This is a genomic window from Pseudonocardia sp. DxW (genome assembly GCF_058448985.1).
On the sequence record NZ_JBZFLK010000037.1, the window covers coordinates 1 to 43,282 of the forward strand.

Annotated in this window: 45 protein-coding genes; 22 read left to right on the forward strand and 23 right to left on the reverse strand. The window is 73.7% G+C overall.

Annotation, left to right across the window (positions count from 1 at the left end; all coding sequences use genetic code 11):
• Positions 1-138: 138 nt before the first annotated feature.
• Positions 139-858: an MBL fold metallo-hydrolase gene (locus ACVJO7_RS31955; RefSeq protein WP_344019678.1), complete on the reverse strand. Its 720-nt coding sequence runs from the start codon at positions 856-858 to the stop codon at positions 139-141.
• Positions 859-885: 27 nt separating this feature from the next.
• A complete protein-coding gene (locus ACVJO7_RS31960) occupies positions 886-1,545 on the reverse strand; it encodes a DUF429 domain-containing protein (RefSeq protein ID WP_491676043.1) in 660 nt (219 codons plus the stop codon).
• An 18-nt stretch (positions 1,546-1,563) separates the two neighbouring features.
• Between ACVJO7_RS31960 and ACVJO7_RS31965 the strand changes: the two genes are divergently transcribed.
• The 4 genes from ACVJO7_RS31965 to ACVJO7_RS31980 are packed head-to-tail and all read left to right on the forward strand — an operon-like array spanning position 1,564 to position 3,836.
• The gene (locus ACVJO7_RS31965; RefSeq protein WP_344019674.1) at positions 1,564-2,031 is read left to right on the forward strand and encodes a ribose-5-phosphate isomerase; all 468 of its coding nucleotides are present in this window, start codon (positions 1,564-1,566) and stop codon (positions 2,029-2,031) included.
• Positions 2,031-2,846, forward strand: a complete 816-nt coding sequence (locus tag ACVJO7_RS31970) for an Fpg/Nei family DNA glycosylase (RefSeq protein WP_491676044.1) — start codon at positions 2,031-2,033, stop codon at positions 2,844-2,846. The genes ACVJO7_RS31965 and ACVJO7_RS31970 overlap by 1 nt, the downstream gene beginning before the upstream one ends.
• A gap of 49 nt (positions 2,847-2,895) precedes the next feature.
• On the forward strand, positions 2,896-3,636 hold the full coding sequence (locus ACVJO7_RS31975; RefSeq protein ID WP_344019842.1) for an HAD-IIA family hydrolase: 741 nt from the start codon (positions 2,896-2,898) through the stop codon (positions 3,634-3,636).
• A gap of 50 nt (positions 3,637-3,686) precedes the next feature.
• A complete protein-coding gene (locus ACVJO7_RS31980; RefSeq protein WP_344019670.1) occupies positions 3,687-3,836 on the forward strand; it encodes a hypothetical protein in 150 nt (49 codons plus the stop codon).
• 9 nt (positions 3,837-3,845) lie between these two features.
• Here ACVJO7_RS31980 and ACVJO7_RS31985 read toward each other — a convergent pair whose 3' ends face one another.
• Together ACVJO7_RS31985 and ACVJO7_RS31990 are read right to left on the reverse strand one after the other, a co-directional pair.
• The gene (locus ACVJO7_RS31985) at positions 3,846-5,954 is read right to left on the reverse strand and encodes an AMP-binding protein (protein WP_491676045.1); all 2,109 of its coding nucleotides are present in this window, start codon (positions 5,952-5,954) and stop codon (positions 3,846-3,848) included.
• A gap of 67 nt (positions 5,955-6,021) precedes the next feature.
• A complete protein-coding gene (locus ACVJO7_RS31990; protein WP_491676046.1) occupies positions 6,022-6,576 on the reverse strand; it encodes a MerR family transcriptional regulator in 555 nt (184 codons plus the stop codon).
• A 424-nt stretch (positions 6,577-7,000) separates the two neighbouring features.
• Here ACVJO7_RS31990 and ACVJO7_RS31995 point away from each other — a divergent pair, with 424 nt between their 5' ends.
• The gene (locus tag ACVJO7_RS31995) at positions 7,001-7,282 is read left to right on the forward strand and encodes a hypothetical protein (RefSeq protein ID WP_491676047.1); all 282 of its coding nucleotides are present in this window, start codon (positions 7,001-7,003) and stop codon (positions 7,280-7,282) included.
• A gap of 155 nt (positions 7,283-7,437) precedes the next feature.
• Here ACVJO7_RS31995 and ACVJO7_RS32000 read toward each other — a convergent pair whose 3' ends face one another.
• Positions 7,438-8,904, reverse strand: a complete 1,467-nt coding sequence (locus ACVJO7_RS32000) for a flavin-containing monooxygenase (protein WP_491676048.1) — start codon at positions 8,902-8,904, stop codon at positions 7,438-7,440.
• A gap of 227 nt (positions 8,905-9,131) precedes the next feature.
• On the opposite strand from ACVJO7_RS32000, the gene ACVJO7_RS32005 reads away from it, so the two are divergent.
• Positions 9,132-9,995, forward strand: a complete 864-nt coding sequence (locus tag ACVJO7_RS32005; protein ID WP_491676049.1) for a universal stress protein — start codon at positions 9,132-9,134, stop codon at positions 9,993-9,995.
• On the opposite strand, the gene ACVJO7_RS32010 is transcribed toward ACVJO7_RS32005, so the two are convergent.
• Positions 9,985-10,536 (reverse strand): DsbA family protein, encoded by a 552-nt coding sequence (locus tag ACVJO7_RS32010; RefSeq protein WP_491676079.1) that lies wholly within the window; start codon positions 10,534-10,536, stop codon positions 9,985-9,987. The genes ACVJO7_RS32005 and ACVJO7_RS32010 overlap by 11 nt on opposite strands.
• Before the next feature lie 29 nt (positions 10,537-10,565).
• Here ACVJO7_RS32010 and nhaA point away from each other — a divergent pair, with 29 nt between their 5' ends.
• Complete coding sequence (nhaA, locus tag ACVJO7_RS32015) at positions 10,566-11,906, forward strand: Na+/H+ antiporter NhaA (RefSeq protein WP_491676050.1); 1,341 nt, start codon at positions 10,566-10,568, stop codon at positions 11,904-11,906.
• Between the two features lie 9 nt (positions 11,907-11,915).
• On the opposite strand, the gene ACVJO7_RS32020 is transcribed toward nhaA, so the two are convergent.
• Both ACVJO7_RS32020 and ACVJO7_RS32025 read right to left on the reverse strand, forming a co-directional pair.
• Positions 11,916-12,980, reverse strand: a complete 1,065-nt coding sequence (locus ACVJO7_RS32020; RefSeq protein ID WP_491676051.1) for a winged helix DNA-binding domain-containing protein — start codon at positions 12,978-12,980, stop codon at positions 11,916-11,918.
• A complete protein-coding gene (locus ACVJO7_RS32025) occupies positions 12,977-13,285 on the reverse strand; it encodes a DUF4180 domain-containing protein (protein ID WP_491676052.1) in 309 nt (102 codons plus the stop codon). Before ACVJO7_RS32025 ends, ACVJO7_RS32020 begins: the two co-directional genes overlap by 4 nt.
• A gap of 244 nt (positions 13,286-13,529) precedes the next feature.
• Between ACVJO7_RS32025 and ACVJO7_RS32030 the strand changes: the two genes are divergently transcribed.
• From ACVJO7_RS32030 to ACVJO7_RS32055, 6 genes are all read left to right on the forward strand, one after another.
• Positions 13,530-14,081 (forward strand): RNA polymerase sigma factor, encoded by a 552-nt coding sequence (locus ACVJO7_RS32030; RefSeq protein ID WP_491676053.1) that lies wholly within the window; start codon positions 13,530-13,532, stop codon positions 14,079-14,081.
• A complete protein-coding gene (locus ACVJO7_RS32035) occupies positions 14,078-14,668 on the forward strand; it encodes an Asp23/Gls24 family envelope stress response protein (protein ID WP_358489275.1) in 591 nt (196 codons plus the stop codon). The genes ACVJO7_RS32030 and ACVJO7_RS32035 overlap by 4 nt, the downstream gene beginning before the upstream one ends.
• The gene (locus tag ACVJO7_RS32040) at positions 14,665-15,048 is read left to right on the forward strand and encodes an STAS domain-containing protein (RefSeq protein WP_491676054.1); all 384 of its coding nucleotides are present in this window, start codon (positions 14,665-14,667) and stop codon (positions 15,046-15,048) included. The genes ACVJO7_RS32035 and ACVJO7_RS32040 overlap by 4 nt, the downstream gene beginning before the upstream one ends.
• Positions 15,049-15,117: 69 nt before the next feature.
• On the forward strand, positions 15,118-15,720 hold the full coding sequence (locus ACVJO7_RS32045; protein WP_491676055.1) for a phosphatase PAP2 family protein: 603 nt from the start codon (positions 15,118-15,120) through the stop codon (positions 15,718-15,720).
• On the forward strand, positions 15,717-17,138 hold the full coding sequence (locus ACVJO7_RS32050; RefSeq protein WP_491676056.1) for a sensor histidine kinase: 1,422 nt from the start codon (positions 15,717-15,719) through the stop codon (positions 17,136-17,138). Before ACVJO7_RS32045 ends, ACVJO7_RS32050 begins: the two co-directional genes overlap by 4 nt.
• Positions 17,135-17,779, forward strand: a complete 645-nt coding sequence (locus ACVJO7_RS32055) for a response regulator (RefSeq protein ID WP_491676057.1) — start codon at positions 17,135-17,137, stop codon at positions 17,777-17,779. The genes ACVJO7_RS32050 and ACVJO7_RS32055 overlap by 4 nt, the downstream gene beginning before the upstream one ends.
• On the opposite strand, the gene ACVJO7_RS32060 is transcribed toward ACVJO7_RS32055, so the two are convergent.
• Positions 17,766-18,476: an ATP-binding cassette domain-containing protein gene (locus tag ACVJO7_RS32060; RefSeq protein ID WP_491676058.1), complete on the reverse strand. Its 711-nt coding sequence runs from the start codon at positions 18,474-18,476 to the stop codon at positions 17,766-17,768. The two genes, ACVJO7_RS32055 and ACVJO7_RS32060, sit on opposite strands and share 14 nt — an antisense overlap.
• 303 nt (positions 18,477-18,779) lie before the next feature.
• Here ACVJO7_RS32060 and ACVJO7_RS32065 point away from each other — a divergent pair, with 303 nt between their 5' ends.
• The 3 genes from ACVJO7_RS32065 to ACVJO7_RS32075 are packed head-to-tail and all read left to right on the forward strand — an operon-like array spanning position 18,780 to position 21,912.
• Positions 18,780-19,778: a cyclase family protein gene (locus ACVJO7_RS32065; RefSeq protein WP_491676059.1), complete on the forward strand. Its 999-nt coding sequence runs from the start codon at positions 18,780-18,782 to the stop codon at positions 19,776-19,778.
• The gene (locus ACVJO7_RS32070; RefSeq protein ID WP_491676060.1) at positions 19,778-20,758 is read left to right on the forward strand and encodes an MBL fold metallo-hydrolase; all 981 of its coding nucleotides are present in this window, start codon (positions 19,778-19,780) and stop codon (positions 20,756-20,758) included. Before ACVJO7_RS32065 ends, ACVJO7_RS32070 begins: the two co-directional genes overlap by 1 nt.
• Complete coding sequence (locus tag ACVJO7_RS32075) at positions 20,758-21,912, forward strand: CaiB/BaiF CoA transferase family protein (RefSeq protein ID WP_491676061.1); 1,155 nt, start codon at positions 20,758-20,760, stop codon at positions 21,910-21,912. The genes ACVJO7_RS32070 and ACVJO7_RS32075 overlap by 1 nt, the downstream gene beginning before the upstream one ends.
• Positions 21,913-22,013: 101 nt before the next feature.
• Here ACVJO7_RS32075 and ACVJO7_RS32080 read toward each other — a convergent pair whose 3' ends face one another.
• From ACVJO7_RS32080 to ACVJO7_RS32100, 5 genes are all read right to left on the reverse strand, one after another.
• On the reverse strand, positions 22,014-22,931 hold the full coding sequence (locus ACVJO7_RS32080; protein WP_491676062.1) for an ABC transporter substrate-binding protein: 918 nt from the start codon (positions 22,929-22,931) through the stop codon (positions 22,014-22,016).
• Positions 22,932-23,015: 84 nt separating this feature from the next.
• Complete coding sequence (locus ACVJO7_RS32085; protein WP_491676063.1) at positions 23,016-23,912, reverse strand: ABC transporter ATP-binding protein; 897 nt, start codon at positions 23,910-23,912, stop codon at positions 23,016-23,018.
• Between the two features lie 48 nt (positions 23,913-23,960).
• The gene (locus ACVJO7_RS32090) at positions 23,961-24,740 is read right to left on the reverse strand and encodes an ABC transporter permease (protein ID WP_491676064.1); all 780 of its coding nucleotides are present in this window, start codon (positions 24,738-24,740) and stop codon (positions 23,961-23,963) included.
• Complete coding sequence (locus ACVJO7_RS32095; protein ID WP_491676065.1) at positions 24,737-25,534, reverse strand: ABC transporter permease; 798 nt, start codon at positions 25,532-25,534, stop codon at positions 24,737-24,739. The genes ACVJO7_RS32090 and ACVJO7_RS32095 overlap by 4 nt, the downstream gene beginning before the upstream one ends.
• Positions 25,535-25,730: 196 nt before the next feature.
• Positions 25,731-27,479 carry a CocE/NonD family hydrolase gene (locus ACVJO7_RS32100; protein ID WP_491676066.1) on the reverse strand — a complete coding sequence of 583 codons (1,749 nt, stop codon included), beginning with the start codon at positions 27,477-27,479 and terminating at the stop codon, positions 25,731-25,733.
• A 147-nt stretch (positions 27,480-27,626) separates the two neighbouring features.
• Here ACVJO7_RS32100 and ACVJO7_RS32105 point away from each other — a divergent pair, with 147 nt between their 5' ends.
• Entirely contained in the window at positions 27,627-29,408 is a 1,782-nt protein-coding gene (locus tag ACVJO7_RS32105) for a helix-turn-helix domain-containing protein (protein WP_491676067.1), read from the forward strand.
• 25 nt (positions 29,409-29,433) lie between these two features.
• On the opposite strand, the gene ACVJO7_RS32110 is transcribed toward ACVJO7_RS32105, so the two are convergent.
• A complete protein-coding gene (locus ACVJO7_RS32110; RefSeq protein ID WP_491676068.1) occupies positions 29,434-30,852 on the reverse strand; it encodes an MFS transporter in 1,419 nt (472 codons plus the stop codon).
• Between the two features lie 167 nt (positions 30,853-31,019).
• On the opposite strand from ACVJO7_RS32110, the gene ACVJO7_RS32115 reads away from it, so the two are divergent.
• Together ACVJO7_RS32115 and ACVJO7_RS32120 are read left to right on the forward strand one after the other, a co-directional pair.
• On the forward strand, positions 31,020-31,310 hold the full coding sequence (locus ACVJO7_RS32115; RefSeq protein WP_344019626.1) for an ArsR/SmtB family transcription factor: 291 nt from the start codon (positions 31,020-31,022) through the stop codon (positions 31,308-31,310).
• Positions 31,307-31,699 carry a VOC family protein gene (locus tag ACVJO7_RS32120; RefSeq protein ID WP_344019624.1) on the forward strand — a complete coding sequence of 131 codons (393 nt, stop codon included), beginning with the start codon at positions 31,307-31,309 and terminating at the stop codon, positions 31,697-31,699. Before ACVJO7_RS32115 ends, ACVJO7_RS32120 begins: the two co-directional genes overlap by 4 nt.
• Here ACVJO7_RS32120 and ACVJO7_RS32125 read toward each other — a convergent pair.
• From ACVJO7_RS32125 to ACVJO7_RS32150, 6 genes are all read right to left on the reverse strand, one after another.
• Positions 31,696-32,607: a phosphotransferase gene (locus ACVJO7_RS32125; protein WP_491676069.1), complete on the reverse strand. Its 912-nt coding sequence runs from the start codon at positions 32,605-32,607 to the stop codon at positions 31,696-31,698. The two genes, ACVJO7_RS32120 and ACVJO7_RS32125, sit on opposite strands and share 4 nt — an antisense overlap.
• 29 nt (positions 32,608-32,636) lie before the next feature.
• On the reverse strand, positions 32,637-34,550 hold the full coding sequence (locus ACVJO7_RS32130) for a S9 family peptidase (RefSeq protein WP_491676070.1): 1,914 nt from the start codon (positions 34,548-34,550) through the stop codon (positions 32,637-32,639).
• 72 nt (positions 34,551-34,622) lie between these two features.
• A complete protein-coding gene (locus ACVJO7_RS32135; RefSeq protein ID WP_491676071.1) occupies positions 34,623-35,057 on the reverse strand; it encodes an SAM-dependent methyltransferase in 435 nt (144 codons plus the stop codon).
• 76 nt (positions 35,058-35,133) lie between these two features.
• Complete coding sequence (locus ACVJO7_RS32140) at positions 35,134-35,457, reverse strand: DMT family transporter (RefSeq protein WP_491676072.1); 324 nt, start codon at positions 35,455-35,457, stop codon at positions 35,134-35,136.
• A 2-nt stretch (positions 35,458-35,459) separates the two neighbouring features.
• Positions 35,460-37,412 (reverse strand): S9 family peptidase, encoded by a 1,953-nt coding sequence (locus tag ACVJO7_RS32145; RefSeq protein WP_491676073.1) that lies wholly within the window; start codon positions 37,410-37,412, stop codon positions 35,460-35,462.
• A gap of 68 nt (positions 37,413-37,480) precedes the next feature.
• Positions 37,481-38,197, reverse strand: coding sequence for a MerR family transcriptional regulator (locus tag ACVJO7_RS32150; protein WP_491676074.1), 717 nt, complete (start codon positions 38,195-38,197; stop codon positions 37,481-37,483).
• A 139-nt stretch (positions 38,198-38,336) separates the two neighbouring features.
• Between ACVJO7_RS32150 and ACVJO7_RS32155 the strand changes: the two genes are divergently transcribed.
• Both ACVJO7_RS32155 and ACVJO7_RS32160 read left to right on the forward strand, forming a co-directional pair.
• A complete protein-coding gene (locus tag ACVJO7_RS32155) occupies positions 38,337-39,008 on the forward strand; it encodes an Ltp family lipoprotein (protein WP_491676075.1) in 672 nt (223 codons plus the stop codon).
• Between the two features lie 132 nt (positions 39,009-39,140).
• The gene (locus ACVJO7_RS32160; protein WP_491676076.1) at positions 39,141-39,854 is read left to right on the forward strand and encodes a VOC family protein; all 714 of its coding nucleotides are present in this window, start codon (positions 39,141-39,143) and stop codon (positions 39,852-39,854) included.
• Positions 39,855-40,174: 320 nt separating this feature from the next.
• Here the strand turns inward: ACVJO7_RS32160 and ACVJO7_RS32165 are convergent, their stop codons facing one another.
• Positions 40,175-40,393 carry a cold-shock protein gene (locus ACVJO7_RS32165; protein WP_491676077.1) on the reverse strand — a complete coding sequence of 73 codons (219 nt, stop codon included), beginning with the start codon at positions 40,391-40,393 and terminating at the stop codon, positions 40,175-40,177.
• Positions 40,394-40,915: 522 nt separating this feature from the next.
• Here ACVJO7_RS32165 and ACVJO7_RS32170 point away from each other — a divergent pair.
• Positions 40,916-41,320, forward strand: coding sequence for a VOC family protein (locus ACVJO7_RS32170; RefSeq protein ID WP_476654267.1), 405 nt, complete (start codon positions 40,916-40,918; stop codon positions 41,318-41,320).
• 436 nt (positions 41,321-41,756) lie between these two features.
• Here ACVJO7_RS32170 and ACVJO7_RS32175 read toward each other — a convergent pair whose 3' ends face one another.
• On the reverse strand, positions 41,757-42,665 hold the full coding sequence (locus tag ACVJO7_RS32175) for an alpha/beta fold hydrolase (RefSeq protein ID WP_491676078.1): 909 nt from the start codon (positions 42,663-42,665) through the stop codon (positions 41,757-41,759).
• Positions 42,666-43,282 lie beyond the last annotated feature (617 nt).

A 43,282-nucleotide genomic window follows, 5' to 3' on the forward strand; every position in this document is an offset into this window, starting at 1 on the left:
GCGGTCTGCGAGTGGCACAATCAGTTGCGTGAGCAGCCCGGCTGGTGGGTCGAGCCGACCGCCGAGGGCACCCGCACCACCACCCCGACCGGGCATTCCTACCTGCACCGGACGGAACCGCTGCACGACCGGGGCCGGTCAGGGTGAGGCCCGCGCGAGCCGGGCCAGGTCCGCCTGCTGGCGGGCCGCCTCGCCCGGCGTCATCGGGTCGCCGTGCCCGGGGACGTACCGCCGCGCGCCCCGGGTGAGCAGCGCGGCCAGGGCGCCGGCCCAGCGGCCCGGGTAGGCGTCCGGGCCGACCGCGGGCGGGTTGCCGTTCTCCAGCAGGTCACCGGCGAACAGCACGGCGGCGTCCGGGACGTGCACGGCCAGATCGTGCCCGGTGTGCGCGGGTCCGGGATGCAGCAGCTCCACCCGGCGCCCGCCCAGGTCGAGGGTGTGCGTGCTGCCCGGGCGCGGGCAGACCGGCCGGTCCGGGAGCACCGGCACGGTGCCGGCCAGCGCGTCGGCGGTGCCGGTGTCCCCGGCCTCGCGGTAGTGCCGGACCCACTGCGCCCGCTGGGCGGCCGCGGTCACCGCGATCGCCGCGGCGCAGCCCGCCTGCGCGTGGACCGGCGAGCCGGGGAACGCCGACGTCCCGAAACAGTGGTCGAAGTGCGCGTGGGTGATCGCCACCAGTACCGGCAGGGCGGTCAGCTCCCGGACGGCGGCGGCCAGCTCGGCGCCCTGCACGTCGTCGCCCCGGGTGTCGATCACCAGCGCCCGGTCGGTGCCCAGGACGAGCCCGGTGGTCAGGTCCAGCTCGGCGTGCCTGCGGGCGAGGACGCCGTCGGCGAGTTCGGTCCAGCTCCCGTCCACACCGCCCATCCTGCCCCGGTGATCGGGTCAGACCGCGATCGTGTCGTGCGGCGGGGTGCCCAGGTGCTCCGCGGTGCCGCGGACGACCCGTTCGGCGGTCCAGGCGCAGGCCAGCGCATCCAGCACGTCGTCGAGCCGGGCGGCACCGGGCAGGTCGCCGAGCAGCCGGGCCGGATCGACCCACCCGGCGAGCGCGGCGATCCGCTGCCCGGCGCCGCGGGCGGTCTTCTTGGAGCCGAAGCCGGTCTCCGGGGCCATCGTGCGGAAGGAGAGCTCCGGGTGCGTCTCCACCACCGATCCCGGCAGCTCCAGCCGCTGGAACTCGCGGATCTTCGGCACGATGTTCCAGGTCTGCACGCTGATCTTCCGGCCGGTGATCCGCTGCGCGGCGGCGCAGGCGTCGGCGTAGGTCCGGGCCGCCAGCACCTGCTCCGGCGGGGTGGGGAACAGCGAGGAGCGGGCGGTCCCCAGCCGGGCGGCCGCCGCGACCTCGGCCGGCCGCCGCTCGCCACCGGCCGGGAGCGCCAGCGGGATGTCGATGCCGACGGCGTCGCAGCCGGCGGTCGTCTCCAGCACAGCGGCCGCGTCCGGCAGCACCGACCAGCTCACCCGCCGTGCCCGGCCGGTGCCGGAGAGCACGCACACCACCCAGCCCCCAGGGACCCCGTCCACCCCGCCGACGCGCATGGGGGAGGATCCTGCCCCGTGCGCGTCTACCTGGGCAGTGACCACGCCGGTTTCGAGGTCAAGGGCAAGCTCGTCGAGCACCTGACCGGACAGGGCCACGAGGCGGTCGACGTCGGGGCCCCGACGTACGACGCCCTCGACGACTACCCCGCCTGGTGCATCGAGACGGCCCGCCGGGTCGTCGGGGACCCGGGATCGCTCGGGATCGTGCTGGGCGGGTCCGGCAACGGCGAGCAGATCGCCGCGAACAAGGTGCAGGGCATCCGGGCCGCGCTGGCCTGGAACGAGGCCACCGCGACGCTGGCCCGGGAGCACAACGACGCCCAGGTGATCGGCGTCGGCGCCCGCCAGCACCCGTTCGCCGAGGTCGTCGCGATCGTCGACGCCTTCCTCGCCACCCCGTTCTCCGGCGACGAGCGGCACCAGCGGCGGATCGACCAGATGCTCGACTACGAGCGCACCGGCGAGATCGAGCTTCCGAGCTAGTGCCGGAGGGGCACACGCTGCACCGCCTCGCGCGGCTGCACCGCAGGCTGTTCGTGAAGCGGCCGGTCGCGGTGTCCAGCCCGCAGGGCCGGTTCGCGGCGTCCGCCGCGCTGCTCGACGGCGAGGTGATGACCGGCGCCGAGGCGCACGGCAAGCACCTGTTCCACCGGTACGGCGCCGGGCGCGTCGTGCACGTCCATCTCGGGCTGTACGGGACGTTCGTCGAGCACGAGCTGCCGGCGCCGGAGCCGGTCGGGCAGCTGCGGATGCGGCTGGTCGGCGAGACGCACTACGCCGACCTGCGCGGCCCGACCGCCTGCGAGCTGCTCACCGCGGCCGAGGTGCGGGCGCTGCGGGCCCGGCTCGGGCCCGATCCGCTGCGCCGCGACGCCGATCCGGAACGGGTGTGGGAGCGGATCTCGCGCTCGCGCAGCCCGCTGGCCACGCTGCTGATGGACCAGGCCGTGATCGCCGGGGTCGGGAACGTGTACCGGGCCGAGCTGCTGTTCCGGCACGGTCTCGATCCGCTGCTGCCCGGCCGGTCGCTGGACCGGGAGACCTGGGACGCGATGTGGCCGGACCTGGTCGCGCTGATGCGCGACGGCGTGCGGACCGGGCGGATCGACACCGTCGCCCCCGAGCACGACCCGCGCCGCCGGGGCGAGCCAGGCCGGCGCGACCGGCACGGCGGCGAGGTCTACGTCTACCGCCGGGCCGGCCTGCCCTGCCTGGTCTGCGGGACGCCGGTGCGACACGCCGAGCACGCCGCGCGGAACCTGTTCTGGTGCCCGACGTGCCAGCCGGCACACGGTTAGGGTCCGGCCCGTGGTGGAGCAGAAGCCGATCGAGTGCTGGATGACCGACATGGACGGTGTCCTCGTCCGCGAGGGCAGCATCGTCCCGGGCGCGGACACGCTGCTGTCCCGGCTGCGGGAGAAGGGCGTCCCGTTCCTCGTCCTGACCAACAACAGCATCCACACCCCGCGTGACCTGCGGTACCGGTTGCAGGCGACCGGCCTGGACGTGCCCGAGGCGTCGATCTGGACCTCGGCGCTGGCGACGGCGGCGTTCCTGTCCGAGCAGCGCCCGCAGGGCAGTGCCTACGTGATCGGCGAGGCCGGGCTGACCACCGCGCTGCACGACGTCGGCTACGTCATCACCGACCGCAATCCGGACTACGTCGTGCTGGGGGAGACCCGCACCTACAGCTTCTCCTCGATCGCGACGGCGATGCGGCTGGTCGAGAAGGGCTCCCGGTTCGTCGCCACCAACCCGGACGCGACCGGCCCGTCGCCGGAGGGCATCCTGCCGGCGACCGGCTCGGTGGCGGCGATGATCTCCAAGGCGACCGGGGTGGATCCCTACTTCGTCGGCAAGCCGAACCCGCTGATGATGCGGGCGGCGCTGAACCGGCTGGGCGCGCACTCCGAGTCCACGGTGATGATCGGGGACCGGATGGACACCGACATCCTGGCCGGGCTGGAGGCCGGGATGCGCACGGTGCTGGTGCTCACCGGGATCACCCGGGAGTCGGAGATCGACCGCTTCCCGTTCCGCCCGTCGCGGGTGGTCCCGTCGGTCGCCGACCTGGTCGACGACGTCTGACCCGGCGCGTGCGCTTGCGAATCACACGGTTGTGGTTCACCCTCGAACGCATGTACGGAAACGAGGTGTCCTGGTGCCGGTGCCCCGGTTGCGGCACCGAGGCCGAACTGCCCGCAGCGGAGACCGCCGGGGTCGCGGTGCCGTGCCCGGACTGCACGGACCCGATGGTGCCGGAGTGGACCTGGGAGTCCGCGGCCTGACCGGGCCGGTCAGACCCGGAAGCCCAGCGCGCTGTCCTCGCCGCGGCCCAGCGCGGCCACGTGGTCGTCGACCGTGGTCAGCGAGTGCAGGTCGTGGCCGTTGCGCATGGCCGAGACCAGCGCGCGCTCGGCGGCCTCGATGCCCTCCGCGGTGTCGATCACCGCGGCCAGCCGGTCCGGGGCGGCGATGAGCAGCCCGTCGTCGTCGCCGCAGACGATGTCGCCGGGCCCCACCACGATGCCGCCGAACGACACCGGCTCGTCGACCGTGCCCGGATCGCGGGTGCTGCCCGACGCCGGGCAGGTGCCCCGGGCGAACACCGGGAACCCGATCGACCGCAGCCCGCGCAGGTCACGGACCAGGCCGTCGACGACGATCCCGGCCAGCCCGCGGCGCTTCGCCTCGTTCGCGAACAGCTCGCCCGCCACCGCGCGGGTGCCGCCGGACCCGGCGACCACCAGCACCGACCCGGGCGCGGCGGCGCGCAGCGCGGCGAACATCGGCAGGTGGTCGTCGACGCAGGAGACGGTGACGGCGGGGCCGACCATCGTGACGCCGGGAACCAGCGACCGGATGGCCGGATCCACCACCGGGAACGACTTGTCGGCGTCGCACAGCGACGACACCTGCATGTCACGCAGCCGGCCCAGGAGATCGGTCATCGCACGATCCTCTCTCCTGTGCCCGGCCGGGGCGAACGCGGAGCGGCGGACCTTGCCGGCGTCGTCGCGCAGCGGCCGGTCGACGAACTCGTAGCTGCGCGGGAGCTTCGGCGGGCCGAGCAGCCCGGCCATGTGCGTACGCAGCCGGTCGGCGAGACCGGCCGTCCGGTCCGCCTGCACGACGGCGTGCACGATCCGGCCGTAGTCGTCGTCCGGGAGCCCGACGACGACGGCGTCGCGCACCTCCGGATGCGCCAGCAGCGCCGCCTCGACCTCGGCCGGGTACACGTTCGCGCCGCCGACCAGGATCATGTCGGCCCGCCGGTCGGCGAGGTACAGGTAGCCGTCGGCGTCGAAGGAGCCCATGTCGCCGAGCGACTCCCAGCCGTCCCGCTCCCGGGCCGCGGCGCCCAGGTAGTGGTAGGTCGGCGGGCCGTCGGGACGCATCCAGATCTCCCCGGTGCGGCCGGGCGGCAGCTCGCGGAAGTCGTCGTCGCGCACCGTGATCCGGCCCCTGACCACCCGCCCGACCGAGCCGGGACGGGCCAGCCACTCCCGGCCGTCGATCGCGGTGCCCGCCTGTGACTCGGTGCCCGCGTAGATCTCCAGCACCGTCTCCGGCGGGACCCGCTCCAGCCAGCCGCGCTTGACCTGCGGCGGGCACGGTGCGCCGACGTGCAGCACGGTGCGCAGCGAGCCCAGGTCGGCCGCCGCCCAGTCCGCGGCGGGCAGCCGCAGCATCCGTCCCATCATCGTCGGGACGACGTAGAGCCAGGTGACGCCGTGCTCCCCGACCAGGGACAGTGCGCGGGCCGCGTCGAACCGCTGCATCAGCACGACGTGATGGCCCTGCAGCAGCGCCATCAGCGAGAACATGTACGGCGCGTTGTGGTGCAGCGGCGCGGTGCAGAGCAGGACGCCGTCGCGGTCGATGCGCAGCCCGTCGACCCGGGCCAGCACCTGCTCCACACAGGCGGCCTGCCCGGCGACGATCAGCTTGGGCCGCCCGGTGCTGCCGCCGGAGGTGGGCGCCTTCCAGGACGGTCCGACGACGTCGGGCAGCGGGCCGTCGTCGAAGCCGGTGAGGTCGGCAGGCCCGGCGTCGACGACGAGTGCGGGCCGCGCGACCGCGAGCACGGCGTCCCGCTCGGCGGCGGGCAGCCGCGCCGAGAGCGGCTGCGGGACCGCGCCGAGCTTCCACGCCGCGACCGAGCACTCCAGGTGGTGCACGATGTTCGGGAGCGCGATCGACACCAGGTCGCCGTGGGCCACGCCGCGGTCGGCGAACGCGCGGGCGAGCCGGTTGGTGCGCGCGTCGAACCCGGCCCGGGTGAGCACGGTGTCGCCGTCCGAGACGAGCGGGGCGTCCGGGGCCTGCGCGGCCAGCGACCGCAGCCGGGCCGCGAGCGGGGTCGCGCCGGGGGTGGGCAGGGGTGGCGGGAAGCGCGGCGTCATCGGCGGGTCTCCTGGCGGGTGGGCGGCCGGGACCGACGGTAGGCGCCGCCGATCCCGGCCGCACCGCTCAGCCGCGCGGCACCCGTCCGATCCAGTCGATCATCGCCTGGTCCGGACCGCCCGCCGCGCTCACCTCGGCGGGGTTCTCCGTGCGCATCCGGTCGAGCCGCGCCCGCAGCTCGGGGTCCCCGCGGTGGAACGCCGCCAGCAGCTCCGCCCACCGGTCCGCCAGCGCCCGCACCCGCGGATGGGACGGGTCGGTCCCGGCGTCCATCTCGGCCCGCACCGCCGCGATCAGATCCGGCCACTGCGCGGCCGTCGCCTCGCCCTCGACCCGCCGGGCCTGCAGCCCGGCGACCTGCTCGGGTGTGAAGTACTGCGCGAAGGTCTCGTTCACCCTGCTCACCTCGTCGATCATCCTCAGTACGTCCGACGGGGCCGGGTCCGGCGTGTCCTGCAACCGCTCGACGACACCGGCGAGGGTGCCGCGCAGCGACTGCAGCGCGACCAGCCGGGCGTCGACCTGCTCCAGGTGCGCGGCGAGCACGGCGCCGAACGCCCCGGAGGCCAGTAGGTTCCCGATGGTGTCCAGCGGCAGTCCCAGCTCGCGCAGGGCGACCACCCACCCTCACCCGTACCCCTCCTGTCGGGCCGTCACGTCGTGACGGCAGGATCGACGATGCGGCCTCACGTCGCGTGAGGATCAAGTGCCGACACGCCGGAGCCTGCGACACGCCGTCACGGAATCACTCCGGTGGGTGGTGCGCCGCGGAACGTCCGGCCCGGTGTGTCGTCACCCGGTGCGACGGTGGCCGGTCGCTCGGGAACGGTCCGTGTCCGTCGTCGTGCGGGAACCCGTCCGCGCCGTTTCACACCTCCGTTCTGGCACCGGTCGTCACCGGGTCACCCGTCCGGGTCGTTGCCGTATCCCCGCCGGTGACCGCCTGCCTACCGTCCGCTTGCCGCGACGCACAGAAGTCCCGGCAGTGCGCACGGCACTCGTGCGGCACGTCCGTCCCACCGGACACACGATCGGGGAGAGAGACATGCGCAGGAAGCTCGCGGTCACCGGGATCGCCGTCGTCGCGGCGCTGGTCGCCTTCAGCCCGCTCGCGTCGGCGGCTCCGGCCACCGACGGCGACGGCGACTCGTTCGTCCAGGACGTCGGCAACACCCGGGGCGACCAGTTCGGTCTGGTGAACCTCGACGACGTCAACGTCCTCAACAACGTCGACGTCTGCCCCGGCATCAACGCCGCGGTGGGCAACGTGCTCGGGATCCTCGGGGGAGGCGCCGCCCAGAACCGGGACAACCCGACGAGCTGCTGAGACCCGCCGGCTGAACACGCCGGCAAGCCTCCGCCCCGTATCCCGCCGCCACGGGATGCGGGGCGGACGGCGTCGCGGCCGGTTCACACCCCCGCGCCGCGGTCCGCACCCGCCGCGACCGGTGCGGACCGCGGCGACGGCGTGTGAACCGTGGATCAGGCCGGTCGCGACGGCGCGTGGAAGACGTAGTCGGTGGGGTCCACGCGGCGGGTGCGGTCGTCGTACTCGCGCATGTAGCCGGGCCAGTTGGTGACGATCCGGCCGGTGTCGTCGCGGTACCAGGAGTCGCAGCGGGTCCAGGCGGTGCCGGTGAACCGGGCCTGCAGCTCCGCGTCGTAGGTCCGCTCGACGTCGGAGCGCACCTCCACCGCGCTGCTCCCGCGCCGCTGCGCCTCCTGCAGGGTCTCCCGGACGTAGCGGACCTGGTGCTCCAGGTAGCGGATGATCGACCCGCCGGAGGTGTTGGTGTTCGGTCCGTAGAGGACGAACATCGACGGGAACCCGGGCACCGTCATCCCCAGGTAGGCGTGCGCGCCGCCGGACCACTCGTCGGCCAGCGAGCGCCCGCCGGGGCCGGTGACCGCCATCGGGAACATGAAGTCGGTGGCCGCGAACCCGGTGCCCCAGATGATCGTGTCCACCTCGTGCGTCCGCCCGTCGGCGGTGCGCACCCCCTCCGGCACGATCGCGGTGACCTTCTCGGTCTCCAGGGACACGTTGTCCCGCTGCAGGGCGGGCAGCCAGTTCGAGCTGAACAGCACCCGCTTGCAGCCGAAGGTGTAGTCCGGCCAGACCTTGCGCCGCAGCTCCGGGTCGCGCAGCTGGGCCCGCATGAACAGGGTCGAGTACAGCCGTCCCACGCGGCCCCAGGTGGCCGGGTGCCGGATCATCAGGGTGATCGACTCGCAGTACTCGGTGATGAACCGGCGGCGCCAGCGTTGCAGGCCGGGGACCCGCCGGATCGCGGCCCGCCACCACGCCGGGAAGGCCCGGTTCCGGCGCGGCAGGAACCAGTTCCCGGTCCGCTGGAAGACGCTCAGCTGCCCGACCTGCGGTGCGATCGCGGGCACGAACTGGACCGCGCTCGCCCCGGTGCCGATCACCGCGACCCGGCGGCCGCGCAGGTCGTGGTCGTGGTCCCAGCGGGCCGAGTGGAAGGTGTGCCCGGCGAACGTGTCGAGGCCGGGGATGTCCGGCACGACCGGGCGGTTGAGCTGGCCGGTCGCCACGATCAGGACGTCCGCGGTCCAGGTGCGGCCGTCCTCGGCGGTGGCGGTCCACGGACCGTCCGCGCGGGGCCGGTCGGCGGAGACGATCCGGACGCCGGTCTCGACCAGGTCGGCGACGCCGAACTCGCGGGCCACGTCCTGCAGGTAGGCCAGGATCTCCGGTTGCGGTGAGCAGAGCCGCGACCAGTCGGTGCGCTGGGCGAACGAGTACGAGTACAGGTGGCTCGGGACGTCGCAGGCGGCACCCGGGTAGGTGTTGTGCAGCCAGGTGCCGCCGATGCCGGGGGCGGCGTCGACGACGGTCACGTCCCGGATGCCGTGGGCGCGCAGCTCGATCGCCGCGGCGATTCCGCCGAAGCCGGCGCCGACGACGAGAACGCTCGGTGCGTGCATGGGACCTCCCTGTCACCAGTGGCGGCCGCCACCGTAGCGATCTTCGGACGGATCGTGGGTGCCGGGCACGGCCCGCGCGGGCCCATCGATACGGCCCGCGCGGGCCTGTCGGTACGGCCCGCGCGGACCTGTCGCTACCGCCCGCGCGGGCCCGGGATGCGGGGTGCGGTCCGGGGGAGCACTGTGGAGGCCGGAGATCGGAACCGGCCGGGAACGGGGTGGTGGTGATGGGTGCGATCGTCGTCGGGGTGGACGGATCGGACGCGGCGCTCGACGCGGTCCGGTGGGCGGCGGCGGAGGCCGCGCACCGGCGGGCCGGGCTGGAGCTGGTCCACGCGTTCGACGTCGCCGGGCTCTACGCCGACGCCTCCGTCGCACCCCTGCTCGACGACGTCGAGGCCGCCATGCGCGACGAGGCCCGCGCGGTCCTCGACGCGGCCCGGGACGTCGCGGCGCAGGCCGCGCCGGGCGTCCCGGTCGAGACCCGGGAGGACGCGGAGGCGCCGTCGTCGGTGCTGCGCGAGGCGTCGGGGACGGCGTCGCTGGTGGTGCTCGGCTCGTCCGGCCGCGGCCGGATCGGCACCGCGCTCGGCTCGGTCGTCCTGGCGGTCGCCTCGCACGCAGGGTGCCCGGTGGTGGTGGTCCGCGGGTCGGCCCGGGACGGCGCCCCGGTGCTGGTCGGGGTGGATGGCGGCCCGCTGTCCGACTCCGCGCTGGAGCACGCCTTCGCGATGGCGTCGGCGCACGGTGCGGGGCTGGTCGCGCTCTACGCCTGGCACGACGGCCGGTCCCCGGCGCTGCGCGCGGCCGGGGCCTTCGACCGGCTGCGCGACGACGAGGAGCGGGCGCTCGCCGAGCGGCTCGCCGGCTGGTCGGAACGCTATCCGGACGTCGCCGTCGAGCGGGTGATCGAGCGCTCCGAGCCGAGCCGTGCGCTGGCCGCGCGCAGCGCCGACGCCTCGCTGGTGGTCGTCGCGACCCGGGGGCGCGGCGGGTTCGCCGGGCTGCTGCTGGGGTCGACCGGGCTGTCGCTGATCCAGCACGCGCAGTGCCCGGTGCTGCTGGTCGGGCCGGGGGCCGTCACGAGCTGACCGGCTCCTGCTCCAGCGCCGCGGTCAGGGCCTCGACGGTGACGTCCCCGTGGTACTGGTGCCCGTTGACGAACAGGGTCGGCGTGCCGCGCACCCCGCCCCGCACCGCCGCGTTGAACCCGGCCTCCACCCGGTCCTCGACCTTGCGGGTGGCCGGCCAGAGCACCCGCTCCGGCGGCACCCCGGCGGTCTCGGCGTGCCGGGCCAGGTCGTCCTGGCTCAACCGGGGCGGGCCGGGGGCGAACATCGCGTCGTGCATCTCCCAGAACCGGCCCTCCAGCGCGGCCATCTCGGCGGCCAGCGCCGCGGCGAGCGCGTGCGGGTGCAGTTCGTGCAGCGGGAAGTGCCGGAACGCGAACCGGAGCCGGTCGCCCAGCCGTTCCCGGACCTGCCCGATCACCGGCACCGCCGCGCGGCAGTAGGGGCACTCGTAGTCGCCGTACTCGACCAGCGTGAACTCCGCCGTCGACGGTCCCAGGGTGTGGTCGTACGGGCCGACCGGTGGATCGAGCGGGCTGATGGGGACACCTCCTGCAGACAGCGTGCAGTGCGCAACGGCAGGATCGTCGCATGGCGGTCACCACCCTGGTCGAGCGCGGCGATCTCTCCGACGCCGCCCGGCGCTTCCTCGGCACCGAGTCCGGATCGGCGGTGCTGCTGGTCGTCGCGGCGGTCACCGCGCTGGCCTGGGCGAACGTCGGCGCCGGCTACGAGGACTTCTGGCACGCCGAGCTGGCGATCCGGCTCGGCGGCGGCGAGCTGGCACTGGACCTGCGGCACTGGGTGAACGACGGCCTGATGGTGCTGTTCTTCCTGTCGGTGGGCCTGGAGATTGCCCGCGAGACGACGCTCGGCGAGCTGCGGGGGGTGCGGGCGATCGCCGCACCGGCGGCCGCCGCGGTCGGCGGGCTCGTCGTCCCGGCGCTGGTGTTCCTCTCGCTCAACGCCGGTGGGGAGGCGGCCGGGGCGTGGGGCATCGCGATCTCCACCGACACCGCCGTGATGCTGGGGGTGCTGGCGCTGCTCGGCCCGCGCTGCCCGGACCAGCTGCGGGTGTTCCTGCTGGCGCTGGCGATCGTCGACGACATCGGTGCGGTCGCGGCGATCGCGCTGTTCTACACCGACGAGGTCGACCTGGTGGCGCTGCTGATCGCGGTGGTGCTGCTGGCCGGGCTGCTGGGCCTGCGGCACGTCCGGTTCTGGCGGACCCCGTTCTACGCCGTGATCGGCATCCTGACCTGGCTGGCGGTGCTGCGTTCCGGGGTGCACCCGAGCGTCGTCGGGGTGGCGCTCGGCCTGCTGGTGAACGCCTACGCGCCGCGCCGGCAGGACATGGCGGCCGCGATCGGGGCGGGCAAGAACTTCCTGCTCGACCCGACCCCGGAGCGGGCCAGGGCGGCGCAGGTCACCGCGGTCACCGCGGTCTCCCCGAACGAGCGGCTGCAGCAGCGGATCCAGCCGTGGAGCAGCTACGTGATCGTGCCGCTGTTCGTGCTCGCCAATGCCGGCGTGCTGCTGAACGCGCAGACCCTGTCCGCGGCCGCGACCTCCCTGCTGACCTGGGGCATCGTGCTCGGGCTCGTGGTCGGCAAGCCGATCGGCGTCGCGGCGGGCACCTGGATCGTGCTGCGCACCGGCCTGGGCCGGGTGCCGGACACGCTGCGCTGGGGCCAGCTGCTGGGCGGGTCCGCGCTGTCCGGGATCGGGTTCACGGTGGCGCTGTTCGTCACCGAGCTGGCACTCGACGACGAGCTGCTGATCGCCGAGGCGAAGATCGGCATCCTGACCGGGTCGATCCTGGCGGCGCTGTCCGGCTGGCTGGTGTTCCGGCTGGCCGGGGAGCGCGGTGGGCAGTGCTCGCCGAGCGGCATGCCGACGCTGCCGCCGCGGCCGTGGCGCCCGGTGGACTGACCGGCCCGATCAGTCCGGTCCGGCGGTCAGGAACCCGCGCAGCCGTTCCGCCTCCTCGGCGACGGCACCGGCCTCGGCCCGGGTGAACGGCCGCAGCGGGTGCACCGCGAGATCGTCGCCCGACGTCGTCCAGGTGCCGGCGACCCGGCCGTCGACCAGCACGAACCGGGCGCCGGTGACGCTCAGGCCGCGGTGCGCGTCGTCGATGATCCGGCTGCGGTCGTCGAACCCGAGCACGGCGTTGTCGAAGGCGGGCAGGAACCGCGGCGGCGCCGGGGTGTCCGGGTCGGGCAGGGGTGCGTCGTCGACGTCGAGCAGCTCGCGGCCGCGCTCGTCGCGGAAGGTCCGCAATCGCGGCCGCAGCCGTTCGACGACGGCGGGCAGCCCGGTCAGCCCGCACCAGGCGCGCAGGTCGGCGCTCGCCGCCGGGCCGAACGCGCGCAGGTAGCGCAGCACCAGCGGGCCGGCGTCCGGTTCCGGATCGGGGTCGCGGCCCAGCCAGCTGCCGACGGTCGTGAGCCGGGCCGGGCCGGCGCCGTCCCAGGTGCCCCGCGGCGGGACCTGGACCAGCGGGACGACCGAGACCGCGGCGTCGGCCAGCGCGGCCCGGCCCGCTCCCGGGAACCGGTCGGCGACCAGCCGGGCGACCTCGCCGCCGGTGCGCGGGGTCTCGGCGAACAGCGGCCGCACCGCGTCGGCGAGCGCGGCCGGGTCCACCCCGGGCAGCTCGGCGCGGCGGGCGCCCCAGGTCCGCTGGGTGATCATCGGCTGGCACAGGCCGCGGAAGGCGAGGCAGTCGGCGGCCGTCACCAGGTGCACGGTCCGGCGGATCAGCACGGTGCGCACCAGTGTCCGGTCGTGTAGCGCGGCCGAGGCGGGGCGCGGATCGAAGTCCCCGATCCGGGACCACAGGCCGGTGTAGGGCTCGCGGGGCTCCTGGGCCTGCAGGCCGCCGAGGTGCGCGACGGTCCCGGCGACGCCGGAGCCGCCGCCGGGGTCCGGGGTGTGCCGGGCGAGCAGGTGCTGGCGGGCGAGCGTCGCCCGGTTCAGCGCCCGCCGGCCCAGCACCGTCATCCGGTGAACCGCAGCGTGCCCGCGCCCTCGTTGGCCTCGCGGACCCAGTCGGCGACCGGGCCGGGCTCCGCGGTCCACCGGGAGATGTCACCGACCACGGTGAGCCGGACGCCGTACTGGGCGAACTTCTGGGTGATCGCGCCGGCCAGTCCGCTGCGCAGCCGGAAGAACTCCGGGTCGAGCCGCTGCACCGGGATCTCGACGAGCTCGGCCTGCTGCCCGAACGCGTCGCCGAGGACGTCGATCGCGTCGGCCTCGGAGGCGATCACGGGGCCGTCGGCGGGCAGGGTCAGGACGTGGGGCATGCCGAGCAGCACAGCAGGACGGCGCCCGTCGCGGCAACGGCTTTCACGATCGTGCAGAACTATGATGCACATCACCGAACCGGGACCGTGAGGACCTGCGCCAGCCTGTGTCCCACTGATGTCGAGGAAGGGGACCGACGCCCCGTGAGCCACCCGGGGGGTCTCACGGGCCTCGGACCGGCCGGGCCCACCCGGGGGCGGGCCCGGCCGGGCGTTCGAACGAGGGGGCTCCGAGGTGCCGCGGGTGGGGGAGAACGACCGGCTCGACGCGGCCGCCGACGACTGGCTCATCGGGAAGGTCAGGGGCGGCGACGTCGATGCCTACGAGGAGCTGGTGCGCAGGCACCGGGACCGGATCTACCGGATCGCGCTGCGGATGGTGGGGAACCCGCACGACGCCGAGGACGTCGCGCAGGACGTCGTCGTCTCGCTGTGGACGGCGCTGACCGGCTTCGCCGGGGACAGCCTGTTCACCACCTGGCTGTACCGGGTGGTGGTGAACCGCTGCATCAACCTGATCAACAGACGTCCCCGGTTCGAGTCGCTGGACGATCCGGACGTGGGCGTCTCGCCGGGCGCGGACCTGCAGGTGGAGGCGAAGGGGCACGCCCGCGCGGCGCTCGCCGCGGTCACCGCGCTCCCGGCCGAGCTGCGTGCCCCGGTGGTGCTCGTCGACATCGAGCAGATGACGTACCAGGAGGTGGCAGCCATCCTGAACGTGTCCGAGGCGACGGTCCGCGGACGGTTGTACCGGGCGCGACGACGGCTCCTCGACACCCTGCGGGAGTGGGCATGACCAGCCACGACGAGGTCGCCGGGACGGGCGACCGGCTGGCCTGCGGGCGTTCGGTGGACGAGCTGCTCGACCAGGTCGCGGCCGGTCGGGCGGACCGGCGCGACGGGCACCAGCAGGGCTGCGTGCACTGCCAGGCGGCGCTGGGCGAGTACGGGCGGCTGTGGTCGCCGGTGCGCGAGCTCGCCGCCCAGCCGGTCGCCGCCCCGCAGGGCCGGATCGACCGGATCCTGCGCCAGATCCGCGGCGTGCTGTCCGAGCCCGATCACGCGGTGCTGGCCGGCCCGGACGGCGTCACCCGGATCGCCGCGCGGGTGATCGTGGTGACCGCCCGCCGGTCCGCGCAGTCGGTGCCCGGGGTCCGGGTCGCGCTGAGCCGGACCCTCGACGCGAACGGCACCGGCGACGGCGTCGTCGCGGGCGTCGCCGGGGCCAGCACGGCGATCGAGATCGTGCTCGCCGCCGACTACGGGCAGGACCTGCACGCGCTGGCCGAGCGGGTCCGGCGGACCGTCGCCGACCGGGTGGGCGCGCTGACCGGGCTGTCCACCACGGAGCTGACCGTCGTGATCGACGACGTGCTGCGATGACCGGCGGGACCGCGCTGGCCGAGGAGCTCGCGATCGATTCGCTGCGGGCGACCGCGGAGTGCCGCGCCGACGGGTCGGTCGTGGTCCGGTGCCGGGGCGGGCTCGACGCGGCCACCGCGCCCCCGTTCGCCGAGTTCCTGATCCGCTGGCTCGACCGGTGCTGCTGCGTCGAGCTCGACCTGTCCGGGGTCGACCACCTGGCGGCCGCCGGCGTCGCGGCCGTGCTCACCGGCTGCCGGCACGCCGACCGGGAAGGGCGGCACCTGCGGCTGGGGCCCGGCCGTCCGCCGGTGGTGGTGCGGGTGCTGGTGGCCGCCCGGGTCGTCGTCGGCGACCGGCCGGGGGCGCCCTGCCCGCGGCACCGGGAGCCGGCCGCCTGACGATCGTCGGGGGTGGCCGGTGCCGATCGTCGGATCCGCCGGGGCCCGTCCGGCGGCGAGGGTGCGGCCGTGCCACCGATCCCCGACGTCCCCGACGCGAGCGCCGCCGCACTGGCCCGGGTCCTCGCCCTGCTCACCGGTGCGCCGGACCGGACCGGGACGGTGGTCGCGCTGGCCGGTGAGCTGGCGCTGCTGACCGTCGTGGCCGGGTGGACGTGGCTGTGGTGGCGCGGCCGCCGCAGCGGCCCGGCGACGACGGCGACGGTGCTCGCCGTGCCGGTCGCCGCCGTCCTCGCCTGGCAGCTGAACGAGCTGCTGAAGGACGCCTTCGCGGTGGACCGGCCGTGCCGGCTGCTCGCCGGCTTCCCGGCGTGGGGGGTGTGCCCGGATCCCGGGAGCTGGTCGTTCCCGAGCAACCACGCGACGGTCGCCGGCGCGCTCGCGGTCGGCGTGCTGCTGGTGGCGCTGCGGCTGGGGGCGCGGACCGTGGGCGCGGTCGCGGTGCTCTGCGGGCTCGCCGCGGCCGGGTCGCGGGTGCTGGCCGGGGCGCACTTCCCGCACGACGTCGTCGTCGGGTTCACGCTGGGTGGCATGGTGGCGTTCGTGACCCTCACGCTCGTCGGGACGCTCGCCGCACGCCTGCGACCCGGCCACCCCGCGGTGCGCCGGTGAGCGAGCGCGGCGCCGCGATCGGCGCCGGGGTGGTGCTCGCGTCGGCCTGCTGGCTGGTGCTGTGGCTGCTCCTCGGTGCCCGGGAGAGCCTGTTCGCGGCGACCGCGCTCGCGCCCCTCGTGCTGGCTGCCGGCGGGATCGCCGGCCGCTTCGGGGACCGGCACTCGGCCTGGTTCCCGGCGCTGGTCCCGCCCGCCGGGGCGGTCGTCGCCCACGCCGCGACCGGCGGCGTCGACACCGCGCTGGCCGCCGCGATCGGGCTCGGCGTGCTGCTGTGGTGCCCCTGGCTGGTGGGCCGCTGGTTCCGGGAGCGGGCGGCGCTGGGCAACGCGGGCTGGCGGTTCGCCGCACAGTGGGAGGAGCAGGCCCGCACCGCCGAGTACGAGGCCCGGATGCGCGAGCGGGCCCGGCTCGCCGCCGGCATGCACGACCTGGTCGGGCACGACCTGGCGCGGGCCGCGCTGCGGCTCGGCGCGCTGGAGCTGGACCGCGACCTGCCCGCCGAGGCCCGGCGCGGCGTCGGCGAGGCCCGCGAGCAGGTCACCGCGGCCGCCGAGCACCTCGCGCAGGCGGTGTCCGCGCTGGGCGCCGACCGGGCCGCGCCGACCGGCGGCGGTGTCGACGTCCGCGCGGTGGTCGACGGCGTGCGGACGGCGGGCCGCGCCGTCGAGCTGGTCCCGGCCGATCCGGCGCCAGCCCTCGACGGCACCGACCCGGAGGTGTCCGCGCTGGTCGAGCGGGTGGTCCGGGAGGGACTGACGAACGCCGTCAAGCACGCCGGGGACGCCCCCGCCGAGGTGTCCATCGTCCGCCGCGACGGCGGGATCGGCGTCGTCGTGCGGACCAGGGGGGTGCGCACCGGCCCGGCGGCGCCGGGCTCGGGCAGCGGCCTGTCCGGGCTGGCCGCCGAGACCGCCGCGCTCGGCGGGACGCTGGAGCACGGCCGGTCCGGCGCCGACCACCTGCTCACCGTCCGGCTGCCGGTGCGGCCCCGCACCGGCGACGCCGGCCTGCCCGCGGTGGAGGCGGCCCGGCGGGTCGCGCTCGGTGCCGTGCGCCGCTCCCGCAGCACCGCGGTCCGCGGGATCGCCGCCGCCTTCGCCGTGTCGGTGCTGCTGGTGTCGGCCTACCGGGTCGCCGACGCGGCGACGTCGGTGCTGCCCGCCGACACCTTCGACGCGCTCACCGCGGGCACCGAACGGGCCGCCGTCGAGCACGTGCTGCCGATGCGCACCCGCACCGACGGCACCGGCATCCCACCGCCGCCGGGCGCCTGGTGCGAGTACTACAGCGTGGCCGTCGACCCGTTCGGCACCAGCGCGGCGGACCTGCGCCGGCTCTGCTGGGCCGACGGGGTGCTGGTCGGCAAGGACCTGGTCGTCCGGTCGGCGACGGCGCCGGGCACCATCGGGACATGACCCGGGTGCTGCTGGCCGACGACGAGGCGGTCGTCCGGGTCGGCGTGCGGGCGGTCCTGGCCAGCGATCCCGGCATCGAGGTCGTCGCCGAGGCCGGCGACGGCCGGGAGGCGATCGAGCTGGCCACCGCGCACCGGCCGGACGTCGCGGTGCTGGACGTCCGGATGCCCGGCACCGACGGGCTGGACGCCGCCGCCGAGATCACCCGCCGCGACCTGGGCTGCGCGATCCTGGTGCTCACCACCTTCGCCGACGACGACTACCTGGTCCGCGCGCTCGCCGACGGCGCGGGCGGGTTCGTGCTCAAGACCGGGGACCCGCGGGAGATCGTCGACGGGGTGCGCGCGGTCGCCGCGGGCGGCGCCTACCTGTCCCCGCGGATGGCCCGCCGGGTGCTGGACCTCTACGCCCGCCGCCGCCCCCGGATCGGCCGGGCCGCGGTGGACGCGCTGACCGGCCGGGAGCGGGCGGTGCTCGGCCTGCTCGGCGCCGGCCTGTCGAACGCCGAGATCGGCCGGGAGCTGCACGTCGTCGAGGGCACGGTGAAGGTGCACGTCAGCGCGGTGCTGGAGCGGCTCGGCGTGCGCAACCGGGTGCAGGCGGCGATCGTCGCGCACGAGCACGGCCTCATCCCGGAGTGACGGGCTCGCCCCACCGCCAGGCCGAGCGCTGCTCCTGGTGCCGCCAGAACCCGGCGAACCTGCCGCCCGCCGCGCGCAGCCCGGCGACGGTGCCGTCCTCGACGATCCGGCCGTCCTCGACGAACAGCACCCGGTCGGCGCGCCGGATGCTCGCCAGCCGGTGCGCGACGATCACCCGGGTGCGCGGATGCGGGTCCGCGCCGAGCGCCGCGACGACGGCGATCTCGTTCTCGGTGTCCAGCGCGCTGGTGGCCTCGTCGACCAGCAGCACCGGGGCCGGTTTGAGCAGCGCCCTGGCGATCCCGATCCGCTGGCGCTCGCCGCCGGACAGCGCCGTGCCTGCCTCGCCGACGCGGCTGCGGTCGCCGTCGGGCAGCCGGGCGACGATCGCGTCCACCCGGGCGGCGCCGGTCACCGCGGCCAGCGCCGCCCGGTCCGCACCGGGGGCGCCGACCAGCACGTTGTCGCGCAGCGTCCCGTCGAACAGGTACGGGTCCTGGAAGACCATCGACACCAGCGCCCGGCGGCCGTCGGCGTCGAGCTGGGCGACGTCGGTGCCGCCGACCCGGATGGTGCCGCGGTCGGGACGGTGCAGCCCGGCGAGCAGCGCCAGGATCGTGCTCTTCCCGGAGCCGGACGGGCCGACGATGGCGGTGGTGCTGCCCGGTTCCAGGGTGAGGTCGAGCCCGTCGAGCACCGGTGGGGCGTCCGGCCGGTAGCACCAGCCGGTGATCCGGACGCCGTCGAACTCGATCCGCTCGGCCTGGCCGCCGCCGCGCGGGGCCGGTGTGCCCGGCGTGCTGGTCTACGTCGGCCATGTTCACCGGGACATTCGAGGCCCCGCGATGTGTCAGCCGGTCCATGGCGGGGGTGTCGGGACGTCGGTCACAGTGGCGATCGATCGACGAACGCGTGGTGGGGTCAGGCCGGCACACGGCGGCCCCTCCCGAGCCACCGGGCAGTGGTCCTGCCCCCGCACCGAGGAAGTCGAGGACCGAACGTGGCCACACTCGACCCGGCACCTGCCCGAACCACGGACGACGAGGCCGGCCCGGAGCCGGTCGCCCTCGTCGACGAGCTCTGCCTGCGCTATCGGAACTGGGGCCGCTGGGGCACCGACGACGAGCGCGGCACCCTGAACTTCATCACCCCCGAGGTGCTGGTCCACGCCGCCACGATGATCCGCTCCGGGCGGGTGGTGTCGTGCGGCCTGCCGTTCGACGACAAGGGACCGCAGAGCGGTGGCTTCGGTGGCCGGACGAACCCCGTCCACTCGATGCTGCAGGACGGCGGCGACATCGCCCTCGGCGCCCAGGACCATCTCGCGGTGCTGCGCTACACCGACGACGCGGTGTCGATGCCGCTGCAGTGCGGCACCCAGTGGGACGCGCTCGCGCACATCTTCTACCGGGGTCAGATGTGGAACGGGCACGGCCTGGAGCACGTGACCAGCCGGGGTGCCACCGTCAACAGCATCGACCGCATCGCCGACGGCGTGGTGGGCCGGGGGATCCTGCTCGACATCCCGCGGCACCGCGGTGTCCGGTGGCTCGAGGCCGGACAGGCGATCGGTGAGGAGGAGCTCGCCGCCTGCGCGGAGGCCCAGGGCGTCGAGGTCCGGTCCGGGGACGTCGTGCTGGTCCGCACCGGGCAGATCGCGCAGGTGCGCGCCACCGGGACCTGGGGCGAGTACGACTCCGGTCCGGCCCCGGGGCTGGGTGTCAGCGCCGCCCACTGGTTCGTCGCGAACGAGATCGCGGCGCTGGCCACCGACACCTGGGGCGCCGAGGTGCTCCCCAACGAGACCCCCGGCGTCTTCCAGCCGCTGCACCTGATCCTGCTGGTCAACGCCGGCATGACGATCGGCGAGATCTTCGACCTGGAGGCGCTCGCGACGGCGTGCCTCGAGGAGGGGCGCCACGAGTTCTTCTTCACGGCCCCGCCGTTGCCGATCACCGGCGCGGTCGGATCGCCGATCAACCCGCTGGCGGTCTTCTGATGAGCCCGTTCCGGGCCGACTCGGTCGAGATCACGGTCCTGGTGGAGAACTGGGTCGACATGCTGCTCCCGGATCTCGACCTGGGCGACGGGGGCCACTGCGTCCGGTCCGGCCTGATCGAGCACTTCGACCTGCGACGCATCCCGCCACAGGCGGAGAACGGCATCAGCCTGCTCGTCACGGCACGGCGCGGACGGCACGAGTCGACCGTGCTGTTCGACGTCGGCCTGACCGGGTCGGTCCTGCTGCACAACCTCCGGTCGCTCGGGATCGATCCACGACGGATCGGGCACGTCGTGATCAGCCACGGTCACCCGGACCACTACGGCGGCCTCGACTCCTTCCTCGACGCGCTCGACGTCACCGTCCCGGTCGCCACGCACCAGGACGCCTTCCTGCCGCGCTACGCCGTGATGGGCGACGGCCGCACGTCGGCCTACTACAACCAGGGATTCACCCTCGACGGCATCGAACGCCGCGGCGGGCGCCCCGTCCTGGGCTCGGGCGCGATGGACCTCGGCTGCGGCCTCTACACCACCGGGTACATCCCGAGACAGGTTCCGTTCGAAGGGCCGGTCGAGCCACCGGCCGACCACGCGCCGGGCCTCTACCAGGTCCGGGCCGACGGCGGTTACGGGCTGGACCGGGTGCACGACGAGCAGGGCCTGGTGATCGACGTCAAGGGCAAGGGCCTGATCGTGCTCACCGGGTGCGCACACGCGGGAGTGCTCAACACCGTCGACCGGGCGCGGGCGATCTGCGGCCCCGAGCCGATCCTCGCGGTGATGGGCGGGTTCCATCTCGGGTTCCCGACGACGCCGCACGACAACGTCGACCTGACCCTCGACGGCATGCGCGAGCGGGATGTGCGGCACATCGTGCCGATGCACTGCAGCGGCCTGCACACGCACGCGACGTTCCGGGCGGCGGTGCCGGACCGGTACCTGCAGCCCTCCGTCGGCACCGTCCTGAGGTTCTGATGGACACCTCCCGCGGGCCGCTGGCCGGGCTGAGGGTGGTGGCGCTGGAGCAGGCGGTCGCCGCCCCCCTGTGCTCACGTCACCTGGCCGATCTCGGGGCCGACGTCGTCAAGATCGAACGGCCGGACGGCGGGGACTTCGCCCGCGGCTACGACACGTTCGCCCGCGGCCACGCCTCGCACTTCGTCTGGTTGAACTACGGGAAGCGCTCGGTGGTGCTCGACGTCAAGACGGCCGAGGGCAGGCGGGCGCTGGACACCCTGCTGCGCGACGCCGACGTCTTCCTCTCCAACCTCGGGCCCGGAGCGGTGGAGCGCATCGTCACCGACGACGAGCTCGACGCCCTCAACCCGCGCCTGGTCACCTGCCGGATCAGCGGGTACGGCCCGGACGGGCCCTACCGTGACCGCAAGGCGTTCGACCTGCTGGTCCAGGGCGAGGCGGGGGTGACCGCCAGCACCGGCCTGCCCGGCAGGCCGGCGAAACCCGGGGTGTCGCTCGCCGACCTGGGCGGCGGCATCTACGCGACGGCGGCCATCCTGGCCGCGCTGCGCGACCGTGACCGCACCGGCCGGGGCGGGCGGGTGCACGTCTCCATGTTCGACGTGCTCACCGAGTGGATGAGCCCGCTGCTGATCGCCCATCGCGAAGGCGGGGTGGACATCGAGCCCGCCGGCACCCGGCACGCGTCGATCACACCCTACGGCCCGTTCACGACGGCCGACGACGTCACGCTCAACGTCGCGGTGCAGAACGACCGGCAGTGGGTGCAGCTGTGCCTGCTGCTCGGGCTCGACGAGCTCGCCCGCGATCCCCGGCTCGTGCACAACGCCGGGCGGCTCGAGCACCGCGATCTCGTGGAGTCGTCGGTCGCCGCGGCCGTGTCGCAGCGGCCCGCCGCCGACCTGGAGCAGGCGCTCGACCGGTCGGGGGTGCCCTGGGGGCGGCTCAACTCGGTCGCCGCCGTGGCCCGGCATCCGCAGCTGGCCGAGACCGGGCGCTGGCGCCCCGCGCGACTGCCCGACGGCGGCCGGGTCTCGGTGGTCGCGACGCCGTTCCGGTCGGCCCCGGACGCGCGGCGCGGGACACCGGCCGTGCCGGGGCTGGGCGAGCACACCGCCGACCTCCTCCCGGAGCGGACCGAGCCGGCCTGAGCCGGTTCCGCAGGACCGGGCCGGTGCCGCCCCGCGGGGCACCGGGAAGCCCGATGGGCGGGTGCGCACCGCACCCGCCCATCGGGCTTCCTGTGCTGCGGTCAGTTCCGGTACACGTGCGCGGCCAGGTCGACCGGGGCGTCGAGGAAGCCGTACCGGGTCATGAGCTCGAGCTGCTGCTGGCTCGACCCGAGCTTGAGGTCGTTGCCGAACGCGGGGAGCTTCGTCTCCGCGAGCAGCTCGGTCGGCGCCCCGGTCAGCTCGGCCACCGCCCCGACGAGCGCCGCCCGGTCGCTGCCGGCCAGCTCGCTCCCGCGGTCCAGCGCCTCCTGCAATCGCGCCACGACGTCCGGGTTCTCCGCCGCCCAGGCCGCGTTCACCACGTTGTAGGCCTGCACGGGCCGCTCCCCGTAGGGCTCCATCATGTTCTCGAGCACGATGTCGGTCTCCTCGGCCATCGTCGTGGCGAGCGGATAGAGGACGTGTCCGGCGTCGATCTGGCCGGAGCGCAGCGCGGCGGGCATCTCGGTCGAGGGGATGAGCACGAAGTCGATCGAGCTCGTGTCGACGCCCTGCGCGCTCAGCGTCTCGAGCAGCGCCGCGTGGTTGGAGTTCTCCAGCTGGAAGAGCCCGACGGTCTTCCCCTCCAGGTCGGCCGGCTCGGCGATGCCGCTGCCGCGCATGGCGAGGATCGACATGTCGTCGTCGGCGTAGTAAGTGACGCCGATGATCTCCAGGTCCAGCCCCTGGGACAGCGCCTGGGAGAGGTTGCCGATGTTCAGCCCGCCGAGCTCGACGGTGCCGTTGAGCAGGTTCGGTACCACATCGGCCGGGGTGCGCAGCTCGACGTACTCCGGCTCGATCCCGACCTCTGCGAGATAGCCCTCGCTGTCCGCGAGCTGCCAACCGGCGACACCGGCGAAGGGCAGCATGCCGATCGAGACGGCATCGGTGCCGGAGCCGGGATCGGAGCCGGACGATCCGCCGCAGGCCGCCAGGACGAGCGCCAGCGTGGTCACGGTCGATGCGAGGAGGGCGCGCCGGCCCGTCCGTCGTGGGAGTCGTGTCATGGAACGTTCCTTTCGGTGGCGGGCACCGGGGTCTCAGGTCCCGGTGGCCTCGGCATGGCCGGGATCGTCGGAGCCGGAACGCTCCGCGATAATCAGCTCGAACACCCGGGTCCGGAGCTCGACGAACCGGGCCAGCGCCTTGGTCCGGATCTGGTCGCGTGGCCGGGGCAGATCGATGTCGATCGACGTGCGCACCTCGGTGGGGCGATGGGTCAGCGCGACGACGCGGTCACCGAGGTAGACGGCCTCGTCGATGTCGTGGGTCACCAGCACGATCGTGGTGCCGAACTCGGCGTGCACGTCGAGCAGCAGGTCCTCCAGCTCCGCCCGCACCTGGGCGTCGAGCGAGGCGAACGGTTCGTCCATCAGCAGCACGCTCGGCCGGTACGCCAGCGCGCGGGCGATGGCGACCCGCTGCTGCATCCCGCCCGACAGCTGCCACGGATACGCCTGGTCCATGTCGGCCAGACCGACGTGGGTGAGCGCCTCGGTGGCGCGCGCGGTGACCTCGGCGCGGCCGAGGCGGGCGCCACGGAGCGGGAACTCGACATTGGTGCGCACGCTCTGCCACGGCAGCAGCGAGCGGCTGTACTCCTGGAAGACCATCGCGAGGCTCGGCGACACACCGCCGGCGACGGCGCCGTTGACCAGGACGTCGCCCGCGGTCGGGCGCAACAGGCCGGACAGCGACTTGAGCAGGGTCGTCTTGCCGCAACCGGACGGCCCCACGACCGAGACGAACTCGCCGGCCCGCACCTGGAAGCTGATGTCGCCGATCGCGGTCACCGCACCGGGTCCGCGACCGTAGGTCACCCGCAGGTGGCGTGGTTCGAGGACGATCTCGGGTGGCGGCGCTGCGCGGTCCGGGGCGGCCCCGGATGCGGAGACGGGTGGGCCGGCGTCGGCACGGCCGTGCTGGGAGGTGGACACACGTCACTCACTTTCGTCGGGTGGCCGTTCGGGTGCGGGGGTGCTGCCTCAACCGGTCCGCTGCTCGAGGGCCCGCCACTGCCGGTGCCAGCCGAGAGCCATCCGTTCGACGAGCACCACCAGGCCGGTGACCGAGCAGCCCACGAGTCCGATCATCAGCAGGCCCGACCAGGTGTCGAGGATGTTGAACGACTGCTGGGCGCGGATGACGAGGTAGCCGAGCCCGGAGCTGGAGGCCAGCATGTTGGCCACGACCATGGTCCCGATCGCGGCCGCGACGGCGATCCGCACGCCGGCCATGATCTGCGGCATCGCCCCGGGCAGCACGATGTGGACCAGCCGCCGGGTGGCGGAGAGGCCGTAGACCCGCGCCGTGTCGAGGGCGACCGGGTCGGCGGCGCGTACCCCGTCGACGGTGGCGACCAGGATCGGCCAGGTGCCGGCGAAGGCGATCAGCGCGATCTCCATCGTGGTGCCGGGGCCGAGCAGGACCAGACCGAGCGGTACGAGTGCGACGACCGGGGTCGCCCGCAGGAACTCGGTGACCGGCCGCACGTCACGACGGAGCCGCGGGGACAGGCCGAGCAGGATCCCGCCGAGCACGCCGCCCACGACGGCGGCGAGGAACCCGAGTCCGAGCGCGACCAGGCTCGGGACGAGATCGCGACCGAGCCGCTCGGCCGTCCAGGTCTCGCCGAAGCCCCGCACGATCTCGGGCAGCGGCGGGAAGTACGGAGAGGTGCTGCCGCTGCTGACGACCCACCACAGGGCCACCAGCCCCACGGGCAGCGCCAGGCTGTTGAGCAGCCTCGTCCCGACCGGGTTCATCGCTGCTGTCCTCTCTGGGAGACGTGCCAGCGCAGGACCCGCCGTTCGAATCCGATGAGTGCCGCGGTGACGGCGAGCCCGATCAGGCCGGTCACGAGGATGCGTGCGTAGAGCAGTGGGCGGTCCCCGATGGCGGCGGCGCGCGCCATCTCGGCGCCGAGCCCGTCGCCGCCGACGACCAGGGAGGTGGCGATGGCGAAGATCAGCGCGAAGGTGCCGGACAGCCGGAGGCCGGTCGCGATGTAGGGCAGGCAGCTCGGGACGTCGACCATCAGGAACCGTCGGGTCCGGCCGATCCCGTAGACGCGCGTGGTGGCCACCGCCACCGGGTCGACGTCGCGCATGCCGTACATCGACTGGATGAGCAGCGGCCACAGCGCCGCCAGGACGACGATCGTGACCGTCAGCTCCTGACCGATGCCGTGGATGAACAGCAGCAGCGGCAGCGCCGCGATGGCCGGGAGGGTACGGACGAACTCGAGCGTCAGCCGACTCGCGCGGTAGGACGGCTCGGACGCGCCGAGCAGCATCCCGACCGGCACGCCGACCACGATCACCAGGATCATCCCCAGCGCCCAGGCGCTCATCGAGGCGGCGATCCCGCCCCACAGATCGGCCCCGGCCAGGTCGGCGACCAGCGCCGAGGCGATCTCGGTCGCCGGCGGGAAGTCCTGGCCGGGCAGGACGCCGGACCGGGTCGCGATCTCCCACGCCAGGACCAGCCCCAGCACGACGAGGACCGGTTCGGCCCGGTGCAGCAGGGGCCCGGCGGCGGCCGGTGCCGGCGCGTTCACGGGTGGCCTCCGTGCCGTGCCGCCTGCCGCGGGACCGCCCCCGGCGGGAGCCCCGGGAGTGATCGGGCCGGCTGGTCGGGCCCGGCCCTGCGGTGCGGAGCAGCCGCCCGCCCGGCCACGGGGCCGATCGGGCGGCCGTCGGCGACGGGAAGTGGACTGGAGATCCTCATGGTTCCTCCCGCGGTGCCGTCGGCGGTCAGCGCCGGATGAAGGGGACGAGCAGGCGGGACGGCGTGCCCGCGCCGGTGTGCAGCGTGACGCCGGCGCCGGCGGTCGAGCCGGCGTCGTCGTACACGGGCCGGTCGACCGGGTCGTCGTGGACGAACGGCCCGGACCCGCGGAGCGCACCCCGGATGTTCGACAGCGCCCCGGGGTCGCCCGCGTACTCGAAGTCGTGGCCCTGCACGGTCACCGCCAGCCGGTACCCGGGCGGCAGGACGAGCGAGGTCGGCCAGATCTCCACCTGGACCTCGTAGGTCGTCCCGGGCTCGAGCGGCTGCCGCGAGGTGTGCGGGTGGTAGGGCCGGTACGGCGTGGACCGCTCGGGATCGAGTTCGCGGTGCGAGGCCCGGAGCCAGCCCTGCGCCGGCGGTGAGTGCGGATCGATCGCACCCGGGAAGGTGATCTCCTCGCCGTCCGGGGCGAACACCCGGACGACGACGAACAGGTCGGCGTCGTCGGTGTCACTGCTCACGAACAGGGTGAGCGCCAGCGGGCCGGTGATCTCGGTCGTCCGGTCGGACGGGGCGAGCACGAAGGTCGCCCCGTCCACCCGCTCGGTGTAGCCGGCCCGTGCGGCGGCCGGCAGCTCGTCGGTCAGCGACCCCGTGCCGCCGTCGAGGAAGAGCTCGGTCCAGTCCGTCCCGGGCAGCGGCCAGCCGGTGGCGGTGCGGTCGGTGAACGTGCCGTCCACGTGGCGGACGCGCAGCAGCACCGGCGGCTGCCGGTCCCATCCGTTGTCCTCGCCCCTGAGGAAGTGGTCGAAGAAGCGGCGCTGCAGGTCGAGGCCGTAGGTCGTGTAGTACTCGGTCCAGTGCTCCAGTCCGTGCATCTCGAGCCACTTCTGGTCCGACCCGGCGCCCAGGTACCCCTCGACGTTGCCCCGCAGATGGAGCCCGGCGCCGCCCCAGTTGCCGGCCGACAGCAACGGCACGTCGATCCGGGACAGGTCGGGCGTCCGCTCGGCGTGGTAGGCGTCGTCGAAGGCGTGCCTGCGGTGGATCCCGCCGAGATCGACCCGGTTGTCGCGCAGCGTGTGTTCGTCGAGCGCGTCGTCACCGGTGACGTACAGGTCGTTGATCGTGCTGAGCAGCTTCCGGCCGTTGCCGTGCTGCACGGACACGACCTGCATCTCGTACCAGTTCCGGGTGAAGGTGGAGAGGATGCCGCCGTGGTGCGTCACCTCGCGGTAGAAGTCGCCGGCCCCCTCCCACACGCAGATCGCGGCCAGGTGCCGCGGGCGCGTGGCGGCGACCTGCCACTGGTTCATGCCGTAGTAGGAGATCCCGGAGAGCCCGACCTTCCCGGTGCTCCACGGCCGGGTCCCGGCCCACTCGATGCAGTCGGCCAGGTCCTGGGTCTCGCGCGCCGAGAAGCTGTCGATCCGGCCCGGTGAGCGCCCGGCACCGCGCGAGTCGACCCGCACGCAGGCGTAGCCGTGCGGCACCCAGCGCTCGGGATCGGCGACCTCCCAGCTCTGGAACCGGTTGGAGGAGCCCTCCCCGACGTCCGGGTGCGCGGACAGCAGCGCCTCCCAGGCGCTCGTGTAGCCCTCGGCGAAGTGCAGGCCCTTGCCGTACGGCCCGTAGCTCAGCAGGACCGGCACCTGTTCGTCGCCGACCGGGCGGAACACGTCGGCCCGCAGGACGAGGCCGTCGTCCGCGGTGATGGGGACGTCCCACTCGGCGAGGAGCGGCCCGGACTCTGTCTCGATGATCTCGTGCACGCGCGTGCCCTTCGGTCGACGCTGGCCTCGCAGGCACCGATGAACTCCCTGCGATGTGAGGAGACTCTCAACCAGCTCGGTCCGCCTACAATGTCCGCCCTGACAGACCTTGACCGATGTCATGTCCGGGCTGACATACTCGAGCCGGTGACCGCCTCCGGTGACCGTGACCTGCGCACCTGGCTGCGGGCGATCGGCACGCTCACCGCCGCGGTGAACGCGGAGTCGGACCTGCCGACGATGCTCGATCTCGTGGCCACGACCGCGCGGGACCTGCTGGGCATCGACTTCTGCGCGGTGATGCTCCCGGCGCCGGAGCGGGACCACCTGGTGATCCGGGGTGCCAGCGGGCTGCCGGCCGGGTACATCGCCCGTGTCAACGAGCACCGCCGCATCCGGCTCGACGGGGCCGACACCGTCGGCGCACCCGCGAGCCGCGCGTACTACTCCGGCGTCCCCTGCTCGGTCGTCGACACCGACGCCGAACCGACCTCCAGCTGGACCGACGTCGCGCGCGAGCAGGGTTACCGCTCGATCCTGGCCGTTCCGCTGCGGACGTCACACGGGACGATCGGGACCCTCAACAGCTACCGCTCGACCGTGCACGAGTTCACCCCGCGCGAGATCGAGCACCTCGAGCTGCTGGCCGAGCACGCCACGATCGCCATCACGTCCGCCGGGGTGCTCGACGACCTCCGCCGGCAGCACGCCGTGGTCGAGCGGGCCGGGCGGATCCACGACCGGCTGGTCGGGGTGGCCGTGCGGGCCGGCGGGATCGAGGGCATCGCCCGGACCCTGGGGGAGCTGGTGTCGAGCCCGGTCGCCGTCCTCGACGCGTTCGGCGAGGAGCTCGCGCTGGCCGGGGTGGACAGCCGTCGGCTCCCCGCGGACGTCGCGACCGCCGTACCGGAGTCCGCGGCGCCCGCCCGACCGCTGGTGCGCGAACACGGCCCGCACGTGGTCGCCGACATCGTGCTGGAGGGGCGCGTGGTGGGCACGGTCTGGCTGCTGGGTCACGCCCACCGCCTCGACGTCCTCGGTGTCCGGGCGGCCGAGCACGCCGCCGTGCAGCTCTCGCTCGAGGTGCTCCGCCTGCGTACCGCGGCGGAGGCCGAGCAGGGTGTGCGCGGGGAGCTCCTGGCCGACCTGATCGGCGGGGCGGACCCCCGCTCGTCGGCCATCCGCGACCGCGCCCAGCTCCTCGGCCACGACATGAGCCAGGACTGCACGATCTACGTCGTGCAGCCTGCCGACTCCCGCCCGGACGGCCGGCACACCGGGGCGGACGTGGCTCGGTGGGCGGCCGCCGAGGCCGTGCGGCTCACCTCGCACATCCGGCCCCGCCCACTGGTCGCCGCCGCGCAGGACCGGGTCGTCGCGCTCTGGTTCGGCGACACCGCGAACCCGGAGGCGGATCGGCTCCTGCGCCGGGCCGCCGCCACCCCCGCTGCCACCGTCACCGAGGAGCCGCCCGGCTCGGCGGGCACCGTCGCCGTGGCCCGGTCGTCGCAGATCGGTATCGCCGCCGCCCACCGGCTGGCCTGCGGGGCGTTGTCGTTCGCCCTCGCCGCCGGGCGGGCGGGCGAGCTGGTCTCGACCGACGATCTCGGGGTCGCGGGCCTGCTGCTCCAGTTCGCCGAGCCCGCCGAGCTCCGCCGGTACGCCGCCCGCGTGCTCGGCCCGCTGCTCGACTACGACGCCGCGCACGGGACCGACCTCGTCGGCACGCTGCGGACGCATCTCGCATGTGACCTCGACCGGCGGCTCACCGCCGAGCGTCTGGTCGTGCACCCGAACACCGTCAGCCAGCGGCTGCGCCGGACCGAGATGCTGGCGGGCCTCGACATGGGCTCGCCCCGGGACGTGCTGGAGGCGCTCACTGCCCTGACGCTGACCGACGTGGCCGACGCGGCCGGGGCACGCCGCTAGCGGGACGCCCGTCCGCCGGCGGGGGTCAGGCGCCGATGCCGCGGACGTCGCGGCGCTGTGCCTCGATCTCCCGGTCGAGCTGTTCCAGGGACCGGCCCTTCGTCTCGATCCCCACCACCACGAACGCGAGGGCGGCCAGCAGGTACCAGCCGGCGAAGTAGGCGAAGCCCGGCACCAGCCCGATCTCGCTGGCCTGCGGGTTGACCGTGGTGCCCGCGCCGAGGATCAGGCCCAGCCCGAGCGGGCCGATCACCTTTCCGATCCCGCCGACGCCGTAGGCGAACCCCATCCCGGTGGTCCGCAGTCTGCTCGGCCACACCTCGCCGGCGTACGGGCCGACGACCGCGAAACCGCCCTCGCCGAAGACGTACACGACGACCATGACGACGAAGAACGCCGACACCTCGCCGATCGTGGCGTCCCCGGTGCCCGCCGCGAGCATCAGGGTCGCCGCCGCGCCGAAGCCGGCGAGGGCACCGGCCCGCCGGCGGCCGATGGTCTCGGCCAGGTGGGAGAAGGCGAACCGGCCGGCGAGCGCGCCCAGCATGGCGATCGCCATGTACATGCCCGTCTGCGACGGGGCGATCCCGACGACGAGCACCAGCAGGGTCGGTGTCCAGAGCGACAGCCCGTAGTACCCGGTCTGCGCGCCGAGGTTCGACAGGGTCGAGGCGACCAGGCTCCGCGGGTAGCCGAGCAGGTCGCGGAACCCACGCCCGGCGGCCGGCCCGGCGGTCTCCCCGGCGTCGTCGACGTGGTCGGGCAGCCGGTCCGGGTCGACGTCCAGCGCCCAGGCCACCGAACGGCGTGCGCCGTCGACGTCGCCGCGGCCGAGCAGGTAGCGCGGCGACTCCGGGACCGCGGTCCGCGCGAGCAGCAGCAGCACGCCGAGCCCGGCGGCGAGCAGCAGGATGCCGCGCCACCCGATGGCGTCGGACACCAGCCACACCAGCAGCGACCCGATCAGGAACCCGAGCGGCACGGCCGAGGTGACCAGCCCGGTGACCCGGCCGCACATCGCCTTCGGGGTGAACTCCTGGACCAGCGGCAGGTCCACCACGTAGAGCCCGCCGGCGCCGAAACCGACGACCAGCCGCAGCACCGCGAGGTAGATCCAGCCGGTCGACGGGTCGTCCGGGGTCAGCGCCAGCGCGGCGGTGGCCGCCGTGAAGATCGAGATGGTGGTCAGGAAGACCCGCCTGCGGCCGATCCGGTCGGCGAGACGTCCGAAGTAGACGGCGCCGATCACGGCCCCCAGTCCGGAGGACAGCAGGATCACCGAGGTCCGGCCGAACCCGAGGTCCCACGGCTCCTGGACGAACACCAGGATGAAACCGATGAGGAAGTAGTCGAGGAACTCCAGGGCCACCGCGCTGGTGGCGACCGTGACCAGCAGCTTCTGTCTGCGGGTCAGCTGTGTGCGGGCGTCGATCTCTCCGAGCATGCCGGGACCACCTCGTCGTGTGCGTGCCGATCGATCCCGGCACGATGGCCCGCCCGGCACGGTCGGCGCCATGGCGTCGGCGACACAATTCGTCGGCCCGCAGTGGAGTCGGCGACACGCTGCTCCGGATTGACAGGCAAGCCGTGACTTGCCTATAAAGGTGCACCGTGGAGGCGGACCTGTTCCGGGCGATCGGCGACCCGACCCGCCGGATCATCCTGGACGAGCTGACCGAGAGGGACGGTCAGACGCTGTTCGAGATCTGCGGACGGCTGACCATGAAGCACGGCCTCACGTCGTCCCGGCAGGCCGTCTCGCAGCACCTCGCGGTGCTCGAGCAGGCCGGGCTCGTGCACACCCGCCGGCAGGGCCGGTACAAGTTCCACCACATCGACACGGGCCCGCTGCGCGCGATCGTCGAACGGTGGCCCATCGACCGAGAGGAACCGGATCCATGATCCGCATCATCGTCACCAGCGTCTTCGTCGACGACCAGGCCAAGGCGCTCGCGTTCTACACCGACAAGCTCGGCTTCGTGACGAAGACCGACCTGCCGGCGGGGGAGTACCGCTGGCTCACCGTCGCCTCCCCGGCCGACCCGGGCGGCGTCGAGCTGCTGCTGGAGCCGGACGGGCATCCCGCGGTGCGCCCGTACAAGGAGGCCCTGGTCGCCGACGGGATCCCGGCCACCCAGTTCGCCGTCGACGACGTGTACGCCGAGGTGGAGCGGCTCAAGGGGCTCGGCGTGCAGTTCACCCAGGACGCGACCGACCTCGGGCCGGTGGTCACCGCCGTGCTCGACGACACCTGCGGCAACCTGATCCAGATCGCCACCATGAAGGTCTAACCGGCCGCCCGCCACTGCTCGAGCACCGGGACCAGGTAGTCGGCCAGCACCGGCAGCTGCGGGGTCAGCGCGAGGGCGGCGATCGCGCGCAGCGTCCCGACGGCGTCGACGAACGCCACCACGTCGTCGTCCAGCGGGCGCAGGCCGGCCCGCCGGGCGCCACGCTCGTAGGCCGACCTCAGCTCCGGGCCCAGGGTCGCCAGGTCCCACTCGACCGGGCCCGTCGTGACCAGCTCGAAGTCGGCGAACAGCGGCCCGTCGGTCCCGGCGAAGATGTTCGCGGGCGGCGAGTCGCCGTGCACCGGGCGGACCTCGACGCCCGGGAACGCCCGCTCGAACGCGGCCCGGGAGTGCACCAGCGGCTCCAGCTCCTGCCATTCCCGGCGGGCGCGCTGCACGTCGTCGGGGGTGAGCAGGTCGCCGCGCGCGGCGAGCTGGTCGAGGGCGTCCGGTACGTGCCGCGGCTCGTCGGAGGTCAGGAACGGCAGCGGCCCCGGGTACCCGTGCAGGGCCGCGTGCAGGTCGGCGACGCGCTCGGCGTTCGCCGCGTAGTCGGGCTCCGCGGCCCGGTCCTCCTCGGTGAACTGCCAGAACGTCATCGAGAACCCGCCGCGCCGCACCGGCTCACGCGGCACCAGCGGGCTCGGCGGGATCACCGGCGTGCCGCGCTCCGCGAGCCACCCGGCCACGTCCAGCTCGGCCCGCTGCCGGCCGGCCAGGATCTCCGGCGTCGTCGAGTGCGGGAGGACGACCGGGATCCGGGCCACCACGGGTGCCGGGGCGAGGTGCACGACCACCGAGAACAGGTCGTGCAGCACGGCGGCGTCGGTCACCGCGAGCCCGAGCCCGCGGGCCGCCCCGACGGCGGCGTCGAGGGCGGCCGAGGTGCGTGCCGGGTGATCACTCATGGGGTGATCGTTCCATCCGGCACCGGCGGCTACTCCGCGCGGCGCCCCCCGAGGTGCTCGGCGAGGTGCCGCTCGGTCGCCCGGTGCAGCAGCACCTGGTTCTCCGGGTTCTGGAAGCCGTGCCCCTCGTCGTCGGCGACGATGTACTCGACCGGCACCCCGCGCTCGCGCAGCGGCGCGACGATGTTGTCGGACTCGGCCTGCACCACCCGGACGTCGTTGGCGCCCTGCGCGACCAGCAGCGGCGTGCGGATCCGGTCGACCATGGTGATCGGCGAGCGGCGGCGCATCTCGGCCAGCTGCTCCGGGTCGTCCGGGTCGCCGACGTAGGCGATCCAGTTGTTGGTCATGTTCGCCCGGACGAACGGCGGCAGCGTCGCGAGGAAGTTCGCCAGATCGGAGATGCCGACGTAGTCGACGGCGGCGGCGAACGTGTCCGGGGTGACCGTGACCCCGACGAGTGCGGCGTACCCGCCGTACGAGCCGCCGGCGATCCCGAGCCGGGCCGGGTCGGCGTAGCCCTGCGCGACGGCCCAGTCGACGGCGTCGATCAGGTCGTCGTGCATCGCCCGGGCGAACTCGCCGATCGCCGCCGTGATGTGCCGGCGGCCGTAGCCGGTGGAGCCGCGGAAGTTCACCTGCAGCGCGGCGTAGCCGCGGTTCGCCAGGAACTGCACGGTCCGGTTGAACACCCAGGTGTCGTGCATCCACGGCCCGCCGTGCACGAGCAGCACCAGCGGCAGGTTCGACGGCTCGACGCCGACCGGTAGGGTCAGGAACCCGTGCAGCGGGAGGCCGTCGCGGGCCGGGAAGCTCACCGGGGTGGTCGGCGCGAGATCGGCCGGGTCGACTGGCCGGTACTGGAACAGCAGCCGGGCGTCACCGGTGGTGTGGTCGTAGAACCAGCTCGTCCCCGGCTCCCGGTCACCGGCGAAGGTGGCGACCCAGCGCAGCCCGTCCAGGTCGGACGACACGGTCTCCAGCACGCCGTCGGACAGCTTCTCCAGCGCGGCCTGGACCTGCGCGAAGTGCGGGTCGAGCGGCACGATCCGCGGCCGGTCGCCGGTGAAGCGGGCGGCGATGATCTCCCCGGTGCGCCGGTCGGCGAACACGGTCGGGGGCATGGTCTCGGAGATCGAGCTGAGGGTGTCCAGGCTGTGCCCGTCGACGGCGGCCACCACGGTCAGCTCGCCGGTGTCCCGGTCGAGCCGCAGCAGCCGCAGGTCGTCGGACCCGTGGTAGTCGGCGAGCAGGGCGCCGGTGCCGTCCGGGAGCGGGGAGAGGAACAGCCCCACCGGGTGCTCGGGGCCGCCGGCCCGGTGCAGGATCCGCCGCTCGCCGGTGTCCGGATCGGCGGCCGAGATCTCGTAGGTGCCGTCGGTCGCCCGCGCCACGTGCCAGGTGGCGCGGCCGGTCCGGTCGACGAAGAACATGTCGGCCGGGTCGGTCCGCTCCACCAGCGGGGTGGTCGCCCCGGTGGCCAGCTCGATCCGGAAGACGTCGACGAACAGCGGCCGCGGGTTCATCCAGGCGATCACGGTGCCCGGCACCGTCGTCTCCGGGTCGACGGCGAACACCCGGGAGCCGGGCTCCAGCGGGGTCAGGTCGACGGCCGGCTCGTCCGGCCGGTCCAGGTCGACCCGGTAGAGGTGCCAGTCCTCGTTGCCGTCGGTGTCCTGCAGGTAGAGCAGCCAGCGCGGGTCGTCGGTCCAGTGGTAGGTGGAGATGCCGCGCCGGTCGTCATGGGTGACGAGGACGGCCTCGGAGTGGTCCTGGTCGACGCCGCGCACCCAGACGTTGCGCCGGCCGAGGGCCGGGGCGAGGTAGGCGACGCGGGTGCCGTCCGGGGAGATCGACGGGGACGAGAACTCCGGGTCCGCGAAGAGCGCCTCGACGTCGATCAGCGCCGGCCGCTGGTCCGTGGGGCGTCCGGTCACGCTCATGCTGTGCTCCGATCGTGGGGTCGTGAGGACCATCGGACAGCATGACGCTGCGGCACGGTCAACTCCGGCGGGTCAGCCGATCGGGGGCAGCCGCAGCTCGCGCAGCGGTGCGCCGCCGTCGACGAACAGCCGTCCCCGCGGCGTCAGGACCGCCGCGATCCGGTTCAGCGCGATCCGCCCGGCCGCCGGGTGCCGGCCGTCGAGAGCGCCGACCCGGACGGCGAACGCCAGGTCGAACGGGGCCTCGCCGTCGGCGGGCAGCAGGTCCTCGACGGCGACCTGCCGGACGCTCATCAGCCCGGCGTCGATCTCGGCGGCGGCGTTGCGGCGGGCGATGGCGACGCTGCGCGCGGAACGGTCGATCATGAGGACGTGGCCGTCGCCGATCCGCCCGGCGACGGCCCGGGCGGCGGCCCCGGGCCCGCCACCGATCTCGAGCACCCGCATCCCCGGGCGCAGCGGGAGGGCGTCGACGATCGCGGCGAGCCGGTCGGACAGCGCGCTCATGCCGGCCCGGCCGCGGTCGTCGTCACCCCGAGATCAGAGCAGCACGGCGCCGCGCGGTCCACCCCGGCCGGTACGGTCAGTGCGCGGCGCCCAGCTCCAGTGCCAGCACCCCGGCGATGACCAGCCCGATGCCGCCGAACTGGACGGGGGTGAGCGTGTCACCGAGGAAGACCGCGCCGATGATCGCGACCAGGGCGACGCCGGCGGCGGCCCAGATCCCGTAGGCGGCCCCGACCGGCACCCCGGCCTTGAGCACCTGGGACAGCAGGCCGAACGCGCCCAGGTAGCCGATCACCACCAGGACCGACGGGACGAGCCGGGTGAAGCCCTCGGACAGCCGCAGGTTGATCGTCGCCATCACCTCCAGCACGATCGCGCCGGCGAGCAGCAGGTAGGCCATGCTCAGACCTCGCCGGCGACGCGTCCGCCCAGGTGGCGGGCCAGGAACCGCTCCAGGGTGCGGTACAGCTCGATGTTGCTGTCCGGGTTGACGAACCAGTGGCCCTCGCGCTCGTTGAGCAGGTACTCGACCTCGGCACCGCGGGCCCGCAGCGCCTCGACGACCCGGTCGGAGTTGCTGCGGTGCACCCGCAGGTCGTTCGCGCCGTGCACGAGCAGCACCGGTGCGGTGATGTCGTCGACCCGGGTGATCGGCGACCGGGCGTACATGTCGGCCTCCTGCTCCGGGACGTCCGGGTCGCCCATGTAGCGCAGGAAGCTGTTCACCAGGGAGCGCCGGGCGAACGGCACGACCCGCCTGGTGATGTCGACGAGATCGGACATGCCGGTGTAGCTGATCGCGGCGGCGAACCGGTCCGGGGTGAACGCGGCCCCGACCAGCGCGGCGTAGCCGCCGTAGGAGCTGCCGTAGATCGCGACCCGGTCGCGGTCGGTCCAGCCCTGCGCGATCGCCCGGTCCAGGGCGTCGATGACGTCGTCGTGCATGCGGCCGGCGAACTGCCCGATCGCGGCCTGCATGTGCGCCTTGCCGTAGCCGGTGGAGCCGCGGAAGTTGACCTGCAGCACGGCGTAGCCGCGGTTGGCGAGCAGCTGCACCTCCGGGTCGTAGGTCCAGCTGTCCCGGTACCAGGGTCCGCCGTGCAGCAGGACGACCGTCGGCAGGTCGCGGTGTCCGGTCCCGGGCGGCAGCGTGAGGTGGCACGGCAGGTCGATGCCGTCGCGGGCGGTGATCGTGACCGGGGTGACCGGGGCGAGCCGCGCCGGGTCCAGGTGCGGGAAGGAACGGAACAGCCGGCGGGCGGTGCCGGTGCCGTGGTCGTAGAACCAGGTGGCGCGGTGGTCGCGGTCGTGCGTGAAGTCGACCACCCAGCGCAGGCCCGCGGTGTCGCAGGTGACCTGGGCCAGGTCGCCGTCGGACAGCTCGGCCAGCCGGGGCAGCACCTGGGCGAAGTGCGGGTCGAGCGGGTGGATCTCCTGGCGGGCGCCGAGGTAGCGGGCGCCGAGCAGCTCCCCGGTCCCCGGGTGCACGATCAGCGGGGACGGGTAGCGCGGATCGGCCGTGGGGCGCAGCACGTCGAGATCGAACACCGGGTGGCTGTCGACGCCGTGCTGCTCACCGGTGTCGAGATCGATGCGGACCAGCCGCATCCGGTCCGATCCGCGCACCGAGCCGGCCCACAGGCCGGCCCCGTCCGGGGTGGGGACGGCGGGGAGGATGCCGAAGGGCTGGTCGAACCCGGAGATCCGGCTGATCACCCGGGGCTCGCCGGCGTTCCAGTCGGACAGCAGGTGGGTGCCGTCGTCGTCGAGGCCGAAGGCCACGATGCGGCCGGACGGCGTGCGCACCCAGCTGAGGACGTCGCCCGGGTTCTCGGCGACCATGGTCAGCCGGCCGGTGTCGAGGTCGAGCTCGTGCAGGTCGATGAGCTCGGGGCTGCGGGCGTTGAACTGGAGGAGCATCGTCCCGGGATCCGGGGTGTGCTGGGTGCCGATCACCCGGGCCCCGTCGACCGGGGTGAGATCGACGGCGGGCTCGCCTGCCCGGGCCGGGTCGACGCGGTGCAGATGCGCGTTCTCATCGCCGTCGGTGTCCTGGAGGAACAGCAGGTACCGGGAGTCGGCGCTCCAGAAGAACGTCTCGATGCTGCGGTGGTCGTCGGCGGTGACGCGGCGCGACGCCGGGTCGTCCACCGCGGGGGACTCCGGCCAGTCGCCGTCCAGGTCGCGGACGAAGACGTTCAGCCGGTCCCGCCACGGGGCGAGGTAGGCGACCCTCGTGCCGTCCGGGGAGAGCTGGGCGTTGCTGCGGGCGGGTGGGCCGAAGAACTCCTCGACGGTGATCAGCGGGGTGGTCGGTGCGGTCATCTGCGGAGTGGTCTGTGGGGTGGTGGTCACGCCCACGAGTCCAGACCCGGACGTAGCGTCGGACTCAAGTCTGGCGACAGTGATTCACGCCACAGTGGTCAGCGCGCCAGCCGCTGCTCGACCAGGCGCAGGACACGGTGCTGCACCGGCCGCAGGTTGTGCCCGCTCAGCTCGTCGAACAGCGCCGACGCCCGTCCGTCCAGCCCGGACAGGCTGTCGATCCGGGTCGCGACCTCGTCCAGCTGCGCGGCCAGATCGTCGACCAGCGCGGCGACGACGTCCCCGGGGGTGTCGGAGTCGAGCGCGTAGAAGCGCGCGGTGAGCGGGGCGCTCGCCGCGCCGGCGGCGCCGAGCAGCGCGACGAGATCGGCGTGCCCGGACTCGTCGAGCAGGTGCCCGAGCAGCAGCAGCTGCTCGTGTTCGTAGCGCACCATGCCGGCCTGCAGCTCCTCCGGCGCGGTCCGCAGCGCCGCCAGCTCCGGCGGGAGATCGGGCGGGGAGCCGGTGCGGCGCAGCACGGCGATGCTGTCGCGCCGGGCCGTCAGACGCTCGATCTCGGCGGTGGCCTCCCGGTCGAGCTCGTCGAGCAGTCGCTGCGCGGCCGCCGGATCGTCCAGCACCGCCGGCACCTGCGACAGCGGGACGCCGAGCGCGGTCAGTCTGCCGATCCGCAGCAGCCGGACGAGATGCCCGACGTCGTAGTGCCGGTAGCCGCCCGACGAGCGCGGCGGCTCGGCCAGCAGGCCGATCTGGTGGTAGTGCCGCAGCGTGCGGACGGTGACGCCGGCGAGCTCGGCGAGTTCACTGCTCTGCAACGGGCCGCTCCTTCGACCCGGCCAGGGTACGCACGAACCGGGTGCCTCCGGTGATCCCGTGCGGCGCAGGGCCTCCACAGTTCTGATGATCGGGTGCGGCGGATTGCAACACCCCGTCTTCTCCTGCGACACAAGCGCTGTGACAACTCCGCAGGCCCCGCAGGGCCCCTCCCGGGACATCCCGTCCGACCAGTACCCGATGCACGGTCAGATCCCGCAGCAGTGGGCCCCGACCTACGCCTACCCGGCGCCGCAGCCGCCGCAGCCCCCGGCTCCGAGACGACGGCGGAAGTGGCCGTTCGTCGTCGGCGGCGCCGCAGCGCTGATCGTCGTCGTCGCCGCCGTGTCGGGCACCGACGACGGTCGCACGGAGCCCACGGCGGCAGCGGCTCCGACCTCCGCGCCCGCCGTCGCCCCGTCCACGCCGGTCGTCGTCCCGCCGGTGGTCGAGGCGCCCGCGCCGAGCAGCGTCGTATCCGCCCCGGAGACGTTCGCCGCGGCAGAGCCGGCCGCACCCGCCCTGTCGGTGAGCCGGCAGAACGCCATCCGGTCGGCCGAGAGCTACCTCGACTTCAGCGCCTTCTCCCGCCAGGGGCTGATCGACCAGCTGGAGTTCGAGGACTACTCCACCGCCGACGCCACGTACGCCGTCGACAACGCGACCGTGGACTGGAACGAGCAGGCCGCGAAGTCCGCGAAGAACTACCTGGACTTCACCTCGTTCTCCCGCGGGGGGCTCATCGACCAGCTGGAATTCGAGGGCTTCACCCGTGCGCAGGCCGAGCACGGCGCGAACTCCGTCGGGCTCTGAGCTGCTGCGGTCCGCGGTCGTCACCCCTCCGCGGCGTTCGGGCGGGACGGGCCGGGACGTCGTCGGGGGGTCGAGGGGCGGAGAGTCCGATCTCTCCACGCCACCGTGCGACACCGGCCCTAACCTGCTGCGATGACGACGACGGGCATTCACGGCACGGTCGGCTACGCGGCCCTGTGGGTCGCTGATCCGGACCGCGCGGCGACGTTCTTCGCGACGGCGCTCGGCTGGTCCTACAGCGACGTCGGGCCGCAGCACCGGATGGTCGCGGGGGCGTCGCCGCCGCAGAGCATCGTCTCCCTGGCGGCGCTGCCCGCGGGCGTGTGGGACGACTGGCCGCGGTACAACACGATGTTCCTGAGCCAGGGCGTGGACGATGCCGATGCCGCCGTCGAGCGGATCCGGTCGGCCGGTGGGCGGTCCGAGGACCCTGTCGACACCGACCACGGGCGGTCCGCGAACTGCATGGACGACCAGGGACTGCCGTTCGCCGTTCACGAGGGCGATTCGCACGGACACGATCGGATCGGCTACCTGACCTTCGAGGTCGCCGACTCCGCTCGCGCCCGTGCCTTCTTCGGCGCCGTCTTCGGTTGGGCGTTCAGCGCCGGCAGCGACGATGACGGCTGGCAGGTCGACGAGATGTACCCGATGACGGGCCTGCACGGTGGGCACGGACAGCCGACCGTGGTGCCGATGTACGCGGTGGACGACATCGGGCCGACCGTGAACCGGGTGCGTGCGGCCGGCGGCACCGCGACCGTTCCGGAACGCCGGCCCTACGGGCTGCTGTCGAGCTGCGCCGACGACCAGGGCACCCGCTTCCACGTGGGTGAGATGGCCTGAGCTTCCGGGCGACCAGGCCGGCGCCCGCGCATGCCGCCGATCCACTGAGCTCGTCGGACGCACCACACACGCCGTGGTCGAACTCGTCCACCGAACCTGCTCGGCCGTGGCGGCGTCGTCGATCACCGACCTCCAGCAGGGGCGGCCGCCCACCGACGGGAGCGCGAGTGTGCCCGTCGGCCGGCCGGCCCGGTGACCGGTCGACGCCCCGATCCCGACCGCGACGGTGACGGGCCGGCATCCGGTCGTACGGCGTGGCGGGCAGACCGTCCCCGGTCTGCTGCTGTCGCGCGGCGCTCGGCGCGATCGGACGGGAGGGGTCAGAGGCGTCGTGCGCGCGTCACACGGAGCCGGAAGCTGTCCTGCTGGGCCGGTTCGTAGTCGAACTCGACCTGGTCACCCTGCTCGAACGCCTTGTAGCCCTCGGTCTCGATGACGCTGAAGTGGACGAAGGCGTCGAGGCCGTCGGGCAGCTCGGGGCTGCTGATCGCACCCCAGCCCTTCTCGGCCTTGTAGAACTTCACGACCCCGGTTGCCATCGGCTGATCAGATCAGGCCGGCCCGCGTCGTTCCACCCGGTTCCCGGAGCCACTGCTCCGGCCTGTCTCCGCAGGTCGGATGTGGTCGGGGTGGCGGGATTTGAACCCACGGCCCCTCGCTCCCAAATCGGTGAAGGACGGTCCAGCACGGTCCGCGACCGGTGGTGCGGCGTCCACGTGGAGCAGGGGAGTCCTGACCTGTCGGGGGTCGTTGCTGTCAGGGACCGCTGTCAGCAGCTCGTGGCTGAACCGCTACGACTGCTCCCCGCACGGCTGCGGCGCAGGCCGCGGAGCACGGTCGGTGTGGCTGGTCGGGTCATCCCATCCCTAATTCTGTTGAGCCCGAACGGCCGTCGTTAACGACACCTGTGCGGAGCCGACACAACACCCGAGAACGCTCCTACCAGGACAAGGGAACCCAGGCAGCCATGACGACACCAGCAGGCCCCTACCCGCCCCACTGCCAGACGCAGTGGGGCCCGGTGCCGCAGCAGCCGCAGCACCGGTGCCACGCTCTCGCGCATGGCGTACCTACAGCTCACGGCGCTCGTCGTTAACGACTACGACGAAGCGATCAGCTTCTTCGTGGACACGCTGGGCTTCGACCTTGTCGAGGACTCAGCAGCGCACACCAACGACGGCCGCCCCAAGCGGTGGGTTGTCGTCCGGCCGGCGGGCGCGGAGACCGGGATCCTGCTCGCTCGGGCCGACGGAGAACGTCAAGTCGCGGCAGTCGGTGATCAGCACGCTGGACGGGTCGGGTTCTTCCTGTGGGATGACGACTTCGAGAATCGGTACGCACGCATGCGAGCGGCTGGGGTTGAGTTCCTTACAGAGCCACGAACAGAGGCTTACGGTCGGGTTGTCGTCTTCCGCGATATCTCCGGGAACCGCTGGGACCTGCTTGGTCCCGCCGACTCCGGGTGAGTCACAGCGCTCCGCGGAGTCGGCCGCGGTCTGCGAAGTCCGGCCCGTAGCTCATGAGGCATTCGGCCATTACCGAGTACTCCTTGTGGTCAGTCGCCACGCTGCGCCCTTCCCCGATAGAGGCCGACTTGGGCGTGGTCCGTGGGTTGTCCAGGGGCGCCGGAGGCGCTCGCGCAGCGACGGTTCTGTGTGGGGTAGGGGCCCCGCGCAGGTTCGCCCTGGATGCCGCGCAGACCACGTACGACCCTTACCGGCAATCGGGTACGGGCTGTCTGCCACTGACCTTGCCAACTTGATCAGGCGCTCCTGCACAGGTCTGACTGAGAGGGCCGAGACACCTGCGTAGTGGGACGCCTGCATCTCGCCCGATGACGTGATCAGCGAGTGGCACTCAGTGGCTTCCCCACACTCTCGCCGTTAACGACACCTTCGGAACTCACCTGTCTGGACCGTCGACGCGTTCGACCTCGGCCAGAAACGCCCGCACCTCGGCCGAGAACTGGTCCGGGGCTTCCAGCTGGGCCCAGTGGCCGCAGCCAGGGACAAGCACCAAGCGCGCATCGGGCATCGCCTCCGTAGCCCGCCGGGACCCCGCGGGCGGGACCATTGGATCGTCAGCGCCGTGGAAGAACAGTGCCGGGGCGGAGATACGCGCCACGACGGGCTGCAGGTTGTTGTGCATTGATCGCGGCCCCACCGTCGCCTGGTTGTACCGGGCGTAGCCAACGAACGCCTGCGGGCGCCCTGCCTCCCGCACGAACTCGTCCACGACCGCCGACGGGAGGACGTCGGGATCCGCGACGACCCGCCGGATCGCGGCCCTGACAAAACGGGCACCAAGGCGTGCGAGCCGGAATAGCACTGGGTCGGGCAGCTGTGCGACTACCCACGCGCAGAACTGGACGACCCGGTTTCCCACCATCGAGACGAGCCCTCCCGGCGCCACCAGCACCAGCCCCTCGACCAGGTCCGGACGCCGTAGGGCCAGATTCAGGGCGACGTCACCGCCCATCGACACGCCCACGACGACGGCTCGGGACAGGTCCAGCCGGTCCGCGACTCGCCCGACGAGGTCCGACATAGCCTCCGGGCCGCCGACCGCGCCAATGCCAGTGGTTTCTCCGAAACCCGGCAGATCGGGCGCAAGTACTCGTCGATCCGCCCCGAACTCTTCGAATGCATGGAACCACGAGATCCCGGCGTTGTCCGTGCCACCGCCGTGGATTAGCAGGAGTGGTGTGCGGCGGCTCGCCCGTCCTTCCTCTGCGGTCGAGCGCAAGACACGGACGTAACCGTCGTCTAGATCGACCATCGTCGGTGTGCTGGCTGCTGGAACCAGTGGCATGCCGACTCCCATCACGCAGGTCCATGACCAGGCTAACAATTCTGGTCACACGGTCAAGGTATACATCTTGGCCCCGTGGTCGCGATCCAGGGGTGGGCTCCTGCTCGGGTCGTGTGTAGCGCCGCCGGTTTCCAGCGGTGGCCTGTAGCTCGCTACCTTCGTGATCTACGCCACCGAGCAGCTGGCTTCCGCTGCTCGTCGTTCGGCCCGGCTCGCGTCTCGCGTGGCCGCTCGGGCGCCGGCCTGCTCGTAGCCGCACTGTCGGCTCGTTCCGATGGTGCGGCTTCTCGGTGTTTCGAGTTTGGTCTGCGGTGGCGGGCGTGCGCGCGCCGGCCGCCGGGCCGGAGGTGATAGGCGGACGGCAGCGGCGCCGCCCGTCCGGCCCGTCAGGGTCGGCTTGAAGACGTAGAGAAAGTCCTCACCGGACGGAGACCGCCGTGTTGTCGGGTTCCGCTTGATGGGTGACACGCTGGCTCCAGTTGAGGGGTAACGCTCCGCTCCTGGTCTCTGCTGTGCACGACGGTCGTCGTGCGAGAGGGGCCAGGACTGATGCTCGTGGAGTTGAGCGTCGTGGAGCAGCGCTATCACGCGGTGATGGAAGTCCTCTCGGCCCGCGC

Excerpts from the sequence above, each read along its gene's own strand:
- ACVJO7_RS31960 (WP_491676043.1), bottom strand. The coding sequence starts at position 1,545 with ATGCGCGTCGGCGGGGTGGACGGGGTCCCTGGGGGCTGGGTGGTGTGC.
- ACVJO7_RS31975 (WP_344019842.1), top strand. The coding sequence starts at position 2,896 with ATGGACGGTGTCCTCGTCCGCGAGGGCAGCATCGTCCCGGGCGCGGAC.
- ACVJO7_RS31980 (WP_344019670.1), top strand. The coding sequence starts at position 3,687 with ATGTACGGAAACGAGGTGTCCTGGTGCCGGTGCCCCGGTTGCGGCACC.
- ACVJO7_RS31985 (WP_491676045.1), bottom strand. The coding sequence starts at position 5,954 with ATGACGCCGCGCTTCCCGCCACCCCTGCCCACCCCCGGCGCGACCCCG.
- ACVJO7_RS31995 (WP_491676047.1), top strand. The coding sequence starts at position 7,001 with ATGCGCAGGAAGCTCGCGGTCACCGGGATCGCCGTCGTCGCGGCGCTG.
- ACVJO7_RS32000 (WP_491676048.1), bottom strand. The coding sequence starts at position 8,904 with ATGCACGCACCGAGCGTTCTCGTCGTCGGCGCCGGCTTCGGCGGAATC.
- ACVJO7_RS32005 (WP_491676049.1), top strand. The coding sequence starts at position 9,132 with ATGGGTGCGATCGTCGTCGGGGTGGACGGATCGGACGCGGCGCTCGAC.
- nhaA (WP_491676050.1), top strand. The coding sequence starts at position 10,566 with ATGGCGGTCACCACCCTGGTCGAGCGCGGCGATCTCTCCGACGCCGCC.
- ACVJO7_RS32020 (WP_491676051.1), bottom strand. The coding sequence starts at position 12,980 with ATGACGGTGCTGGGCCGGCGGGCGCTGAACCGGGCGACGCTCGCCCGC.
- ACVJO7_RS32025 (WP_491676052.1), bottom strand. The coding sequence starts at position 13,285 with ATGCCCCACGTCCTGACCCTGCCCGCCGACGGCCCCGTGATCGCCTCC.
- ACVJO7_RS32035 (WP_358489275.1), top strand. The coding sequence starts at position 14,078 with ATGACCAGCCACGACGAGGTCGCCGGGACGGGCGACCGGCTGGCCTGC.
- ACVJO7_RS32040 (WP_491676054.1), top strand. The coding sequence starts at position 14,665 with ATGACCGGCGGGACCGCGCTGGCCGAGGAGCTCGCGATCGATTCGCTG.
- ACVJO7_RS32055 (WP_491676057.1), top strand. The coding sequence starts at position 17,135 with ATGACCCGGGTGCTGCTGGCCGACGACGAGGCGGTCGTCCGGGTCGGC.
- ACVJO7_RS32070 (WP_491676060.1), top strand. The coding sequence starts at position 19,778 with ATGAGCCCGTTCCGGGCCGACTCGGTCGAGATCACGGTCCTGGTGGAG.
- ACVJO7_RS32075 (WP_491676061.1), top strand. The coding sequence starts at position 20,758 with ATGGACACCTCCCGCGGGCCGCTGGCCGGGCTGAGGGTGGTGGCGCTG.
- ACVJO7_RS32090 (WP_491676064.1), bottom strand. The coding sequence starts at position 24,740 with ATGAACCCGGTCGGGACGAGGCTGCTCAACAGCCTGGCGCTGCCCGTG.
- ACVJO7_RS32110 (WP_491676068.1), bottom strand. The coding sequence starts at position 30,852 with ATGCTCGGAGAGATCGACGCCCGCACACAGCTGACCCGCAGACAGAAG.
- ACVJO7_RS32120 (WP_344019624.1), top strand. The coding sequence starts at position 31,307 with ATGATCCGCATCATCGTCACCAGCGTCTTCGTCGACGACCAGGCCAAG.
- ACVJO7_RS32125 (WP_491676069.1), bottom strand. The coding sequence starts at position 32,607 with ATGAGTGATCACCCGGCACGCACCTCGGCCGCCCTCGACGCCGCCGTC.
- ACVJO7_RS32130 (WP_491676070.1), bottom strand. The coding sequence starts at position 34,550 with ATGAGCGTGACCGGACGCCCCACGGACCAGCGGCCGGCGCTGATCGAC.
- ACVJO7_RS32135 (WP_491676071.1), bottom strand. The coding sequence starts at position 35,057 with ATGAGCGCGCTGTCCGACCGGCTCGCCGCGATCGTCGACGCCCTCCCG.
- ACVJO7_RS32140 (WP_491676072.1), bottom strand. The coding sequence starts at position 35,457 with ATGGCCTACCTGCTGCTCGCCGGCGCGATCGTGCTGGAGGTGATGGCG.
- ACVJO7_RS32160 (WP_491676076.1), top strand. The coding sequence starts at position 39,141 with ATGACGACGACGGGCATTCACGGCACGGTCGGCTACGCGGCCCTGTGG.
- ACVJO7_RS32165 (WP_491676077.1), bottom strand. The coding sequence starts at position 40,393 with ATGGCAACCGGGGTCGTGAAGTTCTACAAGGCCGAGAAGGGCTGGGGT.
- ACVJO7_RS32170 (WP_476654267.1), top strand. The coding sequence starts at position 40,916 with ATGGCGTACCTACAGCTCACGGCGCTCGTCGTTAACGACTACGACGAA.
- ACVJO7_RS32175 (WP_491676078.1), bottom strand. The coding sequence starts at position 42,665 with ATGCCACTGGTTCCAGCAGCCAGCACACCGACGATGGTCGATCTAGAC.